Origin of the sequence: Streptomyces malaysiensis subsp. samsunensis (assembly GCF_024519315.1) — a bacterium.
GTDB classification, from domain to species: Bacteria; Actinomycetota; Actinomycetes; order Streptomycetales; family Streptomycetaceae; genus Streptomyces; species Streptomyces malaysiensis.
Genome location: NZ_JANIIC010000003.1, coordinates 281,361 through 330,768, shown reverse-complemented (window position 1 = coordinate 330,768; position 49,408 = coordinate 281,361). Strand labels below are relative to the sequence as shown.

Here is a 49,408-nt window from a genome sequence, read left to right as displayed (position 1 = left end):
TACGCGGGCCGGGGCCGCGGGGCGTTCCAGAGGTGGTGCATGGCGTATGAACGCCAGGGCCGCCAGCCCTCGGAGTCCTCCAGATACGCCCCCGCGCCGCGGGCCCCGGCCCGTACGGCGACATCCGACTCCAGCAGCACATCGGGGTCGCTCAGCGCCCGCATCCGGATGTAACCGGCCGTCCAGGGGCCGATACCACGCAGCCCCAGGAGCTCCTTCTCGGCCCGGTCGCGGTCGGCGCCCGCGTCCAGCCGCACCGTGCCGTGCGCGAGCGCGGCGGCGAGCGCGCGCAGCGTGCCGCGCCGGCTCTCCGGCATGCCGAGCTCCTCGAACGGCGCCCCCGCCAGGTCCTCCGCGCCCGGGAAGAGATGGGTGAGCCCGCCGTCGGGCCGCTCCAGGGGCTTCCCGTACGCGGCGACCAGCGCATCGCCCAGTACGCGTCCGGCGGCCACCGAGACCTGCTGGCCGAGCACCGCGCGGACGGCGAGTTCATGGGGGTCGGCGGTGCCCGGGGAACGCAGCCCCGGCCGCGCGTCCACCAGGGGCGCGAGCGCGGCGTCGGCGCCGAGGCGCTCGGCGACCGCGTACGGATCGGCGTCCAGGTCGAACAGGCGCCGGATCCGCTGGATGGCGGTGGTCAGATCGCGCAGCTCGGTCAGGCGCAGCCGGCACTCCAGCCAGCCGTCGCCGGGCCGTTCGTCGATCTCGACGATGGCGCAGGCGTGCGGCAGCCGCAGGGTGCGGCGGTAGGTCCGGGCGCCCGCGGTGCCCACCATCTCCTCCACCCCGGCGAGGGCACGCCGGGCGAGATAGTCGAAGACCTGTGTGGTGTCGTACGGACCGCGGTAGGCGAGCCGCAGCGGCACCCCGGCCGTCCCGCCATCGGTCCCCAGCACCCCGCCGGCCGTCCCCGCGGACCCGGGCCGGGAGGACTTCTCCGGGCGGGCGGCGCGCAGTTCGGTGGGGGTGGCGGCGTAGATCTCGCGCAGGGTGTCATTGAACTGCCGGACGCTGGAGAACCCGGCCGCGAACGCGATCTCCGAGGCCCGCAGGGCGGTGGTCTGTAGCAGGATCCGCGCGGTGTGGGCGCGCTGGGCGCGGGCGAGCGCCACCGGCCCGGCGCCGAGCTCGGCGGTCAGCTGGCGCTGCACCTGCCGGGCGCTGTAGCCGAGCCGCGCCGCGAGCCCGGACACCCCCTCCCGGTCCACCACGCCGTCCCCGATCATCCGCATGGCGCGGCCGACGGCGTCCGCCCGCGCGTTCCAGTCGGCGGAGCCGGGCACGGCGTCCGGCCGGCAGCGGCGACAGGCCCGGAACCCCGCGCCCTGCGCGGCGGCCGAGGTCGGGAAGAACCGGACGTTCTTGCGCCGTGGTGTGGTCGCGGGGCAGCTCGGTCGGCAGTAGATCCCGGTCGTGGCGACGGCGAAGAAGAACTCTCCGTCGAAACGCGCGTCGCGGCTGCACACCGCCTCGTACCTGCTGTCGTCGCTCATCACACCTCCACTGTGCGCCAGAGGAGGGGCGGCGTGCTGGCGGAAATCGGACATGGCGCTCATGGCGCTGTGGTGTGGGGGAGAGGCGTGCGCGGGTCGCTCCGGTGCGGTCTCGTCCGTCATGAGCGCGCCGGCACATTCACCGACGTCCGCCGATCTGCCGGGCGGACCGCGCTAGTTGAGCGGCGGCGTGGCCGTCCGAGGCGGCTCTTCAGCGGTCGTGGGCATGGCCCGAGCCACTGCCGACCGCCCCTCGGACCGGGCGTGGGGCGCTGCTAGAGTCGGTGAGGTGACTGCCGGGTCGGCCATGGGCCACACACGAGTGAGGCGCCCGGCCTCGGCGTGAGCCCGAGGCGGGCCAGAGACCCGCCCCTTCCTCCGTGTCCTTCCTCCTGGCGCCCCTGCGTGGCGCCTGTTCCAGCGGATTCCACGATGCGGAGACACCACCACAGATGTCACGACAAACGCGGCCCGAGCACGGCTCCGAGACCTCGACCACCGTCGTCCAGCTGAATCACACCGCCGTCTACGCCCCCGACCGCCAACTGTCCGCAGAGTTCATCGCCGTGATCCTGGGGGTGGAGGTCGGAGCCCCGTTCGGCCCGTTCCTGCCCGTCGACCTCGGCAACGGCGTGACGCTCGACTACTACGAGAAGCGCGACGAGCCCATACAGCCGCAGCACTACGCGTTCCTCGTGCCCGAGGAGCGGTTCGACGCGATGATCGCCCGCCTGGAGGCGGTCGGCGTCACCTACTACGCCGACCCCGGCCACACCGACCCCGGCCGTATCAACCGTCTCTTCGGCGGCCGTGGCGCCTACTTCGACGATCCCGGCGGCCACAACATGGAGATCATCACCCGGCCCTATATCCGCCCCTAGACACCGGGGCACCGGCCACCGGTGGGGTGCCCGAAAGGGCGCCCCACCGGGCTGTACACCCCCGCGGCCGCTGCGCCACCATGTGCCGGGGAATGCGTGAGGGGGAGCGCATGGAGGGCGAGCCGATGGCGGGCAACGAGTTCTCGGGCACCGCGCACACGGTGATCCAGGCGCACACCATCTATGGCGGCATCCACTTCAACGACGGCCGACGCCCGGTCAACCCCGCCGTGCCGCCGCCGCGGTGGTGTGCTGTCCTTCCGGCACCGCACCCTCCAGGACCGGCTGGCCCCGCTCCTGCCGGGCGCACCGGCAACCACCCCGGTACCCGATCCGTCCCAGAATCGACCTGGTGGTCACCGTCGGGCGGGCGGAGCCGGCCCAGAGCGCCGTCCAGGAGGCCGTGAAGGTGTTCCGCACCGCCGACACCATCGGGGAAGAACACGGCGGGGGCCGCAGATCGTCGCTCGACCTCGGTCAGGAGGCGGTCTGGTGGCGCTTCGGAACCGGTGGCCAGGTGCTGGTCCGCCAGGACGACGTCGTCCTCGACATGGACCTGCACGGCGTTGGCCCAGCCGCCGACGCACGGCTGCCCGCCTTCGCCGAAGAGGTGCTGCACCGGGCGCTGGGGCGAGCCCGGCGCGGCGGTTGACCGCTCGGAATCCGCCCGGAAGCCGGTCCCGCCGCCCGCTGTCGGGCAGGTTCAACCCCTGGCCCGACCATGATCCGATGCTCCCTAGACTGTCTCGCAATCCACACGTTGATCGGAGCACGACATGCGTCGCCTTGCCCTTGCCCTCCTGGCATGTTCAGCCCTCGCACTCGCCGGGTGCGCGCAAGACTTCGACCGGGGCCCTGATGGGACAGTCAGCGACAAGGTCAAGGACGGGAAGAAGTTCTACCTGGTCGTCGATCCGGCCAAGGGCGGCGCGGAGAAGAAGTTCCGGGTCAGCAAGTACGACTACCACGACTGCAACCGGGGCTCGAAGTACCCCAAGTGCGTCGACGACTGAGGACGGCTGAGCCCGAGGACACGCATCGTCGGCCCCGACCGTTCGCGGTCGGGGCCGATGTCGTCATGGCGGGCGGTGTCCCGCCCGGTGTGGGCGGGCGCGTGGCGATTCACCCACCGGCCCATACGGTGGCCAGTACGTGGGGTCACACGTCGGCTCGTGCCTCGGTCAAAGTGGCCACGTCCGCGGCCGCTTGCCGCAGAGCGTGGCGGCAGGCCGTGATCGCCGGGTGGCGGCTGCGGCCTCGGCGTACCGCGGTGAAGACGCGGCGGGTGCGCCGACCGCGGGGAAGCCGCCGCAGGGCGACGGTCGGAGGCTCCCCGTTCCATACGAGGCCGGGGAGCAGGGCGGCGGCGTGGCCCCGCTCGACGAGGCGGAGATGGATCAGGAGGTCCGTGGTCTCGAACCGCACGTCGGGCTCGAAACCGGCGTTCCGGCACAGGGTCATGGCCCAGTGGCGGGCGGCCGTGCCCTCGGGCTCCATGGCCCAGGGACGGCCGGCGAGCGCCCGCAGCGACGTCGTCGGGCCGTCTGGAACGAGGCGACGCGCAGGGTGCCGGGCAGATCGGTCAGGGAGATGGCGATGTCCGCCTCGGCGTGTTCCAGGCGCTCCAGCACCGCCTCGGTGTGGGCGACGAGGATCTCCGCCTGCTCGGTGAGCCGCACCCGCCGGCCCACCGGCTCCAGCAGCCGGACACCGACCTCCGCCTCCAGCTGGGACAGTTGCTGGGAGACGGACGAGGGACTGTAGGAGAGGGCGGTGGCGACGGCCGCGAGCGTACCGCGGTGCTTGAGTTCACGCAGCGGACGGAGCCGGTGCAGGTCGAACACGGCAGGCTGCTCCTCTCTCCCCTCGGTGGCGAACGTCCCCCTGGCGGCGAATGTCGCGCGGAGCCGCGAAGCGTGGCGGCGGGCCCGGCCTCGCCGTAAGCCATTCGTCGGGTACGCCGATGAACATAGATGAGAAACATTCGCTGGACCGATGGGAGACGCGGGCCGCACGCTGGCCGTGTGCCCGAGAACGTTTCCTCCACCGCCCCGCCCCCGTGGTTCGCACGGCCCGCAGCCCGGTCCTGGACCTGCGCCCCCGCCCCCACCGAGGTACGGGAATTCCACGCCTCCCTGCCCGGCCACGACCCCACCCCACTGACCGAACTCCCGCTATTGGCAGCTGAGTTGGGGGTCGGGAGAGTCTTCGTCAAGGACGAGTCGTGCCGTCTTGGCCTGCCCGCCTTCAAGGCCCTGGGCGCGTCCTGGGCCGTGCACCGAGCCCTCGCCGCACGGGCGGCGGACGGCGACCTCGCCACGCCGGTCACCCTGGTGAGCGCCACCGACGGCAACCACGGCCGGGCCGTGGCCCGGACGGCACGTCTGCTCGGCCACCGCGCCCGGGTCCTCGTCCCACGGGGTGTCCATCCGGAGGCGGTGGCGGCCATCGCGGCCGAGGGCGCGGACGTCTCCCAGGTCATGGGCGCGTACGACGAGGCGGTGCGCCGGGCGGCGGAGGCGGCCGCCGCACCGGACGCGCTCCTGGTCCAGGACACCGCCTGGCCCGGCTATGAGCGGATTCCGGGCTGGATCGTCGAGGGCTACTCCACCCTCTGCGCCGAAATCGACGAGCAACTCGCGGCCGCCGGGGCCGGGACACCCGACCTCATCACCATCCCGGTGGGCGTGGGCTCGCTGGCCCACGCCGTCGTCACCCACTACCGCAGCCGCCCGGCCGGGCCGCCCGCCGCGCTGCTGTCCGTGGAACCCACGGCCGCCCCCTGCCTCATCGAGAGCCTCTTGCTTGGCGCACCGGTCAGCGTCACCACCGGCGAGACCATCATGGCCGGACTGAACTGCGGCACCCCCTCCAGCATCGCCTGGCCCCATCTGCGCGACGGCCTGGACGCGGCCATCGCCATCCCCGACGCCGCGAGCGCCCGCGCGGCCGGTGACCTCGCCCGTCTCGGCGTCTCCAGCGGCCCGTGCGGCGCCGCCCCGCTCGCCGGGCTGCGCGCCGCGCTCACCGGCGACGGCGCCGATGAGCGCCGTGCCGTCCTCGGCCTCGGCCCCGCCTCAACCGTGGTGCTGCTCAGCACGGAGGGCAGCGCCGCCAACCCCGCGGCCACCACCGCGGACAGCTGACCCCATCCGCCGTGGCCGCCCCATCCCATCGCATCCGACCACTTCCGGAAGACAGCGCATGACCGGTCCCGCCCCCGACACGATCACCGTCAACGGCCACCGGCTGTGGCAGTCGCTGATGGACCTCGCCGAGATCGGCGCGTACGACGACGAGCCCACCGGTCTGCGCGGGGTGAACCGGCAGGCCCTCACCGACGCCGACGCCGACGCCGCCGGGCGGCGCCGGGTCATGGCCTGGATGGAACAGGCCGGTCTGACCGTCCGGATCGACCGGATGGGCAACATCTACGGCCGCCGCGAAGGCACCGACCCCACGGCGGCCCCCGTACTGACCGGATCGCATATCGACAGCGTGGCCACCGCCGGTGCCTTCGACGGCTGTCTCGGGGTCCTGGGCGGCATCGAAGTGGTACGGACGCTCGATGAACGGGGCGTCAGCACCCGCCGCCCCATCGAGATCGGTGTCTTCACGGAGGAGGAAGGCGTCCGCTTCGGCATCGATATGCTCGGCAGCGCGGTGGCCGCCGGGCGCCTCTCCCTGGAGTACGCCCACGCCCTGACCGATCGCGACGGCCGCACCCTCGGCGGCGAACTGGCCCGCACCGGCTTCCACGGCCCCGCCGATGTCCGCCTCGACCCGCCGCACGCCTACGTCGAATGCCACATCGAACAGGGTGTCCCGTCCTCGCCGAGAGCGGTGTCGAGGTCGGTGTCGTCACCGGCGTACAGGGCATCTCCTGGCAGGAGATCACCATCCACGGCCGCGCCGCCCACGCCGGCACCACCCCGACCCGGCTGCGCGCCGACGCAGGGCTCGCCGCCGCCCGGATCACCGTCCGGCTACGGTCCATGGTCGACTCGGGCGCGTACGGCGAACTGCGCGCCACCGTCGGCCATGTGACCGTGCACCCCGACCTGACCAACATCGTCCCGGCCCGTGCCGAGCTCACCGTCGACCTGCGCAACTCCGACGACGCCCGGATGGCCCGCGCCGAGCGGGACCTCGCGGCCTACCCGCGCACCCTGGAGGACGACAGCCCGGGGCTCACCGTCGCCATCCGGCGCATGGCCAGGACCGCGTACGTCCCCTTCGACGAGTGTGTGCAGAAGGTCATCGCCCAGGCCGCGGACGACCACGGCCTGGAGCACATCGCCCTGCTCTCCGGCGCCGGACACGACGCCCAGGAGATCGCCGCGCTCTGCCCCACAGCCATGGTCTTCGTACGCGGTGAGTACGACGGCATCAGCCACAACCCCCGTGAGTACTCCACCCCCGAAGCGTGCGCCCACGGCGTCGACGTCCTCGCGACCGCCCTGCTCCGGCTGGCCACCCAAGGATCGTCCTGACCGGCCTGATGGGCAGACCGGTCAGGTGAGCAGCGCGGCGAAGCGCCGCGCGAAGAGATAGGCGTCGCCGGGCCAGCGGGCGGACAGATATCTGCCGTCCTGGACGACGAAGGCGGGCGTGTCGTCGGTGGCCGTGCCACGGCGCCGCAGCTCGACGGGGCCGCGTTCGAACTGGGCGGGGTCGTCCAGGGCGGCGACGACCTCGTCCTGTACATAGGCCGGATAGGTGCGGTAGTAGCGGCCGCGGCGCCAGGCCGTGAGGTAGTAGGCGGACCGCTCCATGTACGCGGGCAGACAGGTGGTGCGCCGGTCGGCGAGCAGGCTGCGGCCGGTGGCCGGGTCGTGGGTGCGGGCCAGGGGGAGGACGCCGTGGCAGATGGCGCCGACCGGGCGGTCCAGCCGCCAGAATTCCGCGATCCTCTCGCGCAGCAGCTCGGAGCCGAGGTACTGGCGCATCCCCGGGGCGTGGCCGCCGGGCAGGATCAGCCCGTCGTACGTGTCGGGCCGGAGGTCCGCCCAGGCGACGGGGTGGCGGAAGGCGGTGTCCTCGGTGAGCTGCTGGTAGAACTCCTTGGGTTCGGGCTCGGCGCCGAGTTGCCCGAAGAGCACACCGGTGATCAGCAGCGGATCGGCGGCCGGTGGGCCATCGCCGTGTTCGGTGGCGAACACCACCTCGTGGCCGAGGTCGGTCAGTAACTTCCAGGGCACGGCCACTTCGGTGACATCGAAGTCCCGGTCGGGCAGGGGCACAAGAATAGGCACGGGGACTGCCTACCACAGCTGCCACGGCCGCCCGGAGCCAGGCGGCATGGCCGCCCGCGGCCGGGTGGCATGGCGGCCACCGGGACCGGCGCCCCCGCCCCGGCATATGCGTGGCCGCCGTGTGCCGGGGCGGGGGCGTGGTGGGTCCGCGGACTACTTCCAGATGGAGTCGACCCATTCGGGGTGGTCGATGAACGGGTTCCTGTTGTGCTGGAAGCTGTTGTAGATGACGTCGTTGCGGTTCTTCTCGAAGGCGTCCGGCGGGTCCTCGTCGCTCCACTGCTTCAGCACGGACAGACGGCCGATGTGGGGCGCGGAGCCGTTGTCGACTTCGTCGTTGGGCTCGAGGTCGGCGAAGCCGTCGTCTCCGTCGTAGCGGACGGCCATGTACAGGATCATCCGGGCCACATCGCCCTTGACCTGGTCACGGGGTTCGAAGGAGTCGTCGTCGGTGCGGTTGCCGGGGGCGTCGGGCACTTCCTGGCCGCCGTTGTCGAAGTCCTTGTTGCCGCGGACGCTGTTCACCGTGACATTGGCGGGGCGCAGATGGTGCAGGTCGGTGCCGGGGCCGCTGGCCGTGCCGAAGTCGCCGTGCGACTTCGCCCAGACGTGCTCGCGGTTCCATTGGTCGGGGTTGCCGCCGTTGGCGTCCTTGGACTGGGAGCGGCCGGTGTAGAGGAGGATGACGTTCGACGGGTTGTCCGGGTCCTCATCCGTGGACTTCAGCGCGTCCCAGACCTCGTCGTAGGACAGCTTGGTCTGCTCACTGATGATCGTGTGCAGCGCCGCCTTCAGCTCCGGGCCGCTCTTGCCCGTCGCGTCCTGGTAGTAGTCGTCGGGCGCCTGCACGGCCGTGGGCCGGGTGGTGTCCGCGGTGGCCGGTGTGTCGGCGGCGGCGACCGAAGGGGCGGCCACACCGGCCGCGGCCACTATGGCCAGCAGGGAAAGGCGCCGGAACCGGCGCTTGTGATGAGTGGACATGATGTGGGGGGTGTCCTCTCCTAGACGAGTACCCGGACCGCCAACCGGCGCCGCGAGTACGGATGTTCATGACACAAGCTCTGGGAGATTCCCATGTGCGACGCCCGAACATGTGTACGCGGTGTGCCCTTTCCGCGCGGATTCAATGAACATGTCATGGCCAGGGGAAGCCCCGGTCGACCAGGTCGCCGCCGTGCCGGATGAGGAGTACTGGCAGTATCGGCGTATGGCTGAACAGATCATCGCCGCGTGTGACGGGGCATCGAAGGGAAACCCCGGGCCCGCGGCCTGGGCATGGGTCATCGCAAGCACCGATGGCGCGGTGGAGCGCTGGGAGGCCGGGCCACTGGGCACCGCGACCAACAACGTGGCCGAACTGACCGCGCTGCGCGAGCTGTTGGAGTCCACCGACGCGGCCATGCCGTTGCAGGTGCGCATGGACTCCCAGTACGCGATGAAGGCGGTCACCACCTGGCTGCCCGGGTGGCGGAGGAAGGGGTGGAAGACCGCCTCGGGATCGCCGGAGGCCAACCGTGAGCTGGTGATGCGTATCGACGAGCTCCTGGACGGCCGCGCGGTGGAGTTCGTCTACGTTCCGGCACACCAGATCGACGGCGATCCGTTCAACGCGGCAGCCGACGGGGCGGCCAGCCACACGGCCCGTACCCAGCAGCCCGCGGGCACCTCGCTCGGCTCCGCACTGCCACCGCCCGAGGCCCAGTCGGCGACGCGCTCAGCGGGCCGCGGTGGAACGGCGCGCCCGCGCACGACGGCCGCACAGCGGGGGAGCGGCACCCGCGCCAAGGGATCCATCAAGGCGAAGTTCCCCGGGCGGTGCCGCTGCGGCACCTCCTACGCCAAGGGCGACACGATCAGCAAGAACCCGGACGGATGGGGCCATCCGGCCTGCGCCACCTGAGCGGCGGGGCAACCCCGTGGCACCCCGCCCGGCGGTCCGGTCCCGGTCCGATCCGATCCGGACCGCGCGGGGCCGGTCAGGGCGGGCTGAAGAGCGTGGGGAAGCGCGGGGCCAGCCACGGCTTGCGGCCCCAGGCGAGGACGCCGCCCCTGGCGGCCGCGCCCCACGGGCCGAGGCGGCCCAGCGCCATCAGCAGGAAGGCGACGGGCTCGGTGAGGATGGTGCAGTCCGGGCGGCTCGGCGGATGCGGTGTGACGGTCACCGCACCGTTGGTGAAGGTGGCGCCGAATCCGGCGCCACCCCTGAGACGGATGGTGTAGCGGGCGGTGAGCCCGGCGGTGGCCGCGGTGTCCACCACCCGTGGCATGGCCGTGATCAGGAAGGGCAGGGTCAGCTCGACCCGGGCCCGGTCGAGCATGTGTGGGCGGCCCAGCGCACGGGCGAGGTCATAGCCGTGGCCGAGCATATGGGTCAGCAGATACGAGCCCAGTACGTCCAGGCTCATCGGGCCCATCGGCGTGACCGGTTCGCCGTGTGACGCGGGCCGGGCCGCCGACCGGAGGAAGGCGTCGGCCTGCTCCACGATCATGGCGGCCAGCGGTTCGGCCCGGCGCTCGGCGAACGCGGCGAGCGCGAGCTGGTTCGCCTCGGCCAGCCCCCGCGGCGTACCGTCCCCGTGGCGGCGTGCTTTCCCGTCCGCGAGCTGCGCCATCAGCTCATTCGCCTGTGCCAGATGCGCCGCCGCCTGCCCGACCGTCCACAGCGAACCGGGCACCGCAGCGCCGGTGTCGGGCGCGCCGCGCAGCGTTGTGGCGATGTCGGCCGCGGTGCCGCGTATCGCCTCGTCCAGGCCCATGGGCCATGTGCCGCCGTCGCCCTGCCCGCTCACGGATTCCATCCGCTCTCCCTACGCCGAGCCGGGGCGCAGCCCCGGGGTACGTACAGTGTCACGGCCCCGTGGCCACCGGGAGCGGAGCGCGGGCTACGGTGTGAGCACGATCCTGCCGAACACCTCGCCCGCGTCCATCTTCCGGTGCGCCAGCGCGGCTTGCTCCAGCGGCAGCAGCTCATGCACCACCGTGCGCAGCTCGCCGCGGCTCGCGGCATCGAACTGCCCGGTCCGTACGGCACGTCGATCGGGCTCGGACACGGTGGCGGCGCTGAAGGTGGCGAACGACATCGACTTCTGGAACGCCGCCATCATCGCCATGCCGAAGTCCGCCGGTGGCTGGCCGCCGACCGCGCCGACGGCCACCATGCGGCCGTTCGGGTTGAGCTTGGCGAAGAAGGAGGGCATGTCCGCACCGGCGATGATGTCGATGATGACGTCATAGCCCGCGGGAGCGTCCGCGCCGCCTCCCTCGCCTGAGCGGTCCAGCACATGGGTGGCGCCCAGCTTGCGCAGCCGATCGCCACGCTCGGCAGACGACGTCGTGACCGCCACCGCGCCGGCGCCACCGTGAGCCGCGAGCTGGACCGTCATGATCCCGAGGCTGCCGCCCGCGCCACGCACCAGTACCGATTCACCCGGAGCGAAGTGGGCATGGGCGAGACCGAAGTGCGCCACCATTCCGGAGCTGCCCAGCGTCACCGCGTCGACGGCGGAGAGGTCCGCGGGGAGGGGGAAGACCTCCTCGACCGCGGCGATCGCGTATTCGACGTAGCCGCCGCCCACACCGGTGAACGCCCACACCCGCCGGCCGACCCAGGACGTGTCGACGCCGTCGCCGACCGCGGTCACGGTGCCCGCCACCTCGCTGCCGGGGATATGGCCCTCCTCGAAGCCATACGTGGCGAGAGTGCCGCGCCGGATCACGGCGTCGACGCCGCCGACGCCGATCGCCTCGTTCCTGATCAGCACCTGCCCGGCGGCGGGGGCCGGGACAGGAACGTCGATGACGGCCAGACCTTCGGGACCTCCGAACGTCCGGATCGTGACTGCCTTCAACGTCGTCTCCTTCGTCTCCTGGATCCGGGACCGACGTCTCCTGGATCCGGGACCGACGTCTCCTGGATCCGGGACCGATCGGGACCGGCCCGCACTCGGGGAAGCAGGGAGCTTCCATGCGTTCGGACATTAACGGACGCCCCCGTCCGGTTAGCTAAAGTGAGAGCGTGACCGACCGTTTGCCTCACCACCTGCGCTCCGACGCCCTGGACAACCGCGACCGCATCCTCGACGCGGCCCGCGCCCTGTTCGCCACCGAAGGTCTGAAGGTGCCGATGAGGGAGATCGCCCGGCACGCCGGGGTCGGCCCCGCCACCCTGTACCGCCGCTTCCCGACCAAGCAGATGCTGGCCACCGAAGCCTTCACGGACGAGATGCGCGCATGCCGCGCCATCGTCGACGAGGGGCTCGCCCACCCGGATCCATGGCGTGGCTTCCGCCTCGTGATCGAGAAGACCTGTGAGCTGCACGCTCGGAGCCGGGGCTTCACCGAAGCCTTCATGGCGACCTTCCCCAACGCGATCGACTTCGTCGCGGAGCGCGCGTACGCGCTGAACTCGATCGCGGAACTGGCCCACCGCGCCAAGGACGCCGGCCATCTGCGCCCCGACTTCGTCCTGGACGATCTGATCCTCATGCTCATGGCCAACAGGGGCATCCAGACCACATCGGAAGCCGCCCGGGTCGCGGCCTCCCGGCGCTTCGCCGCGCTCGTGATCCAGGCGTTCCAAGCCTCGCCACAGCACTCACCGCTACCGCCGGTGGCACGCCTGGCCCCCGCGGCGCCACGCAAGGCCAGGTGACCGGGGCCACCGTGTCCTGTGTCCGCCCGGTGGTGCGAGACGCCGACGGTAGCCTCTACCGCGACGGTGGCACGGCCGGACGCCACCGGTGGTTCGCACGGGCAGGGGCCGGGACCGGTGGCTCGCCTGAGGCCGCGAACGACCGGCCGGGAGACTGCGGAATCGGGAGGGACGGGTATGGGCCTGTGGGGCAGGGCGCTGGATGCCGCGGGGATCAGCGATCCGGGGCTGCGGGAGGACTACACACACCAGCGGAAAGTGGTCGCGGGCTACCGGCGCAGCTCCTACCTCGCCGCGCGCCTGCTGCTGCCTCTGCCACTGCTGCCGCATCTGATCGCGGCGACCGCCTTCATGCATCGCACGGACACCCTCCTCGACAGCGGCCCCGTCGCGGAGCGCGCCGGGGCCTGCGCGGAGTGGGTGAAGGAGGTGCGCGACGGCCTGGCAAGTGGCGGAAGCGACCACGCCGCCGTACGGCCGCTGCTGCACACCGTCTCCGCGCACCCCGGGCTGCGTGACCGGGTCGAGGACTTCCTCGACGCCGCCGCGATGGAGCTGGAGTTCACCGGATTCGCCACCGAAGCGGACTACCAGCATTACGTGGACGCGTATGCGCTACCCGCGTTCATGCTGATCGCGGGCCTGTTCACCGGGGAGGACCCCGAGGCGGGCTACCGCGAGGCGTGCCGCACGTACATCGACGGCAGCCAGCGCCTGGACTGCGTCAACGACCTCTCCGAAGACCTCGCCGACGGGCGCCTGAACGTGGTGCGGGAGACGCTCGACGCGCATGGTGTCACTCGCGCCGACCTGGAGAACGCCCGGGACACCCCGGAAACCCGGAGCCTTCTGGCACATCTGATCGGCCAGGCCCGCGAGTGCCTGTCCGCCAGTCGGGACCTGGTCGGCCTCGCGCCGCCCGAGGGCCGGCCGCTCTTCCGCGCCATGATCGAGATCGAGCAACTCACGGCCACGGCAGCCGCCGCCAAGGGCCCCGGCCTGCTCCGCGCCCCCGCCCGGCCACCGGTACCGGCCACCGCCCGGGTGCTCCTCCGGGAGCGCCGCCACGCCCGTCAGCCGCGCTGAACCGAACGGCGAGGCGCGCGTGTTCGCCTCGCCGTCCGTGGCTTCTCAAGAAGCGTGCGCCTCGCTGGGCCCGGCTGCCTCACTGGGCTCGGCCACCTCGGTGTCCGCGTCCGTGGTGGCGGCCGAGTAGAAGACGGACTTCTGCTGCTTGGTGCGGTGCGCCTGGCCCTTGGCGACGAGTGATTCGAGCGTGCTGCGCACGACCGTGCCCTTGAACTCGCGTTCCGGAAGGGCCTGGGCGAGGGCGGTGGTGATCTCGGCCGCCGAGCGGGGCCCGCCGTGCTGGGTGAGGTGGTCATGCACGAGATCCCGGAGAGTGGGCACACCCGCCTCCCGCACCCGCTTACGGCCCGGACGACTCCCGGCCGCCTCCGCCCCCTTCCGTTTGCCGCCGGTGGCTTCGGCCTTCTTCCTCGGCTTGCGCGTGGCGGGCGGGGCCGGGGACTCGCTTATCGCGGCCACCCCATTTCCGGAACCGCTGGGGCCACCGTTCTCCGGCACACCCGCGGTGGCGTCGTCACCAAGGGTCTCCCGCATGCTGAGCAGAAGTGCCCGGTTGCCTTCCAGCACCGCCAACTGCTGTTGCAGCGCCGCGATTTCGGAGTCCAGACGTTCGCGCTCCGCGGAGTTGCGTTCCAGATCGGCGGCGACCTGAGCGGCGTACTGGGACTTCAGGCTGGCGTTATCGGCAGAAGTGTCCACTGCAAGCTCCCTCATCTGGGCGCATTCCATGTTGCTGCTGGATGGTACATGTGTGTGAACGCCGAGTGGAGGTTGCCCTCGCCATTGCCGGCGAACTGTCAAGCCCGGCAACACCGTTGCAATGACACCTTCGGGCCGCGCGGCCGCGTGTGCCGGAGTTGCACGGCGGCCTCGAGCCATCGCGGTCAGCCTCTCCGCGCAAACCACCAGGGTCACGCGGCGTTGGCCGCATGCGGCAGACTGCGTGCGGCATCGTGATCACTCGCCGCCCCCGGACCGGCGTGTGGCGACCTGGCCCGGCAACCGGCCGAGCACCTGAAAGGAACCACGGATGACCTTGGACGCACGACCGATACGATCCGACGCGGACGCGGCCGGCTCAGCGGACTCAGCGGCGGGCGCGGTGGCGGATGTCCTCCCGGCCACGATGCGCGCGGCGCGGTTCGACACGGCGGCGGGCACTCTGAAGGTCGAGGATGTGCCCGTGCCCCGGCCGGGGGCGGGCGAGGTTGTGGTCAAGGTGGCCGCGTGCGGTATCTGCCAGTCGGATCTGAGCCAGTTGGACGGCCATATCGCGCCCCGGCTGCCGGTGGTCACCCCCGGCCATGAGGCATCGGGTGTGGTGGCGGCGGTCGGCGGTGGCGCCGGGCACTGGAAGGCGGGCGACCGGGTGGTCCTGGGCGCGGGGAGGGCGTGCGGCACATGTCCGGCCTGCCGGTTCGGCGGTGGCACGAACACCTGTGAGGACCTCCAGGTCATGGCCTTCCACTACGATGGCGCCTGGGCCGAGTACGTCCTGACCGACGCCACCACGCTCATCGCCGTGCCCGACTCCGTACCCCTGGAACACGCCGCCGTGCTCGCCGACGCCGTCTCCACCCCGTACGGCGCCATCGACACCGTCCAGCTGCGGTCCGCCGAAGCCGTGGGTATCTGGGGGCTGGGCGGCCTGGGCACCCACCTCGTACAGCTGACCCGCATCTGCGGCGCGTCCCCGATCGTCGCCCTCGACCCCCTGCCCGCCGCCCGCGAACGTGCCCTCGCCCTGGGCGCCGACTTCGCGCTCGACCCGACGGACGACGACACCCGGGCCAGGCTGAAGGAGATCACCGGCGGCAAGGGCCTGGACGTGGCCTTCGACTGCGTGGGCCGCACGCCCACCTTCACCCAGGCGGAGCGGGCCCTCGGCCACCGGGGCCGCCTGGTGCTCGTCGGGATCTCTCCCGACCCTCTGGCCATGGGCCCGGAACTCCACTTCGTGCGCAACCGCCACACCGTGATCGGACACACCGGATATCGCATGGAACATCTGGAGGACCTGGTCGAGCTGACCGCCCGGGGCCGTCTGGACATCTCCGGGTCGGTCAGCGCGATCCTGCCCCTGGAAGAAGTGAACGAGGGCATCCGCCGGTTGCGCGAGCGGGAGGGCAACCCGATCCGCATCCTGCTGCGGCCCTGAGCGCGAGGCTCGAGCAAGCGGTCGGCCTCTGCCGTGGGCGAAGGCCGCGGACCCCGCTCAGGTCCCGGTCGCCCGCGCGGCCTGCTCGACCCGTTCGCGTACCCAGGTCAGGAAGGCTCGCACCTCGGCGGTGGGCAGCGGGACCGCGGAGGAGCGGGGGCGCTCGAAGCTGTGCACCGCGGCCTCGATGAGCGGCCGGAACTCCTCCTCGGTCAGGGCGACTTCATGCGCTGCCACGCGTTTGGCCAGCCAGCGGCCCGTACGGCAGAACACCGCCGAGCGGCAGCCGTTGAGCACGCGGTTGTCCGCGAGGTGGCCTTCGCCGGCGCTGTGCTCATGGACGGAGGCGCGGATCGCGGCGAGTAAGTCCGGGCGATCCGGCGCGGCGATCACCTCCCGGGCCGGGCGGCCGAACAGCGTCAGCCCGGTCTGGTGGGCGACGGAGCGGTCGATGACGTACCAGAACGCCGGGGACCGCGCCGGGTCGAAGTCGGCCCGGTTCGGCAGCAGCGGGCCGGTGTTGAGGTCCAGGAGGTACCCGGCGTCGCCGGAGGGACGGCTGACGAAATCCGTTCCGTAGACCACCAGTTCCAGGCCCGCCGCGGGGCAGGGCAGATGAGGGTGGGCGAGGGCCGTGGCCAGGTCGTGCAGGGCCGATCCGGGTAGTGACGGCTCCACGACGACCGTCACATCGACGTCGCTGCGGCCGTGCCGATAGTCCCGGAGCGCGACGGAACCGACCGCGAGGACGCTCACCAGATGAGGCCCGCACACCGTGCGGGTGCGCCGGACAAGCTCTTCCAGATAGGGCCGCGGTTCCGTGGGGAGGGACGGCGGGTCCTCGCGAGAGTGGGCCACGTGCCCAGTATCCATTGTGTGACGTGAGTGGGTGGATGGCCGTTGGCGCTGGAATCGCCTTACGGAACATCCCGCGTGGTGTCGGCATCCCATGCGTACACAGCGGTCACGGCCTTGACGAACGCGTCGTGATGTTCCTCGATCCGCCTCGCCATCCACGACTCGATCGGCTGCCTGTCGTCGAGGACCCGTTGCACACCGATGAAGGTGAGCGACAACTCGTTGGCCGCGCTTCGGACTGTCTCGGGGCCCACCACCTTGACCCGTAGTTCGGCCGAGCGGAACCGCTGCTTCGCCGCCTCCACGGCCTGTGCTTCCGTCGTGGGCAGGATGAGGGCGTCCGTGTACGCGTCGATGGCCCCCAAGATGACCTGGTAGGCGTCATGCCGGGCCTGTAGGAACCAGCGATCCGCCTCCGCCTGCGCCTGGTCCCTCACCTGCTGGCGTGCGGCTTCCACGGTCTTCTCGCCGCCGATACGCGCCGCCCGCGCCGAAAATCCGCCACCGATGAGGGCACCGAGAAGGGCGGCCATACTGGCGAAGAAGGCCGCGAGTCCCTGGTCCATACGGCCTCCCCCTGCCCCACGCCACGGCGGCAACCAATGCAGCTTTGCTTACCGCCGCCGAGAGTCGAGCGCAAGGGCGGGAGCACGGCGTGACACGCGCACTGGGCCACCGGACGGTGCCCGACGGGCTCGGTGGCCGCGCCGGTTGGATGAGACGCGCTCACGCGTCCATGGGCGGCAGTCCGGGCAGCAGCTTCTCGATCGTGACGGGGAAGTCGCGTACGCGCACTCCCGTGGCGTTGAACACCGCGTTCGCCACCGACGCACCGGACCCGCAGATGCCCACCTCGCCGAGGCCCTTCGCGCCGAGGACGTTGGCCTTGTCGTCGTACCCCTCGAGGACGACGACATCGACGTCGGGGATGTCGGCGTGGACCGGCACCAGGTACCCCGCGAAGTCCCGGTTGACGAAGGCGCCGGAGCGCGGGTCGACGACGGCCTCTTCCTCGAGGGCCGCGCCGACCCCCCAGATCATGCCGCCGATCAGCTGCGAGCGGGCCGTCTTCGGGTTGAACACACGGCCCACCGAGTACACGCCGAGCATCCGCCGCAGACGGATCTCGGCGGTGTCCGCGTCGACCCCCACCTCGGCGAAAGTGGCCCCGTAGGTGTTGATCGAGTAGGCCGAGTAGTTCGGATCGTCGCCCATGAAGAGGGTCCGGCCCTCCGCCTCCACACCCTCGGGGTGGTTGCGCGCGACGATCTCGCCCAGCGCCTCGGACGCGCCGTCGGTGCCCACGTTGCCATCGGAGAACACGGCGTTCGCCGGGTCCAGGCCGTGCAGCGGGGAGCGTGCGTCGTCGCGGACCGTGTCCAGCAGCTTCTCGCGCAGGGTCATGCAGGCCCGGTGCACCGCGGTGCAGGAATTGGTGGCGCCCCATGAGCCGCCGGACCCCCAGCTGGTGGGGTGATCGGATCGTCCCAGCTCGATCCGCACCCGTTCGAGCGGGAGTCCGAGTCCCTCGGCCCCGACCTGGGTCAGGATGGTGTAGGTGCCCGTGCCGATGTCGGTCATGTCCGTCTGGATGACCGCGGTGCCGTCCGTCTCCAGCCGCACCCGGACCGCCGTCGGCCCCTGGAAGTGTCCCCGGATGGCGGCCGACATGCCGTAGCCGATCAGCCACTGTCCGTCGCGTACGCTCGCGGGGGTGGCCGGGCGGTTCTCCCAGCCGAACCGGCGCGCGCCTTCGCGCAGGCAGTCCACCAGGTGCCGGTCGCTGTACGGCACGTCCCGTTCGGGATCGACGGTGGGCTCGTTGCGGATCCGCAGCTCGACCGGGTCCATCCTGAGCGCATCGGCCAGTTCGTCCATCGCCGACTCGACCGTCAGCATGCCCGGCGCCTCGCCCGGCGCGCGGACGTCCGTCCCGCGTGGCAGGTCGAGTGCCGTCAGCCGGTGGCTGGTCAGCCGGTGGGGCGCGGCGTAGAGGCTGCGGGTGGTGGCGGCGGTCTGCTCCGCGTACTCGATGTCGGGGTTGGTGTGCATGGTGACGTCGTGGGCGATCGCGGACAGCCGTCCGTCGCGCCCCGCGCCCAGCCGGACCCGCTGGCTCGATGTGGGACGCATACCGACCAGCTGGAAGACCTGCTGGCGGGTCATCGCGACCTTGACCGGCCGGCGCAGCGTGCGGGCGGCGAACGCCGCCAGGATCGTCTCCGAATGGATGCCCAGCTTGGAGCCGAATCCCCCGCCGACGAAGGGGGCGAGGATATGCACCCGCTCCGGGGCCATCCGCAGTGTGCTGGCGACCGAGTCCCGCGCCGCGTCGGTGATCTGGCAGCTGACGTAGATGACCAGGTCCTCGCCGCGCGGCTCCGCCATGCACGCGTTCGGTTCGATCGGCAACGAGAACTCGTACGGCGTCGTGTACTGCTGGTCGACCTTGACCTCCGCCCCGGCGAACCCGGCGTCGAAGTCGCCCACCGCGGTGTCGGTGGGGAGGCCGGCGTTGACCGTCTTGGGGATGTAGACGTCTTCGAACTCGCCGAAGTCGAAGCGTCCCCGCCCGGCGCGGTATTCGACCTCGACGAGATCGGCCGCGGACCGGGCCTCCTCCAGGGTCTCGGCGACGACCAGCGCCACCGGCTCGCCGTAATAGTGAATGTCCGGGCCGGTCAGCACCGGCTGGGCTCGCCAGTACTCGAAGGGAATGGACTCGTCGCGGGGGCCCTGCTCGGGGGTGGTGAGATAGGTCATCACCAGTTGCACACCGGGCGCGCGTTCGGCGTCCTCGGTGTCGATCCGGGTGATGCGGCCCTTGCCGATCGTCGCGCCGACGATGAAGCCGTAGAGCGGCTGACCGGCCTCCCAGTGCTCGTAGGCGTAGGTCGCCCGGCCGGTGGCCTTCAGCGGGCCGTCGACGCGGTTCACAGCTTGCCCGATCATCTCGCCTCCTCAGCTCGCCCCGGCCGCTTGCGCCAGCGTGCGGCACAGCGTGCGCTTGGCCAGTTCGATCTTGAAGTCGTTGTGCCCCCGCCCGACCGCGTCGCGCATGGCCGCCTCGGCGGCGGCGCGATAGGTGGCCATCGTGGCCGGACGGCCGGTCAGCGCGTCCTCCGCCTCGACGGACCGCCACGGCTTGTGCGCCACACCGCCGAACGCCACCCGTGCCTCACTGATCGTTCCCCGCTCGGTCGAGACGACGGCCGCCACCGAGACCAGCGCGAACTCGTACGACGCCCGGTCCCGCACCTTGCGGTAGAGCTGTCGGCCCGGCAGGGGCGGCGGCAGCAGCACACCCGTGATCATCTCGTCGGGCTCCAGCACATTCTCGATATGCGGTGTGTCGCCCGGCAGCCGGTAGAAGTCGGTGATGGCGACGCGGCGCGCCGAGCCGTCGGCGCGCAGCAGCTCGATCTGCGCTTCGAGCGCGGTCATCGCCACGGCCATGTCCGAGGGGTGGGTGGCGATGCAGGAGTCGCTGGCGCCGAGTATCGCGTGTATCCGGTTGAACCCGCCGATCGCCGCGCAGCCGGATCCGGGATCGCGCTTGTTGCAGCCCGCGGCCGTGTCGTAGAAGTAGGGGCAGCGGGTGCGCTGCACCAGATTTCCGCCGGTGGACGCCTTGTTGCGCAACTGGCCCGAGGCGCCGGACACCAGCGCCTCCGACAGCGCCGGGTAGCGGGTGCGCACGCGGGCGTCGGCGGCCACGTCGGAGTTCCGCGCCTGGGCGCCGATGCGCAGTCCACCGTCCGGCAGCTCCTCGATGTCCCGCAGCGGAAGCCGGCTGATGTCCACCAGATGGCTGGGATCCTCGATGTCGAGCTTCATCAGATCGAGCAGGTTGGTGCCGCCGCTGATGAACTTCGCACCGGAGCGGGACACCGCGGCGACGGCGGCCCGTGGGTCCGTCGCCCGCTCGTAGGTGAAGGACCTCATCCCGGACCTCCCTCCGCGCTGCCGCGGATGGCCGCGACGATGTTCGGGTAGGCGGCGCACCGGCAGATGTTGCCGCTCATTCGCTCGCGGATCTCGTTGTCGGTCAACGCGATCCCCGGCGTGGCAACATCGGCGGTGACGTGGCTGGGCCAGCCCGCTTCCACCTCGGCGAGCATGCCGACGGCCGAACAGATCTGGCCGGGGGTGCAGTAGCCGCATTGGAAGCCGTCACGTTCGACGAAGGCCCGTTGCATGGGATGCAGATGGCCGGGATCGCCCAAGCCCTCGATCGTCACGATCGCGTCGTTCTCATGCATCACGGCGAGCGTCAGACACGAGTTGACGCGGCGGCCGTTGATCAGGACCGTGCAGGCGCCGCACTGCCCGTGGTCACACCCCTTCTTGGTCCCGCTCAGACGCAGGTGTTCACGCAACGCGTCGAGCAGCGAGGTCCGTGGATCCACCTGGAGCTGCCGCACCTGATCGTTGACGTTCAACGTGATCGCCGAGAGTGGGGCCATCTCGCCCTGGCTCCGCCCCACGGCGGTTTCTGAAGCGCTCATCATGGCCCGCCTTCCTCGCCAGGCGCAGGTGCCACCGTGGATGTGCGGCGCCACCGCCGGGCACGCTCTCCTTCTCCAGGCTCTCGCGAGAACGCGACCGCCGCACCGCGAGGATGTGGTTCACGGCGTGTCGCCCGCGGATAACTGATTGTGTGCGGAGAGGTTCGACTGTTCCCCGTCATGGCCGCGGGGATACAGTCCGGCCAGGGTTCGGATGGGTACCAGGGGAGGGGCCGGTGTGTTCGAGGTCGTGACGGTGAGTGCGCTCACCGCGTTCCTCACCGCGGTGGGGAACGGCGCCGCCGGGGAGATGGGCAAGCAGATGCTGCTGTCGACGGGCGCGCTGGTGAGACGGACCCTGGGGCGGGAGACACCGCTGCCGACCACCCCGGAGGGGTGGGAGGTGCTGGCGCGGGAGATGCATCCGCGGCTCGGCCGGGACGGGCGGCGTGGCGGTGAATGGGCCCTTCTGCTGCGGACCTTGCCGGATTCGGCGGTGGCGCTGCGCCCCGGGGCTCAACTGCCGCCCGCCACGCGCGACTTCACCGACCGACAGACCGTCCTGCGGCAGCTGAGGCGGGAGGCGACCCGCGCCGCGGCGGGGCGGCCACGGGTCGCGCTGTTATACGGGCCGCCCGGGATCGGCACCAGCGCGGTGGCCCTCCACTGGGGCGCCGACCAGGTCGCGCGGTACCCCGACGGGCAGTTCTACGTCGACCTTCGCGATGCCCCCGGGGAGAGCGGGCTGGAGCCGTCCGCCGTCCTGCTGCGCCTGCTCGGTCGGATGGGCGTCGAGCCCGAGCTGATTCCGCCCGCGGAGCCGGCGCGCGTGGAGCTCTATCGGCGGATGCTGACCGGCCGCAGGGCGTTGGTGGTGATCGACCACGCGTCCTCCGCGGCGCAGGTCCGCGGCCTCGTTCCGGCCACGCCGGAGGTGTTCCTGCTGGTGGTCGCCTCCGGTCCGGCCTTCGCGCTGGAGGCGGAGCGCATCGCGGTGCCTCCGCTGAGCGACCGGGACGCGGTGAAGATGCTGCGCAAGGTGGCCACGCCGGAGAAGGTGGCGCTGGCCAAGCCGCGGATGCCGGCCCTGCTGGGCGATTGCGCGGGCAACGCCTTCGCCCTGAAGGCCGCGGCGATGAGCCTGCTGGCCGAGGAGCCGCCCCTGCCGGAGGAGGTGGCGGAGTCCTCGGCACGCCATCCGGTGCACGGCATGGTGCGGAACGCCTGCCGCCGCCTCCGGCCGGATACGGCGCGGCTCTGCCGGCTGACCGCGCTGGGCGGCTGGCCCGCGCTCGACGCCCGGCTGGCCGCGGAGACCGCGCAGGTGGGCCGGGAGGAGGCCGCCGGGATGCTCGTGGAAGCGGCCGAGGTGCAGCTGGTGGAGCCCCTGGGCGACGGCCGGTACCGATTCCGGCCCGAAGTGCGTCACGCGCTGGCGGACACCGCGGCCCTGGAACACGGCATCCCGGAGTGCTCCGCGGCGATCTCCCGGGCCCTCGACGGACTGCTCAACCGAGCGCTGCACGCCGCGCACGCGGCGCTGCCGCAGAGCTGGCGGACCGAGCCCGCACCGGCGGAGGGCACCGCGTACCGCGACGAGGCCGAGGGCATGGCGGTGCTGCTGGCCGAGGCCGGAAACGTGGTCCGGGCGGTTTCGGTGGCGGAGGAGTACCAGCACATCGACACCGCGCTGCGGCTGGCCCGCGCGCTGTGGCCGGTCCAGCTGAAGGCCGGGCGGTGGGACGAGGTGCTGCCCGCCCTCCGGGTCGGGGCACGGTGTGCCGACCGGTATCGCGCGGATTCCCGCATGGCGGGCGCGCTCCACTTCCAACTGGGGCACTGCCTCGGCGAATTGGGGCGGGCGGAGGAGGCCGACCGCGAAGTGCGCACCGCCGCCGCGTGTGAACGCGCGGCGGGCCACGTACGGGGCGAGGCGTCGTCCCTGGAGATGCTGGGCCTGCTGAGTCTGAACGGGTGGCGTTACGAGGCGGCGTACGAGCGGTTCGTCGAGGCGGAGCGCGTCTACCGGCGGATCACCCCCGGCCAGGAGGGCGCGGAGGACCTGCCACGTGCCCTCGCCCTGGCCGAACGCCACCAGGGGCGAGCCCTGCGCGGTCTGGGCCGGCTGGAGGAATCCCGCGTACGCCTGGAGGCCGTACGGGACTTCTTCGCGGAGCGGGGAGAGGCGTACAACCAGGCCCGCACCCTCACCGACCTCGCCGAGACACTGCACGACGCCGGCGACGACGCCGAGGCCCTGACGAAGATCACCGAGGCCGAGCGGCTGCTCAACCCGGAGCAGGCGACCCCGCATCTGACGCATCTCGCCCGTCTGCGGCTGCGCTGCCAGGCCCCGCGCTAGCGGGCGCCACCGCCACCGGGTGCCACCGCCACCGGGTGCACACCGCCGGCCGTGTGCACCCGGAGCGTCGTCCCACCGGGCGGCACGGTGCGGCCGCCCGCCAGCCATGCGTGCAGCGAGGAGGCGTACGCCGCCGGGTCGGCGTCCGCGCCCGGGCCCGCCGACAGCTCGAACACGCCGTGTTCCCGGCTGCGTACGGTGCAGCGGTCCGGTCCGCTCACATACACGGCGAGCGCACAGTGCGGATACCGGTCCAGCACCTCCGCGGTCCACTCCCGCGGGCCACCGAGGCGGGGGTCGTCCGGCCGCCCCTCGCGTACGATCACGTCGGCCGGCTCCAGGTCGCCGGGGTCCCGGGTGTCCTCGTGCACGGCGAGATGGGCCTCGCCCACGGCGTCGTACGGGTGGCCCGTGGTGCGCTCGACCCGGACCTCGGTTCCGTGCACACGCGTACGGACGTTCAGGGGAGCGGTGCGCCGTGGCGGATCGTACGGTGGCAGCGGCAGCGGCTCCAGCAGCGCGGGGGCCGCGGGCTCGGGGAGATCCATCAGCGTGTAGAAGAGCCGCCGCAGCAGCGCCGCCGAGGCGCCCGGGGCCGAGCTGGTGAACTCCGCGGGACCGGGGAGCGGGCGGTGCCACGCCAGCAGTTCCTCCAGCTGATCCCGTGGCGGGCCGTGTGGATCGAGTCGCGGCGCTTCCCGGACGAATGTGGCGAGTGGCGCCGCCGGATCCAGTCTGTCCCGGGTGGCCGACGCCAGCAGTACGGGGATGCCCAGCGCCGCCGCGTAGTAGGAGACCGCCCCGAAGTCCCCCACGACGACATCCGCCGCCAGCAGGGCCTGCCGCCATGCGTGTACGGGGTCGATCAGGGTGAGGCCGCCGCGTCGGGCCCGGTCCAGCCACACCCGGATCTGCCCCGGGCCATGCCCGTACCAGATGTTCGGATGCAATACGGCCACCAGCCGGTAGTCGTCGGCCGGCAACTCGGCGGCGAGCCGGGGCAGCAGACTCGGCAGGACGTCGTGGTCACCGCCGTTTCCGAAGAGACCCTCCGGGTTCCAGGTGGAGTTCAGCACTACGAGCCGCTGACCGCGCCGCACGCCCAGCGCCCGCCGGAACCGCTCCCGGTACGGCCGGCCGGCCAGCAGGCGGTCGAAGCACGGGTCGCCCGCGAGGACGGCCGCCGCCTCGGCTTCGGGGCAGGTGTTTCGCAACCGCTCCAGCTGCTCCGGATGGGACAGTACGAGACCGTCCACGAAGGGTTCGCCGTTCGCCAGCAGCCACTCCGGTGACAACCCGAACGTCGGCTCCTGGCCACCGGCCCCCGGTGCCATCAGCTTCTTGGTGTATCCGACACCATGGGACAATACGGCCAACTTGCCGGGCAGGCGGTGGAGTTGTCCACCGAAGCTGGCGGAAACCGCCAGGTCCACCGGTGTTTCCAGCGCCTGTTCCCACGGCAGCACGGGCAGACCCAGCTCCGCGAACAGCTCGCGGATGCCACCTTGGAACGCGGATGACTCCGTCGACGTGGCCAGCAGTTGTACTCGAAAGTCGTCGTGGAACAGCGGCAGCACGTCCAGCAGGCGCCCGGCGGAGGTGACGTTGTGCACCACCAGCAGAACGCGGCGATGCGTCGCGCGGCTGGCCCAGCGATCGGAGTCCGCACCGACCGGTACCCGTATGGGCAGGGGATCGGCTGACCCCACTCGTCACCTCCTGCTGGTCACGCAACGTCCTCGGTAAGCGCGGTCGGCAGCGCACCACGTTATCGCGTGTCCGGGCCGCCCACGTCCCACCTGCCGCGGGTGCGATCCGGACGCCTGGCCGGGACCGCGCGACAAGAGGCCATTCCCGTACGCCACGAACGCCGTGACGTGCGCGGCGTGGCTTCCGCCGTATCGTGGGAAGTGGCCACCGGGGAGAGCGCCTCGAACGGGGTGGCGGAACCCGGGCAGCCGGCACGCCGCAGGCGGAGAGGAGCGCATCGGACATGGACCAGCGGAACCCGGCCACTGACCCCGACCGCACTCCCCGGCTCCAGCCACATGTGGGAGTACCCCCGGGGGAGACCCCACCGGCCGAAGACGGCCTCTCGGAGACGGGTCCGCGGGAGACGTACAACCCCACGAAGGGCTGGTCGAAGGGGCCCACGATCGTCATCTGGCTCTTCGTGGCGCTGTTCGTGGCCTTCTGCGTCGCGTTCGCCGTCGACGTGCTGAGGTGACCCGAGGGCTTCTCCGGGGCTCGGCTGTGTGATGTTCGCCCTTCGGGGTGGGTGGGAACCCGTGGCGGGACCCGAAGGAGGTCCCGTAGATGCGTGACGACCACGACGCGCCGAGGAACGGCGGCCACGAGGCACGGTCCGGTCGTGTGGAGACCCGCGAGGAGCGGGCGGACCGCAAATGGGCCGAACTGCTCCAGGAGGTGAGGGTGACGCAGACGGGTGTGCAGATCCTGTTCGCGTTCCTGCTCACCGTCGCCTTCACACCGCGTTTCCAGGGTCTGGGCCAGGTGGACCGGGGCATCTACGTCGTGACCGTCCTGCTGGGGGCGGCGGCCACCGGCGCGCTGATCGCGCCGGTGGCCCTGCACCGGATCGTCACCGGGCGCCGGCTGAAGCCGGAAACGGTGGACTGGGCTTCCCGCTTCACCGTGGCCGGGCTGGTGCTGTTGCTGTGCACGGTGGCGTCGGCGCTGCTGCTGATCCTGCGTGTGGTCGTGGCCGATGTGACCGCGTTCTGGCTGGTGGCCGCGGCCGTGATCTGGTTTGTGACCTGCTGGTTCGTACCCGCGTTGTGGCTTTTCCACCGCTCGCGCAGGGAGCGCTGAGGGGTGCGCCGCCCGGCCGTACGGCCCGGCGTCCCGCACGGTTTTCCGTCCAGGTGGCGGGGCACCCGTCGCGCATGGATCACATGGAGGCTCCCGTTCTGGAGGCCCTGGCCCGGTACCACCGGCGCGGGGCCCTTCCATTCACTCCGCCCGGGCACAAGCAGGGCCGGGGTGCCGACCCGGAGGTCGTCAAGGTTCTGGGGGACGAGGTGTTCCGCACCGACCTCCTCGCTTTCGGTGGCCTGGACGACCGGCTGGGGTCGGGCCGCGTGCTGGAGCGTGCGGAGGCGCTGATGGCGGACGCGGTCCGCGCCGGGCACACCTTCTTCTCGACCTGCGGCAGTTCGCTCTCCGTCAAGGCGGCGATGCTGGCGGTGGCAGGACCCCACGAGACCCTGCTGGTGGGCCGGGACGCGCATAAATCGGTGGTCTCCGGCCTGATCATCTCCGGTGTCCGGCCGGCCTGGGTGGAACCCGAATGGGACGGTGCCCGCCATATCGCGCATCCGCCGTCAGCCGCGTCGTTCGAGCGGACCTTCGACGCGTGTCCGGAGGCCAGGGGAGCCCTGGTGACCAGCCCCACTCCATACGGGTCCTGCGCCGACCTGGCGGGGATCGCCGAGGTCTGCCATCGGCGCGGACGCCCGCTCATCGTCGACGAGGCGTGGGGAGCGCATCTGCCGTTCTGCTCCGAGCTGCCGAGCTGGGCCATGGACGCGGGCGCCGACGTCTGTGTGACCAGCATCCACAAGATGGGCAGCGGCCTGGAGCAGGGCTCGGTGTTCCACCTCCAGGGCGATCTGATCGACCCGGCCGTCCTGAGGTCCCGCGCCGATCTGCTCGGCACCACGAGCCCGTCCGTGCTCCTCTACGCGGGAATGGACGGATGGCGCCGGCAGATGGCGCTGGGCGGCGAGGAACTGCTCGGCGCGGCCCTGCACCGGGCGCATGCGGTGCGCGAGGAGATCGAGGCCATCGGCGGACTGCATGTGGACGGGCGCGCGGACTACGTGGGCCCGGGTCTCGCAACCGACTTCGATCCGTTCCCCGTCGTCATCGACCTCACCGGTCTCGGGGTCAGTGGCTACCGGGCGGCCGACTGGCTCCGGGACCACCACGGCGTCAACGCGCACCTCGCCGACCACCGCCGGATCAGCGCCCAACTCACCCACGCCGATGACACCTCGACGACCGGCGCGCTGCTGACGGCGCTGCGCGACCTGGCCGGCCATGCGGACGATCTGCGGCCCGCTCCCGAGGTGGCCGTGCCGGCACCGGGCGAGTTGCGGATGGCGCAGTCCTGCCTGCCGCGTGACGCCTACTTCGGCTCCGTGGCCGATGTGCCCCTGGCCCGCGCGGCGGGCCGGGTGGCGGCCGAGATGATCACCCCCTACCCGCCGGGCATACCGGCCGTGCTGCCCGGCGAGGTGCTGAAGCAGCCGGTCCTGGACTATCTGCGGACCGGAGTGAAGGCCGGGATGAACCTCCCCGACGCGGCCGACCCCGGGCTGGACACCATCCGCGTCCTGGCCGAGGGGACAGGGGCCGATTGACGCACACACCGGCGCGGGCCGATCCGAGATACCACGACAGAGGCAGAGGGAACAGTGAGTGAAACACGTCCGGCGGAGACGGCCCGGCCGATGCCCTTGCCCACGGCGCGGGGAGAGGTGTCCGGCGCGCTCCTCGACGCTCTCGTACGCGAGCCCGGCGGGGCGACGCTGCCCGGCGGCCGGTCGCTCCGGGCGGCCGATCCCTACGGCGATGACGCACAGCTCGCGCTGTATGTGTGCTACGAGCTCCACTACCAGGGGTTCTCCGGTGTGGACGACGCATGGGAGTGGGACCCGGATCTGCTGCGGGTGCGGCAGGTGCTGGAGTGGCGCTTTCTGGATGCGCTGCGCTCCGAGGCCACCGCCCACGACGACCCGCAAGCCGCCGTGGCCGGGCTGCTGGTGGAGCCGGTGGACGGTGCGGGGGTGTCACATCACCTCCGGGACGAGGGCGAGCTGTGGCAGATGCGTGAGTACATCGCGCATCGGTCGCTGTACCAGCTCAAGGAGGCCGACCCGCATGTATGGGTCGTTCCACGGCTGCGGGGCCGGGCCAAGGCGGCGATGGCGGCGGTGGAGTACGACGAGTTCGGGGCCGGGCGCGGGGAGCGGGTGCACGCGGAGCTCTTCGCCGAGTTGATGACCGACCTGGCTCTGGACCCGACGTACAACCACTACCTGAACGCCACGTCGGCGCGGATGCTGGCCGTGGTCAACATGATGTCGCTGCTGGGGTTGCACAGGGCGCTGCGCGGCGCTCTGGTGGGACACTTCGCGACGGTCGAGATCACCTCCTCGCCCGCGTCGGACCGGCTGGCCCAGGCGCTGCGGCGGCTGGGCGCCGGCGAGGCGGCGGTGTTCTTCTACACCGAGCATGTCGAGGCCGACGCCGTCCACGAGCAGGTCGTGCGCCACGGGGTGATCGACGGCCTTCTGACGCGCGAGCCCGCACTGGCCAAGGATGTGGCGTTCGGCGTCGACGCCACCGTGCTCCTGGAGGACCGCTTCGCCGAGGAGGTTCTGGGCGCCTGGCGGGAGGGCCGGTCCGCACTGCGCGTTCCGCTGTGATCCCGCCCGGAAGCGGTAGTTGCCGGTCGGTATCGCCCTGGCGCCGCGCCCCCGCTCATCCCCGCTGCCCCGCCTCCTCGGACTCCGGGTCGGGTGCCGTCGCCCGGGTGGCGCGGCCCGGCAGTGCGAACAGCGCAACGGCCGCGCCGACCAGGGCGGCCGCCACCCCGACGCTCATCGTGACGGACTGGGCATCGGTGAAGGCCGAGCGGGCAGCGCCGGCCAGCGCCCCGCCGTCCGCGTGGTCCCGGGCGTGGGACAGGGTGGCCCCGAGCGAGGACATCGCGTCGTCGGGCAGACCGTCCGGCAGCTTGCCCCGGTAGACGGTGGCGAGCAGGCTGCCCAGCCCGGCCACGCCCAGGGCGATGCCGAGTTGCTGGTGGGTGTCGTTGAGCGCGGAGCCCATTCCGGCTCGCTCGGGCGGCACCGCCCCCAGCACCGTGCTGGTGGCCGAGGGCCCCGCGATACCGGATCCGACACCGGCCAGCGCCAGCCCGATGGACACCGCCACGTAGCCGCTGCCCTCGGAGAGCGAGGCCAGCACCACGAATCCGGCCGCGGTGACGGTGAACCCGGCGACGATGCAGGCCCGTGGCCCGAACCTGGCCGGTGCCCGGCCGCCCACGGTCGAGCCCGCCACGACCCCCGCCGCGAGTGGCACCGCCGCCAGCCCGGTCTCGAACGCTCTGTAGCCCAGCACCAGTTGCAGATACTGGCTCAGCACGAAGAGGGTGCTGCCGGTGGCGATCGTCATCACCGCCACCGCGAAGCTGGCCCCGGAGAACCGCCGGTCCCGGTAGAGCCGCAGATCGACCATCGGCGCCGCGGAGCGCCGCTGCCGCACGCCGAAGCCGATCAGCGCCATCAGGGCCACCGCCGCCCCGCCCAGCACCGCGGGCGCGGTGTACCCGTACGCCGGGGCCTCGATCAGGGCCCACACCAGGCCGGTCATGCCCGCGGTGACCAGGACGGTGCCGAACGGATCCAGCCCGCGGCGATCGGGCGCCCGCGTCTCGGGCACCAGCCGTACGACCCCGAACAGCGCCACCGCCACCACGGGGATGTTGATCAGGAAGACCCCCGCCCAGCTCCACATGTCCACCAGGGCGCCACCGAGCAGCGGCCCCGCCGCCATGCCGACGGAGGCGACGGCGCTCCACACCGCGAAGGCCCGCGGGCGCTCCTGCTCGGGGAAGACCACGACGAGCACCGCGAGCGTCGCGGGCATCACCAGCGCCGCGCCCACCCCCATGAGCGCCCGCATGGCGATCAGCCACCAGACCGACGGGGCCGCCGCGGCGAGCGCCGAGGCCGCCCCGAAGACCAGCAGTCCCGCCACGAGGGCGCGCCGCCTCCCGTAGCGGTCGGAGAGCACCCCCGCGGTGATGAGGAGTCCGGCGAAGACCACGACATAGGCGTCGATCACCGCCTGGAGCTGGTCCGTCGAGGCGTCGAAGGCATCGCCGATGGCGGGCACCGCGACATGCAGGACGGTGTTGTCGATGACGATCACGAGCAGGGCGGCGCACAGCGCCACCAGGATCGCCCACCGGCGCGGATGGCCTTCTTCGTCGCTCATGGTCCTCCCTCGTTCCATTTCCCAAACAGTGTATGAATCTATCCACCACTGTAGGAGGAATGGAGCCGTAACGGCAACGAGGTAGGCTGCGGGCTCGTGAGCGCGAAGCCGAATGGGAACAAGGGAACGAACGGGAACAAAGGGAAGAAGGCGCTGGAGAACGCGCCGGGAGCCGTATGGTTCCGCGCGGAGAAGACGTCCCGGCCACGGCCTCAGCTGTCACATGAGCGGATCATCGCCACCGCCGTCGAGCTGCTGGACCGCGACGGCGTGCAGAAGCTGAGCATGCGACGGCTCGCCGAGCGGCTCGGCGCCCACGCCACCAGCCTCTACTGGCATGTGGCCACCAAGGACGACGTCCTCGACCTGGCCCTCGACGCGGTTTTCGCCGAACTCGACCTCCCCGAGGAGCACAGCGCCTCATGGCAGGAGGACATCGAGGCGTTCATGACCGGCCTGCGCTCGGTCCTCCTGCGCCATCCGTGGGCCGCGGCCCTGGCCAACTCCCGCCCCCTCGTGGGGCCCAACGCCCTGCGCTCCTCGGAGTTCGCCTACACCGCGCTCACCACGGGCGGTTTCGAAGGGGTCCACCTGTCCTCCGCCGCGGCCACCATCACCCACTATGTGATCGGCTCGGCCTCCTCCGAGGCGGTGTGGCAACAGCGCTCCGACGAGGCGGCGACCCGCTCGGCCGTGGACGCCCACATCCGCGCCCATATCGACGAATACCCCACCCTCGCCGGTCACTTCCCGCTCCTCGAAGAGGACGACTGGGACTCCCACTTCCGCCGCGGCATGCGTCTGCTGCTCGCCGGTCTCACGTCCCCCGACGCTCACGCGTAAGCGGCCCGGCGACGTGACACGTGGCCGGACAGGCCCACCCCGACGAAGCGACGAGCCGACCGGCCGACGTGCCGACGTGCCGACGTGCCGACGTGCCGACGAAAGGAGCGTTCATGACCGCCGCGGCCCCGACGCTGATCGAGGCGGCCCGGCGCCTCGCCGACGAGGTGCTCGCCCCCGGCGCCGAGTCCGCCGACCGCGAGGGTGTCTCGCCGGCCGCGATCGCCGAGGTCAAGAGGTCCGGGGTGCTCGGGGTGAGCGGCCCCGCGGCGTACGGCGGGGCGCAGGCGCCGGACGCGGTCGCCCGCGAGATCGCCGAGATCCTCGCCGGGGCCTGCTGCTCCACCTATTTCGTCCAGGCCCAGCACCACACCCCGGTCAGAATGCTCGCCACCTCCGGCTCCCCGGTGCGCGAGCGGCTGCTGCGGCCGCTGTGCGAGGGCACACTGCTGTCCGGTATCGCCTTCTCCCATCTGCGGGCCTTCCCCCGCAGACCGGTGCGGGTCACCCGGGTCCCGGGCGGCAGGCGCTTCGACGGCCGGGTGCCGTGGTACACCGGCTGGGGCCTGAACGACGTGATGCTGCTGGCCGGGGTCACCGACGACGGTGAGGCGCTGTTCGCCTTCGCGGACGCCCGGGAGCAGCCCGGTCTGCGGCCCACACCGCCGCTCCAACTGGCCGCGCTGACCGGCACCCGCACGGTCGGCCTGGAGCTGGACGGCCTGGTGGTGCCCGAGGAGGCGGTGGTCTGGAGCCGTCCTCACGAGGAGTGGGCGGTCACGGACCGGCCGAAGAACACCAACCCGAACCCCGCCGTGTTCGGCGTGGCCGGCGCGGCCCTGGACCTGCTGGCGGCCGCCGGAGACGCGGAGGCGAAGGAGACGGCACAGGTGCTGGCCGAACGGCTGCGTGAGGTCCGCCGGGAGGCGTACGCGCTGGTGGACGAGGTCCCCGCGGGCGAGCGCCTGACCGACCGGCTCGCGGTGAAGACCCGGGCCTACGAGGTGCTGCGCGCCGCCACCACCGCGGCGCTCGTCGCGGGCGGCGGCCGGGCCTTCGGCCTCGGCAGCCCCGCCCAGCGGCTGGCCCGGGAGGGCCTGTTCCTGGTGGTGCAGGGCCAGACCACCGACGTCCGGAGCGCACATCTGCGGGCGCTGCGCGGCTGACCCGCCGCCGGGGCCCCGGGGGGTGTGCCCTGAGAAGGCCCGACGCTGCCCGTGTGCCTACTCCAGGCCCGACGCCCCGAGGATGCCCCGGGCGGCCGTGTCGTCGAGATCGCGGCCCAGCAACCGCAGGATTTCGGTGCCGTGCCGCAACGTACCGCGTTCGAGGGAGCGCCGGGCACCGGTCTCCAGCTCATGCCACAGCACGGGGTCCGCGGCCAGGGCGCGGAGGTCGAGCGCCACCCGGCGGCCGTGGACATCCCACAGGATCAGCCGGGTGGCGATCCGGCCGTCCTGCCACACCCCGGCCAGGGCGTCGATACGCACCCGGCGGACGCGTACGAGACCGCGTACCGTCAGCCAGCCGCCGCCCGCCGCCACCCGCGGTGGCCGGAGCACGGTGAAGGCGGCCACTCCGAGCAGGGCCCACAGATCGGCCCGCGCCACGGTGAGCCCGCCCGAGGCCCAGTCGAGCAGCGTGGTCACCCCGGCGAACGCCAGCGCGATACACACCGCCCACCGCGCGTTCGCGCCCTGACGGCGGCCACGGGGCGTCCGGGCGGACCAGGCCATGATCCGTTCCATACGAGCACGCTATGTCGGGCGTACGACCAGGGGGAATGCGCCCTGACGCGCCTCTTACGCCGCCGCGAACACCTTTGACGGGATCCTTGCGCTCAGGCGGCGTGGATGGGGTCCATGGGGCGGACGAGGCGATCGCGACCCCGTGGCCCCATCCACGCCGTGCGCTACGCCGTGAGCTCCTTACGGATGCGGTTCAGCATGAAGGCGGAGGACTTCCGCGCCCGTTCCTCCCAGGCGAAGACACATGAGGTGGCGACGCCGTCGAAGTTCAGCTCCCGGAGGGTGCCGAAGAAGGTGTCCCAGTCGACTTCGCCCTGGCCGATGTCCAGGTGCTGGTGGATGCGGGCGGGGGTGCCGGGCGGGTTGAGGATGTAGCGCAGCCCGGAGGAGCCCTTGTGGTTGAAGGAGTCCGCGATGTGCACATGCTGGAGCTTGTCGCCCGCGTAACGCATCATCGCCGCGATGTCCGCCGTCGGGTCGGCGCCCGAGAGATGGAAGGTGTGCGGAGCGCAGTAGAGGTAGTTCACCCAGGGCTTGTTGATGGCGCGGACCAGATCGACGGCGGGGGTGTTCTCCTCGCAGAAGTCGTCCGGGTGGGCCTCCAGGTTGAGGGCGATGCCCTCGCGTTCGAAGAGCGGCAGCAGTTCCTCCAGCGAGCGCCAGAAGGCGGCCTCGCTCTCGGCGGCGCGTTCGGGGCGGCCGTTGAACTCCGAGTTCATCAGCGGGCATTCGAGGTCGGCGGTGATCTCGATCATCCGCTTCCAGTAGCGGACGGCGGCCTGCCGCTCGGTCTCGTCGGTCGAGGACCACTTGTACAGCGGCAGCACGGAGGAGAGCCGCACACCGTGGGTGCGCAGGGCCCGCTTGAGCGCCGCGACGCGGTCGTCGTCCGCCCGGGGGTGGAGGAAGAACGGTATGAAGTCGTCGCGTGGGGACAACTCGATGTATTCATAGCCGAGTTCGGCGACCGTGCGCACCATCTCGTCGAGCGGCAGCGCGCGGAGCATATAGGGGTCGAGTGCGATCTTCACGAGGTGGCTCCGTAGAACGCGGGTCGGGGCTTCATGCCGACGGTGATGACCTGGCCGCCCGACTCCAGGGACCGGACGGCGGCGTCGGTGATGACGGTGGCGGCGTAGCTGTCCCAGGGAGGGTCGGACGTCGGGTTCCGGTCAGGCCGCAGCCGGCCAGGTGCTCACGGGTGCTGACGGCGATGGGCAGCGGCACCTCGGGTGCGCACGGTACAGATCCTGCTCGACGATGACGAACAACTCGGCGTCCAGCGCGGCGAGTTCGGCCACCACATCGGCCGGCTTGGGCACCCCCGCGGGCGGCGAGACACATACGCCGCGCTTGACGGCCTCGCCGAAGGAGAGGTTCTCGGCGGTCACCTGGGCGAGGACGGCGGGGCCCATCTGCTTGATGTGCACATAGCCCACGCGCTCGCCGAAGCTGCGGATCAGGTCGAGGTTGTCACCGCCGCCGTAGGCCACATGTCCGGTGTCCAGGCAGAGGTTGGTGTAGCAGCTGTCGGACTCGTTCAGCGCCCCGAACGCGGTACCGCCGGACACCCGCAGACCACGGGCGTCGAGCTCGTCCTTCAGCCGCTTAGGGTCGGTGGGCAGATAACCTTACGGGCCGAGCTCCAGCCACTGGTAGCCGGCCGCGGCCAGCTCGTCGAGGAAGCGGGTGCGGGAAACCTGGTGCTCGTCCTCGGGGAACCAGATGCCCCAGGAGTCGGGGGCGGAGCCCAGGCACAGATCGCCCGCGGTGGTGCTGAGTGGGGATGGCGCCGTTGCCATGGGGTGTCCTTCTGCGGAGTGGGGACGGTGGGCGAGGGGGCACCGGCACACTGACGCCGATGATGCCGACCTTGATCTTGCGCTGGAAGCGGCGCACCGCCTTGGTGCACATCCACTCCCACACGGCCCATGGTCAGCACTTCGAACGGCATCACGCTGATTTCCCTTCGCTCCGTGGATCTGGGGAGATGTCAGGGGAGGCGGTTGACTAGCGCGCTCTACTAGCGCGCTCTAGGCGAGTACGATGACTCCTGTCCGAATGTCATGTCAATAGCTTGTTGCCGGGGGATTTCACGACGGCCCGTAAGGTGGGCGAGGTCGGAGGGTGATCACAGGTGGATACATCGGGCAGGCAGCGGCCCACCATGGCGGACGTGGCCGAGCGAGCGGGCGTGTCCAGGGCACTCGTCTCGATCGTCTTCCGCGATCAGCCGGGAGCGAGCCCGCAGACCCGCGACCGGGTGCTGCGCGTCGCCGACGAGATCGGCTACCGCCCCGACAGCGCGGCCCGCCTGCTGGCCCGCGGCCGCAGCCGCACGCTCGGCGTGATGTTCACCCTGCATCAGCCCTTCCACGCCGACCTCGTCGAGGGCATCTACCCCGAGGCCGAGCGGCTCGGCTATGACGTCCTGCTCTCCGCGACCGCACAGGGGCGTGACGAGACCAAGGCCGTCGAGGCGCTGCTCGGCCACCGCTGCGAGGCGGTGATCCTGCTCGGCCCCGACGCACAGCCCGCGGACATCGACGCCCTGGGGCACCGAACGGTCGTCGTCTCCGTCGGCCGCCCGGTGCCCCACGCCCGCGTCGACAGCGTGCACACCGCCGAGGGCAAGGGCGTACGGCAGGCCATCGAGCACCTCGCCGAACTGGGCCACCGCAGGATCGTGCACATCGACGGCGGCCGCGGACCGGGCTCGGTCGAACGCCGCCGCGCCTACCGGGCCGCCATGCGCCGCCATGGCCTGGAGCCGGAACTACGGGTGATCCCCGGCGACCACACGGAGCGGTCGGGCATCGACGCGGGGCGGCTGCTGCTGGACGAGCGCGACCACGGCCGGCCGCTGCCGACGGCGGTCCTCGCGGGCAACGACCGTTGTGCGATGGGGCTGTTGATGACCCTGACACGGGCGGGCGTCGAGGTCCCGCGCGACTTGTCCGTCGTCGGCTACGACGACAGCCACCTCTCCCATCTGATGCCGATCGGCCTGACCACCGTCCGCCAGGACGCGGTGCTCATGGCCGAGTACGCGGTGCGGTTCGCCGTGGAGCGCCTGGGGAGCGGGGCGCCGGAGCCGCGGGAGGCGGTACTGGATCCGAAGCTGACCGTACGCGGCACCAGCGGACCACCACCGGGGGTGTGAGCCCGATCCCGGCTACGGGGTGTCGGCGTGAGTGGTGGTCACAGCTTCTCGAAGGGGTCGTGCCCGGCGAGCAGCTTCTCCACCCGTGCCTGATCGACCCGGCTGACGATCTGCCCCGCCTCCTGCCGGTCCCGGATCACCTTGGCCAAGGTGAACGCGGACGTCACCAGATAGAGCACGGAGATGGCCAGGAAGCCGCGCACCCAGGCGTCGGCGCTCAGCTGGAAGATGCCGATGGCGGTGGCCGCCATGGCGACGCCGAAGGAGGCGATCGCCTGGCCGTAGAACGCGGCCGTGCTCTGCTGCTTGACCGGTGTCTCACTCATGCGGACAACGATGGGCGGATGCGCCCGGCCCCGCATCCGTCCGGATACTCAGGACGTACTCAGAAATCGGGCGCTGTCACCGCGGTTGGCGCAGTCCCGCGATGAGGAGCGCGACCAGCCGCCGTGCGTCGTAGCGGGGATCGTGGTCGGCGCCGATGCAGAGGTTCCCGACGCCGCGCATGAGCTCGTACGCCTCGAGGCCGGGCCGGATCTCGCCGGCGGCGGCCGCGGCCTCGAGCAACTGGGTGCCCACGGGCTGGAGCCGATCGATGAAGTAGCTGTGCAGCGTGTCGAAGCCGCTGTTGTCGGACTGGAGCACGGCGGCGAGGCCATGCTTGGTGACCAGGAAGTCGACGAAGAGGTCGATCCACTGCGTCAGTGCGGCGTATGGGGTCTCGCTGCTCTCCAGCAGGGCCGGACCGGCCTCGGCGCACGCCTCGACCTGGTGCCGGTAGACGGCGATGATGAGATCCGCCCGGGTCGGGAAGTGGCGGTAGATGGTGCCCACCCCGACACCGGCCTTGGCCGCGATATCGCGCACCGGCGCTTCCACGCCCGAGGCGACGAAGACCGAGGCGGCCGCGTCGAGCAGCGTCTCCTCGTTGCGCCGGGCGTCCGCCCGCTTGGACCGGGCCGCGGGCTCCGCGCCCTTGCCGCCGTCGTTCACCGCGCCGCTCCCTTCCACTGCCGGACACTACCGGGACTGCCGGACACTACCGGGCTTGCCAAGCGGAACGACGTTCCGTATCTTTACCGGAGCGAGGTTCCGTTTGCTTATGATGCCAGAGCAGGGGCCCGCGACCAAACCACGCATCGCCATCTCGCGATGCCGCCACGCTCCCCCGCAGTGAAGGAACACGGTCATGCAGTACCGCACCTTGGGCCACACCGGTGTACAGGTCAGCTCACTCGCGCTCGGCGCGATGAACTTCGGCGCGATCGGGCGCACCACCCAGGACGAGGCCACCGCCATCGTCGATGCCGCTCTCGAGGCCGGGATCAACCTCATCGACACCGCCGACATGTACAGCGGCGGCGAGTCGGAGGAGATGGTCGGCAAGGCCATCGCGGGCCGCCGCGACGACATCGTGCTGGCCACGAAGGCGGGCATGCCCATGGACGACGAGCGCAACCACCGGGGCGGTTCGCGCCGCTGGCTGGTCACCGAACTGGACAACAGCCTGCGCCGCCTCGGTGTCGACCACGTGGACCTCTTTCAGATCCACCGCTGGGACCCGAGCACCAGCGATGAGGAGACGCTGTCGGCGCTGACCGACTTGCAGCGCGCGGGCAAGATCCGCTACTTCGGCTCCTCGACCTTCCCCGCCTACCGCGTCGTGCAGGCCCAGTGGGCCGCCCGTGAGCACCACCTGAGCCGTTACATCACCGAGCAGCCCAGCTACTCGATACTGCAACGCGGGATCGAGGCCCATGTGCTGCCCGTGACCGAGCAGTACGGGCTCGGCGTGCTGGTGTGGAGTCCGTTGGCCTCGGGCTGGCTGTCGGGCGCGATCCGCGCGGGCCGGGACATCACCACCAGCCGCTCGGCCTTCATGCCGGAGCGCTTCGATCTCACCACCCCCGCCAACCGGGCCCGGCTCGACGCCGTCGAGCGGCTGGCCGAGGTGGCCGACGAGGCCGGTCTGACCATGATCCAGCTCGCGCTCGGCTTCGTGACCGCGCACCCCGGCGTGACCAGCGCGCTCATCGGCCCCCGCACCCTGGACCATCTGCACTCGCAACTGGCCGCCGCCGACACCGTGCTCTCCGCCGATGTGCTCGACGCCATCGACGCGATCGTGGCCCCCGGCACCGATCTCGCCGCACATGAGAAGCACGACACCCCGCCCGCGCTGCTCGACCCATCACTGCGGCGCCGCTGAGGGCGCCCCGAAGGAGGCGGAGGCTGTGTCGATGTGCGGCTCCGCCGCCTGGGCGCGGCAGAGCCACGACGGCGCCGCGGACGATCGACGGCAGGTCGGGGCACTTCCAGCGGGGCGCTCAGGCGGCGGATCCCGGCACGGGCGGCGGGGCCGTCCGGACCCGGGTGAGGGCGGCCACCGCCTCCCGCGGATCGTCCGCGTGGAACCGGAGCGTACGGGCGGAGCCCCGCGCGCCCAGCGGCCTCACGAACGCCACCGGCTCCGTCAGCTCCACCGTCACCGTGGTCTGGCTGCCCACCGAGAGGTCGAGCACCCCGTCCGCGCTCACCCGCACCAGCCGTCCGTCCGGATAGCGCCGGTCGACCCGGGCGGTGGCGATGGTGGCGGCCGGAACCCGCAGGTCGAACAGCACGCCGTACCGTATACGCAGCGAGCCGTCCGGCCCCACCACATGCGGCCGGACCACACAGGCCGCGTGCAGGGCGAGGATCAGCACGACCCCGTACACATCGATGACGAGCAGGATCCGGTGTACGACCGGCCATGGGATCACCAGGGCCAGCGCGATCGTCTCGATGACCGAGACGAAGACCATCCCGTACATCATGGCCGTCTGGGGCCCGGTGTAGGGGAAGGCCAGTGCCCCCTCGGGGATCTGGTGGCGGCGGCGCAGCACCCACAGCCAGAGGCTGTGCAGGGCTTGGATCTCGTGCCGGATGAGTCGGCGCACGATCGCCGGGACCAGTTTCTCCAGTGCGCCCGTCGCCCGCTCCGCCGTCCGTGCGATCCGCCGATTCATGACGACCTCCTCTTCAGCCGGGCGGTCACCCTCTCCATCACCCGGCGCACCACCTCGGCCTGGGCCGGCGAGTAGTCGGCGAGGAGCGCCTCCTCGAAGCCCGTCGCCGTCGGGCCGCTGTCCGGGATGGCCGCCAGGACCTCGTCGGGTACGGCGGCGATCAGGTCGTCGGCCAGCGCCGCGATCCGCGGATCGTCCGCCGCGGCCCCCTCCAGTTCGTCCAGCCGCTCGTACATCCGGACCACGGCGGGGTCGTCGGCCAGCGGCCGCAGCGCCGCGTACACCGCGTCACCGCCGACCACCCCGTCCAGCAGGATCAGGTGCTCGCGGTCCTTGGCGGCGGTCGGCGAGGAGGTGACGGGTGCGCTTTTCAGCAGTTCGGCGAGTGCGGGGGAGAGCGGCGCGTCCGGTGTGAGCGGCCCGGCCAGCAGGGCCGCCAGCACCTTGCGGCGCTTTTGGATCTCGTGTTCCTGGCGCGCCAGGTCGGCGTCCAGCTCGCCCAGCACCTCGGCCAGTTCGCGTCCGGCGTCGTCCGCGAGGACGTCCCGCACCTCGTCCAGGGCGAGCCCGAGCTCGGTCAGCCGCCGGATCCGGGCCAGCAGAATGGCGTCCCGGATGGTGTAGACGCGGTAGCCGTTGGCCCGCCGCTGGGGTTCGGGCAGCAGGCCGATGTGGTGGTAATGCCGCACGGTCCGGGATGTGACTCCGACGAGCGCGGCGATCTCTCCGATGCGCATGGTGCCAGTAGAAACCCTGCCGCTGCGTCAAGGTCAAGCACGGCCCCGGCCTGCCCGGGACGCGACCGGTGTAGGGGGCAACGGCACGGTAGCGTAGCGAAGCCGAAATGCGGCCAGGTGCGGTGCGAACGCACATCCGGGAAGCAGTGAGGGAGCCTTATGCGGCACGAGATCAGCCCCGAGCCCATTCTTCAGGTCGGGCTCGGCTTTATGGCGTCGAAGACACTGCTCACCGCGGTGGAACTGGATCTGTTCAGCCGGCTCGCGGAAGGCCCTCGCACCGGCGGTGACCTGGCCGGGGCGCTCGGACTGCACCCGCGCGGCGCCGCCGACTTCCTCGACGCCCTGGTGGCCCTCGGATTCCTGGAGCGATCGGAGGATGTGTACCGCAACAGCCCGTCCGCCGACACTTTTCTCGACCGCAGGAAGGCCACGTATGCCGGCGGCATTCTGGAGATGGCCAACAGCCGGCTGTATCCCTTCTGGGGATCGCTCACCGAGGCGCTGAGAACGGGAAAGCCGCAGAACGAGCACAGGCACGGTGGCGATGTATTCGACGCCATCTACCGGGACCAGGAGGGCCTCGAGGGATTCCTGCACGGAATGACCGGGCTCAGCATGGGCAAGGCGCTGGTGATAGCCGAGCGGTTCCCCTGGGCCGACTACCGGACGGTGCTGGACGTCGGGGGAGCGGTGGGCTGCGTTCCGGTGGCGGTGGCCCAGCGCCACCCCCATATGAGCGGCGGTGTCTTCGAACTGCCCCGGGTGCGGCCGGTCTTCGAGAGGTACGTGGCGTCCTTCGGCCTGGAGGACCGGCTCACCTTCCACGGGGGCGACTTCTTCACCGATGACCTGCCCGGCGCGGATGTCATCGTGCTCGGCCAGATCCTGCACGGCTGGGGTCTGGAGGAGAAGCGGCTGCTGCTGAAGAAGGCGTACGACGCGCTGCCCGACGGGGGAGCGGTCCTCGTCTACGACGCCATCATCGACGACGACCGCAAGGCGAACACCTTCGGTCTGCTGGCGAGCCTGAACATGCTCATCGAGACCCGGTCCGGCTTCGAGTACACCGCCGCCGACGGCCGCGCCTGGATGGCCGAGGCGGGATTCCGCGGCAGCCGGATCGAACCGCTGACGGACGGCTACTCCATGCTGGTGGGCATCAAATAGCCGCCCGGCGAACCCGCTCGACGGATCACGAGACCGCACCGGAGCACTAGAAGCGGTAGCGCAGGATCCGGCCCACATCCCGGAAGCCGGGAAGGTGTGCCATCAGCCGCATGCTCATCCGGCCGGAGGCGGGCATCTTCTCCACCCCCGGCATGTCCACGCTGCGCACCGCGTCGAGGCAGGTCAGCCCCGGGTGCCAGCTCTCGATCTCATGGGGGTCGTCCAGCCCCCAGTGGAGTGTGGCGCCCGCGTTGCGCACCGCGGGGACCATCTTCTGGAGCCGGATGCCCAGCGGCCCGTAGACGTCGAAGAGCAACTGGCCGCTGGGGAACCGGTCGGTGACCCGCTGGATCAGCCGCTTGCCCTCCTCCTTGCGCAGATACATCGTCAGCCCCTCGGCGACGACCACGGTGGGCCGGTCGTCGGGCACCTCGCGCAGCCATGCCTCATCGGTCACGGAGGCGCCGACCATCTCGTAGTTCCCCGACGGCTCGGGAAGCAGCCGCCGGCGCAGCTCGATCACCTCGGGGTAGTCGACGTCGATCCAGCGCACCGACGAGGGCGGATCCAGCCGCTGCACCCGGGTGTCCAGACCGCAGGCGAGATGGAGCGCGGTGGCCTTCTGATGCTCGGCCAGGAACTCCATCGCCCAGTCGTCGAGCTGTTTCGCCCGCAGGGCGATGCCGACCGCTGTCGTATCCGTCATCCCCGTTTTGCCGAAGTCGTAGGCCACGCGCTCCACGGCCTCCCGGGCCGTGTGGTCGTGCAGGATGGAGTCCGGTGAACGGCTGTCCACCGCCCTGCCGTACAGCGTGGCGAGCAAGGTTTCCTGAGCGCCGCTGAGAGTGATCTTTTCGCGATCCATGGTTCCTCGTCGATGTGGGGGTACCGGACGGACCATTGCGTGCCGGTTGTGTACGGAATGGGCAGAACCCGTGTCCGTACGGTCCCACGTTCCCCCGGGCAAAAGCGACTGGCGTCTGGGCCATTCGAGTTCATCCGGCCAACATCGGGGGACGGGCGCGGCGGTGAGCGTCAGCGGCCCTCGCCGTCGTCCCGTGTCAGCCACAGGTCGGGACCGAAGACCTCGTAGTGGATCGCGGAGGGGTGCACACCGCGCTCCAGCAGCTGGGTCCGCACCGACCGCATGAAGGGCAGCGGTCCGCACAGATACGCCTGGACGCCATCGGGGAGCTCGATCCCGGACAGGTCGACGAGGCCGGTGCGCCCGGCCGGCCAGTCGCCCTCGGGCCGCTCGTACCAGATGTGGGCCGTGCCCCGCGCCAGCTTGGTGATCAGCCGCTCCTGGTCGGCGCGCAGGGCGTGGTCGGCGGGGGAGCGGTCGGCGTGGACGGCGATGACCGGGGCCTGGTGCCCGCGCGCCGCCAGATCCTCCAGCATGGCCACCATCGGGGTGCAGCCGATCCCCGCGGAGGCGAGCAGCAGCGGCGCGTCCGTGGCGTCGAGCACGGTGTCGCCGAACGGCGCGGAGACGGTGAGCGCATCGCCCTCGTGGACATGGTCGTGCAGATGGCCGGAGACCTCACCGGCCGGGCCCTCGCCGGTGTCCGCGCGCTTGACGGAGAAGGAGCGCACGGTGGCGCCCGGGGCGTTGGTCAGGCTGTACTGGCGGATCTGGTGCGCCCCGTCGGCCAGTTCCACCCGTACCGAGATGTACTGGCCGGCCGTGAACGCGGGGGCGCGGCGGCCGTCCGCGGGCCGGATCCGGAAGCTGACCACATCCGCCGTCTCCGGGACCCGCTCGATCACCCGCCACTGCCGCCAGGTCCCGCCGACCAGCACACCCTGCTCCGCGTACAGCCCCCGCTCGATCTGGATCAGGGCGTCGGCCATCAGCCAGTAGACCTCGTCCCAGGCGGCGGTCACCTCCTCGGTGGCCGCGTCGCCGAGCACCTCCGCGATGGCGGCGGACAGATGACGGTGCACCACCGGATACTGTGCGGCGCTCACCCCGAGCGAGGCGTGCTTATGGGCGATCCGGTTCAGCAGGGCGTCGGGGCGGGTGCCCGGCCGCTCGACCAGGGCGGTGGCGAACGCGGCGATCGCGCCCGCGAGAGCCTGTCGTTGGGTGCCCGCCGCCTGATTGGCCCGGTTGAACAGATTCCGCAGCAGTTCGGGGTGGGCCGCGAAGAGCTTTCGGTAGAACAGGTCGGTGATGGTGTCGATGGCCTCACCGACGGCGGGAAGTGTGGCGCGGACGGTCTCGGTGGACTTCTGGGTGAGCATGAGCGGGCCTAACTTGTATCTCAGATTCGTATTATGCGGCATGGTCGGTGAGCCGGGCATAGGGCTCCGTGTCCTCGCTGCTCGGCGGGGCGGGGTCCGGGGGTCATGCCCCGCGCGGCGGCCTCATGGGGACAGGCCGGGTGCGCGCCCGACCAGCCCCAGCAGTACCGGACCGGTCGGGGACGCCACCAGATCGTCGACCGTCAGGGGGTCGAGCGAGGCGAAGAACGCCTCCTGCGCCCGGCGCAGCGCCATGCGCAGTTGGCAGCCCTGCCGCAGCGGACACGGCACATCCCCCTCGCAGTCGACGACATCGCCGACCCCTTCGAACTCCCGGACCAGCCGGCCGATCGAGGCGGTGCGCCCGGTCGCGGTGAGCGTCAGCCCGCCGCCCCGTCCGCGCCGTGTCTCGATCAGGCCCAGGTGCTGGAGCCGGGCCGCCACCTTGGCCAGATGGCTATAGGCCACCTGCATCTCCCCGGCGATCTGCCGCGCGGTGCAGGGCTCGGCTCCGGTGACCGCCAGCCGCATGATCGTGCGGAGGGCCAGGTCCGTTGACTTCGTCAGCCGCATGCCCTGAGATTAACTTAATGCGAATCTGAGATGCAATTTATGGGCGCTTGGGCGGCGAAGGTGGCCCCGTCGCGGGTCGGGCCCCGCCGGGCGGCTGCCCGCGCAGCGCCCGGGTCACCGACCAGGCGACGGACACCATGGGCACGGCCACGACCGCCCCGATCACCCCCGCGACGATGGAGCCGGCGATGACCGAGATCGCCACCACCACCGGATGCAGCCGCACCGCCCAGCTCATCACCAGCGGATGCAGCACATGGCCCTCGAACTGACCCACCGCCACGATCAGCAGCAGCACCACGGCCGCGATGGCCGGACCGCGCCCGGCCAGAGCCACCACCGTCGCCACCGCCAGCGCGATCGGCGAACCGATCAGCGGAACGAACGTCGCGAAGAAGACCAGCAGCGTCAGCGGCAGGGCCAGCGGCACCCGCAGCACGGACAGGGCGATACCGACCAGGACCGCGTTGGAGGCCGCCACGACGATGATGCCCCGGGTGTATCCGGCGAAGGTGCTCCAGGCCGCCCGCGCCCCCCGATCCCAGGTGGACCGGGCGCGCTCGGGGAGCTGTTCCCGGAACCACTGCCACATCCGGTCGCCGGAATGGACGAAGAAGACCGAGCAGAACAGGGCCAGGAACGCCGCCGTGCCCGCCTCCACGACCCGCCCCGCACTGCTGAGCGCCTTGCTGATCAGCGCCCCGCGATGCCGTGTCACGAAGTCGCTGACCTTCTGGTGGGCCCCCGAGAGCACACCGCGCCGGACATGGAACGGCGGCCCCTCCAGCCACCGCTCGATCCGGCCGATCCCGCCGCGCAGCTCTCCCACGAGCCGGCCCGCCTCCGCGGCCGCCGCGTTTCCCACCAGCGCCAGCAGCCCCAGTGCGACGAACAGCGTGCCGAACACCGCGAGCGCCACCGCGAGCGGCCTGGGGACCGCCCGTGCCAGCAGATCGGCCAACGGCCGCAGCAGGGCGGTGGCCACCAGCGCCAGGAACACCGCGATCGCGACGAGTTCGAACTGCCCCAGCACCGAGAACGCCAGATAGACGGCCACCCCGATGACCATCAGCCGCCATGCGTACGCGGTGGCCAGCCGCAGTCCGGGATGGACCCGCCCGTTCTCGTCCCCCGCCCGGCGCACCGCCGCGGCCAGGGCCGCGGAACCGGTGCCGCGGGCCCGCGCCACCGCCCGTGCGGCCCGCCCCGCCGGTCCGCCGGTCACACCGCGCCGAGGGCGTCTGCCCCGCCCTCCCGGTCGCTCGGGCGGGGGAGGAGAGTCGCTGCTCACGTCGGCGCCACCGCCTTCTGCGTCCCGGTCCTGCGCGGCGGAAGAGGATGGCGATTCATCCCCATACGTACAGATTCAATCAGGGTGGCTGTCCGGGCGCCCGAACACCTCTCCCCGGCGCGGCGGCCCCTGCCCGCCCCCTGCCGTTCCGCACCGTCGACTGCCTAGGATCGCCCTGGTCACCCCTGTGCCAGGACCTCTGCAAGGAGTCGCTCGTGACATACGACATCACCGCCATCCGCGCGCAGTTCCCCGCACTGAAGGCCGGGTCGGCCCACTTCGACGGCCCGGGAGGCACCCAGACCCCGCTCCCCGTCATCGAGGCCGTCTCCGACGCGCTGGCCAACCCCCTGTCCAACCGCGGCCGCCTGACAGCGGGGGAGCGCAACGCCGAGGCCCTCGTCCGGTCGGCCCGGCAGGCCATGGCCGATCTGCTCGGCGCCGACCCGGCGGGGATCGTCTTCGGGCGCAGCGCCACCGCCCTCACCTACGACTTCGCCCGCACCCTCGCCAAGACCTGGTCACCGGGGGACGAGGTCGTGGTGTCCCGGCTGGACCACGACTCCAACATCCGCCCCTGGATCCAGGCCGCCGAAGCCGCCGGGGCCACCGTGCGCTGGGCCGACTTCGACCCCGCCACCGGCGAACTGACACCCGATGACATCAGCGCCCAGCTCGGCGACCGTACCCGGCTGGTCGCGGTCACCGCCGCATCGAACCTGATCGGCACCCGCCCCGCCATCCCGGAGATCTCCCGGCGGGCGCACGCGGCCGGGGCGCTGCTCTACGTCGACGGGGTGCACTACGCCGCCCATGCCCAGGTGGACATCGAGCGGCTCGGCGCGGACTTCTTCGTCTGCTCCCCCTACAAGTTCCTCGGCCCCCACCTCGGCGTTCTGGCAAGCGCGCCCGAGCTCCTGGAGACCCTGACCCCGGACAAGCTGCTCCCCTCCTCGAACGCCGTTCCCGAGCGCTTCGAATTCGGCACCCTGCCCTATGAATTCCTCGCCGGCACCCGCGCCGCCGTCGACTTCCTCACCACCCTGGCCCCCGGCGCCGAAGGCGGCCGCAGGGAGCGGCTGGCGGCGGCGTTCACGGCCCTCGAAGGGCACGAGGCCACCCTTCGTCGGCGTATCGACGAGGGGCTGGCCGCCCTCGGCCCGATCACCGTCCACTCCCGGGCGGCGGACCGCACCCCGACCGTGCTGCTGACCATCGACGGCCACGACACCACCGACGCCTACCGCCATCTCGCGAGCCGTGGCGTCGACGCCCCCTCTGGCTCCTTCTACGCCGTGGAGGCGTCCCGCAGGCTGGGCCTGGGCGACACCGGAGGGCTGCGTGTCGGCCTGGCCCCCTACAACAGCGCCGAGGATGTGGACCGACTGCTGGAGGCCCTCTCGGACTTCCTGCGCACGCCGACCCCACGCGGCTGACGCACCCGGCCGGGACGGCTGACTTACCCCGCCGGGAACGCCGTCAGTTCCCGGCCGAATCCCCTTCGAGAAGCCCCGCCACCAGGCCGCGGGCATACGCGGCGCCGAGCCCGGCGGGGCGGAAGAGGATGCGGTACATCAAAGGTGAGACGACCCGGTCCATGACCGTCTCGACGGCGGGGATGTCCTCCCCGCGCTCGGCCGCGCGGGTCAGGATGACGTCGACCTGATCGGCGGCGTAGGCCGAGCACCGGCCCGCGTTGCTGCCGTCCGGGTCGCCGAGCAGGGCGTCGCGGATATAGGCACGGCCCGCGGGGGAGGACATCTCGTCGAGGAACTGCTCGGCCCAGGCCGCCAGATCGGACGCCAGGCCGCCGTGGTCCCCGGGCGCGGTGTCGGGCCGCAGGCGCTCGACCGCCACGTCCGACAGCAGCTCGGTGAGGGCTCCCCAGCGGCGGTAGATCGTGGAGGGGGTGACCCCCGCGCGCTGGGCGATCAGCGGCACCGTCAGAGCGTCGCGGCCCACCTCGGCTTCCAGCTCGCGCACGGCGGTGTGCACCGCCGCCTGGACCCGGGCGCTGCGCCCGCCGGGGCGCACCATCTGCCTGCTCATTCCACCACCTTAAGCCTTAAGGCAATTCCGTTGCTTCTAGGAGCGGTGCGTCCCGAGGCTGCTCAGGGGAGTTCGGCCGCCGTGGCCCGGCCGTCCGCCGGTGGGCTCCAGACCGGGCCCGAGGCCGTCGTCAGACCACCGGCGCGAGCTCGCGGGCGGGCCGGGTCCGCTCGTAGACGTGACCGGCCCGCAGGAGCACGCTCTCCCCGAGCGGTCGCCCGAGCAGCTGCATGCCGATCGGGAGGCCCGCCGTGTCATGGCCGACCGGGACGGACAGCGACGGCACCCCGGTGACGTTGGCGGGGGCCGAGAGGCGTACATAGGCTTCGGAGACGGCTTCGACGGTGCCGTCCGGCCAGGTGATCACCTCCTCGTCGGCCTTCACCGCGGTCGCCGGGACGGTCGGGGCGGCGATCAGGTCGACGTCCTGGAGCATGCGTGCCCACTCCCGCCGCATCAGCGTCCGGGAGCGCTGGGCGCGCAGATAGTCCCCGGCGGGCATCAGTTCGCCGGCCTCGAGCAGGGTGCGCACATCCGCCTGGTACAGCTCGGGGGCCGCGCGCAGAGTGCGCTCGTGGTAGGCGGTGGCCTCCGGCACCATCAGGCCCCAGTGCGTGGCCTGGATGTAGCGGGTCATGGGGATCTCGACCTCGACGAGGCGCGCGCCGAGGGCTTCGAGCCCGTCGATGGCCCGCCGGACCGCGGCTTCCACCTGCGCGTCGACCCGCTCGAAGTAGTAGTTGCGCGGCACGCCGACGCGCAGCCCCGTCAGGTCCTCGCTCGCGCCCGGCCGGTAGTCCCGCGCGGGCCCGGCCAGGGACGCGGGGTCGCGGGGGTCGTGCCCGGCCAGGACCGCCAGGACCAGGGCCTGGTCCTCGACGGTGCGGGTGAGGGGGCCGACATGGTCCAGCGACCACGACAGGGAGGTGACGCCGTGCCGGGGGACGAGGCCGTACGTCGGCTTGAGGCCGACGACCCCGTTGAGCGCGGCCGGGACGCGTATGGAACCGCCGGTGTCGGTGCCCAGGGCGAAGGTCGCGGTGCCCGCGGCGACGGCCACGGCGGATCCGCCGCTGGAGCCGCCCGCGACCCGCCCGGTGTCCCAGGCGTTGTGGGTCTGCGGGGTGATCAGCCCGTAGGCGAACTCATGGGTGTGGGTCTTGCCGGCCAGGATCGCGCCGGACGCGCCGAGGCGTGCGGCGACCGCGCTGTCCGCCTGGGCGCGGTGGTCGGCGCGGACCCGGGAACCGGCGGCGGTGGCCACTCCCGCCACGTCGATCAGGTCCTTCAGCCCCATCGGGATGCCGTGCAGCGGGCCCCGGAGGCGGCCGGCCGCGGCGTCGTCGGCGGCCTCCCGGGCCGCCAGACGCGCCCGTTCGGCGGTCACCGTGGCGTAGGCGTTGAGGTGGGGTTCCAGCCGCTCGACGCGCTCCAGGACGGAGTCCACCAGCTCGACGGGGGACAGCCGTCCGGCCCGGATCGCGTCGGCGGCCGCGGTGAGGGTCAGTTCATACGGCCGCATCGTGCTCCTCCTCTCCCGCGCGGTAGACGGAGGCGGGCGGGGTGTCGCCGAAGTCGAGCTCGCGCAGGACGGCGACGACGGAGTGGATGTGCTGGGCGGCGGCCGCCACCGCGGTGCGGCGGTCGGGCGGCAGCGGAAGCCCGGCCCGGTCGGCCCAGCGGGCCGCCTCCTCGGGCGTGAGTCCGGCGGTGGACATGGTGTCTCCGTTTCCGGGGCCGGCGCGGCGGCGCGCTCCCGGCGACCCCGATTCTCGCGATAAAGGCTAATGGTTTGCGTTAGGTGATCGTAGGGGCTACGGTCGCTTAAAGCAAAATCGTAGCGTTTAGCGAGAAGGAGTCCCATGCCCAGCGCCATATCCGGCGCCCCCGCGCACTGCCCCTACGCGGCCGCCCCCATCCGGAAGGCCACGGCGCACCGCGCGGCCCCCCTCGGCCCCCTCGTCCTCCACGCCTCGGTCCTCACGGCACTCCTGGCCGCGTCCAGCGCCCCGACCCCGCTGTATCCGCTCTACCAGGATCGCTGGGACCTCTCCGCGCTCACCATCACGGTGATCTTCAGCGCCTACGCCCTGGCGCTGCTGCTGGCCCTGCTCACCGTCGGAGCCCTCTCCGACCATCTGGGACGGCGCCCCGTCCTGCTGGGCGCGCTGATCCTGGAGGCCGGCTCGATGGCGCTGCTGGCCGCGGCGGACGGCGCCGGACCGCTGATCGCCGCCCGGGTCCTGCAAGGGGCGGCCACGGGCGCGGCCACCAGCGCCTCGGGCGCGGCGC

General features: G+C 71.8%; 47 protein-coding genes and 3 pseudogenes (1 of these 50 running past the window's edge). 22 read left to right on the top strand and 28 right to left on the bottom strand.

What is annotated here, in order from left to right:
* Positions 1-1,493, bottom strand: a 1,493-nt coding sequence (locus NQU54_RS04440; RefSeq protein ID WP_257629840.1) for a DNA-3-methyladenine glycosylase 2 family protein, incomplete at its 3' end; no start/stop codon positions are given.
* A gap of 452 nt (positions 1,494-1,945) precedes the next feature.
* Between NQU54_RS04440 and NQU54_RS04435 the strand changes: the two genes are divergently transcribed.
* The 3 genes from NQU54_RS04435 to NQU54_RS04425 all read left to right on the top strand — a co-directional run bounded on the left by NQU54_RS04435 (position 1,946) and on the right by NQU54_RS04425 (position 3,387).
* Complete coding sequence (locus NQU54_RS04435; protein ID WP_093706247.1) at positions 1,946-2,374, top strand: VOC family protein; 429 nt, start codon at positions 1,946-1,948, stop codon at positions 2,372-2,374.
* A gap of 352 nt (positions 2,375-2,726) precedes the next feature.
* Complete coding sequence (locus NQU54_RS04430; protein ID WP_257629839.1) at positions 2,727-3,026, top strand: hypothetical protein; 300 nt, start codon at positions 2,727-2,729, stop codon at positions 3,024-3,026.
* 124 nt (positions 3,027-3,150) lie between these two features.
* Positions 3,151-3,387, top strand: coding sequence for a hypothetical protein (locus NQU54_RS04425; RefSeq protein WP_069862306.1), 237 nt, complete (start codon positions 3,151-3,153; stop codon positions 3,385-3,387).
* Positions 3,388-3,532: 145 nt separating this feature from the next.
* On the opposite strand, the pseudogene NQU54_RS04420 reads toward NQU54_RS04425, so the two are convergent.
* Positions 3,533-4,218: pseudogene (locus NQU54_RS04420) on the bottom strand (LysR substrate-binding domain-containing protein).
* A 180-nt stretch (positions 4,219-4,398) separates the two neighbouring features.
* Here NQU54_RS04420 and NQU54_RS04415 point away from each other — a divergent pair.
* The 3 genes and pseudogenes from NQU54_RS04415 (at position 4,399) to NQU54_RS04405 (ending at position 6,867) form a co-directional block, all read left to right on the top strand.
* Positions 4,399-5,520, top strand: coding sequence for a diaminopropionate ammonia-lyase (locus NQU54_RS04415; RefSeq protein ID WP_257629838.1), 1,122 nt, complete (start codon positions 4,399-4,401; stop codon positions 5,518-5,520).
* Positions 5,417-6,142, top strand: a pseudogene (locus NQU54_RS49115) (M28 family peptidase); the annotation flags it as partial. The gene NQU54_RS04415 and the pseudogene NQU54_RS49115, both read left to right, overlap by 104 nt.
* A 35-nt stretch (positions 6,143-6,177) precedes the next feature.
* A complete protein-coding gene (locus NQU54_RS04405; RefSeq protein WP_257629837.1) occupies positions 6,178-6,867 on the top strand; it encodes a M20/M25/M40 family metallo-hydrolase in 690 nt (229 codons plus the stop codon).
* Between the two features lie 21 nt (positions 6,868-6,888).
* On the opposite strand, the gene NQU54_RS04400 is transcribed toward NQU54_RS04405, so the two are convergent.
* Entirely contained in the window at positions 6,889-7,629 is a 741-nt protein-coding gene (locus NQU54_RS04400) for a type 1 glutamine amidotransferase domain-containing protein (RefSeq protein WP_257629836.1), read from the bottom strand.
* Positions 7,630-7,782: 153 nt separating this feature from the next.
* On the bottom strand, positions 7,783-8,610 hold the full coding sequence (locus NQU54_RS04395; protein WP_257629835.1) for an endonuclease I family protein: 828 nt from the start codon (positions 8,608-8,610) through the stop codon (positions 7,783-7,785).
* Positions 8,611-8,836: 226 nt separating this feature from the next.
* Here NQU54_RS04395 and NQU54_RS04390 point away from each other — a divergent pair, with 226 nt between their 5' ends.
* A complete protein-coding gene (locus NQU54_RS04390) occupies positions 8,837-9,529 on the top strand; it encodes a ribonuclease H family protein (protein WP_257629834.1) in 693 nt (230 codons plus the stop codon).
* A gap of 76 nt (positions 9,530-9,605) precedes the next feature.
* Here NQU54_RS04390 and NQU54_RS04385 read toward each other — a convergent pair whose 3' ends face one another.
* Both NQU54_RS04385 and NQU54_RS04380 read right to left on the bottom strand, forming a co-directional pair.
* Positions 9,606-10,427, bottom strand: a complete 822-nt coding sequence (locus NQU54_RS04385; protein ID WP_257629833.1) for a maleylpyruvate isomerase family mycothiol-dependent enzyme — start codon at positions 10,425-10,427, stop codon at positions 9,606-9,608.
* Positions 10,428-10,511: 84 nt separating this feature from the next.
* Positions 10,512-11,477: a zinc-dependent alcohol dehydrogenase family protein gene (locus NQU54_RS04380; RefSeq protein ID WP_257629832.1), complete on the bottom strand. Its 966-nt coding sequence runs from the start codon at positions 11,475-11,477 to the stop codon at positions 10,512-10,514.
* Between the two features lie 167 nt (positions 11,478-11,644).
* Between NQU54_RS04380 and NQU54_RS04375 the strand changes: the two genes are divergently transcribed.
* Together NQU54_RS04375 and NQU54_RS04370 are read left to right on the top strand one after the other, a co-directional pair.
* Positions 11,645-12,280 carry a TetR/AcrR family transcriptional regulator gene (locus NQU54_RS04375; protein WP_257629831.1) on the top strand — a complete coding sequence of 212 codons (636 nt, stop codon included), beginning with the start codon at positions 11,645-11,647 and terminating at the stop codon, positions 12,278-12,280.
* Between the two features lie 177 nt (positions 12,281-12,457).
* Positions 12,458-13,366: a phytoene/squalene synthase family protein gene (locus NQU54_RS04370; protein ID WP_257629830.1), complete on the top strand. Its 909-nt coding sequence runs from the start codon at positions 12,458-12,460 to the stop codon at positions 13,364-13,366.
* A 45-nt stretch (positions 13,367-13,411) separates the two neighbouring features.
* Here NQU54_RS04370 and NQU54_RS04365 read toward each other — a convergent pair whose 3' ends face one another.
* The gene (locus NQU54_RS04365) at positions 13,412-14,068 is read right to left on the bottom strand and encodes a hypothetical protein (protein ID WP_257629829.1); all 657 of its coding nucleotides are present in this window, start codon (positions 14,066-14,068) and stop codon (positions 13,412-13,414) included.
* Between the two features lie 331 nt (positions 14,069-14,399).
* Here NQU54_RS04365 and NQU54_RS04360 point away from each other — a divergent pair, with 331 nt between their 5' ends.
* The gene (locus tag NQU54_RS04360; protein ID WP_257629828.1) at positions 14,400-15,527 is read left to right on the top strand and encodes a zinc-binding dehydrogenase; all 1,128 of its coding nucleotides are present in this window, start codon (positions 14,400-14,402) and stop codon (positions 15,525-15,527) included.
* Positions 15,528-15,584: 57 nt separating this feature from the next.
* Here the strand turns inward: NQU54_RS04360 and NQU54_RS04355 are convergent, their stop codons facing one another.
* The 5 genes from NQU54_RS04355 to NQU54_RS04335 form a co-directional block, all read right to left on the bottom strand.
* Entirely contained in the window at positions 15,585-16,385 is an 801-nt protein-coding gene (locus tag NQU54_RS04355; protein ID WP_257629827.1) for an aminoglycoside adenylyltransferase domain-containing protein, read from the bottom strand.
* Between the two features lie 59 nt (positions 16,386-16,444).
* Positions 16,445-16,951 (bottom strand): hypothetical protein, encoded by a 507-nt coding sequence (locus tag NQU54_RS04350; protein WP_257629826.1) that lies wholly within the window; start codon positions 16,949-16,951, stop codon positions 16,445-16,447.
* Positions 16,952-17,111: 160 nt separating this feature from the next.
* Entirely contained in the window at positions 17,112-19,337 is a 2,226-nt protein-coding gene (locus NQU54_RS04345) for a xanthine dehydrogenase family protein molybdopterin-binding subunit (protein WP_257629825.1), read from the bottom strand.
* Positions 19,338-19,346: 9 nt separating this feature from the next.
* Positions 19,347-20,330, bottom strand: a complete 984-nt coding sequence (locus tag NQU54_RS04340; protein WP_257629824.1) for an FAD binding domain-containing protein — start codon at positions 20,328-20,330, stop codon at positions 19,347-19,349.
* Positions 20,327-20,893, bottom strand: coding sequence for a 2Fe-2S iron-sulfur cluster-binding protein (locus tag NQU54_RS04335; RefSeq protein WP_257629855.1), 567 nt, complete (start codon positions 20,891-20,893; stop codon positions 20,327-20,329). Before NQU54_RS04335 ends, NQU54_RS04340 begins: the two co-directional genes overlap by 4 nt.
* 238 nt (positions 20,894-21,131) lie before the next feature.
* Here NQU54_RS04335 and NQU54_RS04330 point away from each other — a divergent pair, with 238 nt between their 5' ends.
* Positions 21,132-23,255 (top strand): P-loop NTPase family protein, encoded by a 2,124-nt coding sequence (locus tag NQU54_RS04330; protein ID WP_257629823.1) that lies wholly within the window; start codon positions 21,132-21,134, stop codon positions 23,253-23,255.
* On the opposite strand, the gene NQU54_RS04325 is transcribed toward NQU54_RS04330, so the two are convergent.
* Positions 23,252-24,964 (bottom strand): hypothetical protein, encoded by a 1,713-nt coding sequence (locus tag NQU54_RS04325; protein WP_257629822.1) that lies wholly within the window; start codon positions 24,962-24,964, stop codon positions 23,252-23,254. The two genes, NQU54_RS04330 and NQU54_RS04325, sit on opposite strands and share 4 nt — an antisense overlap.
* Before the next feature lie 284 nt (positions 24,965-25,248).
* Here NQU54_RS04325 and NQU54_RS04320 point away from each other — a divergent pair, with 284 nt between their 5' ends.
* From NQU54_RS04320 to NQU54_RS04305, 4 genes are all read left to right on the top strand, one after another.
* Positions 25,249-25,482, top strand: a complete 234-nt coding sequence (locus tag NQU54_RS04320) for a DUF6480 family protein (RefSeq protein ID WP_167499851.1) — start codon at positions 25,249-25,251, stop codon at positions 25,480-25,482.
* An 89-nt stretch (positions 25,483-25,571) separates the two neighbouring features.
* Positions 25,572-26,087, top strand: a complete 516-nt coding sequence (locus tag NQU54_RS04315) for a DUF6328 family protein (protein WP_257629821.1) — start codon at positions 25,572-25,574, stop codon at positions 26,085-26,087.
* A 74-nt stretch (positions 26,088-26,161) separates the two neighbouring features.
* A complete protein-coding gene (locus NQU54_RS04310; protein WP_257629820.1) occupies positions 26,162-27,640 on the top strand; it encodes an aminotransferase class I/II-fold pyridoxal phosphate-dependent enzyme in 1,479 nt (492 codons plus the stop codon).
* 90 nt (positions 27,641-27,730) lie between these two features.
* Positions 27,731-28,708, top strand: coding sequence for an iron-containing redox enzyme family protein (locus tag NQU54_RS04305; protein ID WP_257629819.1), 978 nt, complete (start codon positions 27,731-27,733; stop codon positions 28,706-28,708).
* A 55-nt stretch (positions 28,709-28,763) separates the two neighbouring features.
* Here NQU54_RS04305 and NQU54_RS04300 read toward each other — a convergent pair whose 3' ends face one another.
* Positions 28,764-30,287, bottom strand: coding sequence for an MFS transporter (locus NQU54_RS04300; RefSeq protein WP_257629818.1), 1,524 nt, complete (start codon positions 30,285-30,287; stop codon positions 28,764-28,766).
* Positions 30,288-30,383: 96 nt separating this feature from the next.
* On the opposite strand from NQU54_RS04300, the gene NQU54_RS04295 reads away from it, so the two are divergent.
* Together NQU54_RS04295 and NQU54_RS04290 are read left to right on the top strand one after the other, a co-directional pair.
* Positions 30,384-31,130, top strand: coding sequence for a TetR/AcrR family transcriptional regulator C-terminal domain-containing protein (locus tag NQU54_RS04295; protein WP_257629817.1), 747 nt, complete (start codon positions 30,384-30,386; stop codon positions 31,128-31,130).
* Between the two features lie 113 nt (positions 31,131-31,243).
* Positions 31,244-32,296, top strand: coding sequence for an acyl-CoA dehydrogenase family protein (locus tag NQU54_RS04290; RefSeq protein WP_257629816.1), 1,053 nt, complete (start codon positions 31,244-31,246; stop codon positions 32,294-32,296).
* A gap of 57 nt (positions 32,297-32,353) precedes the next feature.
* Here the strand turns inward: NQU54_RS04290 and NQU54_RS04285 are convergent, their stop codons facing one another.
* The 3 genes and pseudogenes from NQU54_RS04285 to NQU54_RS04270 form a co-directional block, all read right to left on the bottom strand.
* On the bottom strand, positions 32,354-32,878 hold the full coding sequence (locus NQU54_RS04285) for a hypothetical protein (protein WP_257629815.1): 525 nt from the start codon (positions 32,876-32,878) through the stop codon (positions 32,354-32,356).
* Positions 32,879-33,042: 164 nt separating this feature from the next.
* A complete protein-coding gene (locus NQU54_RS04280) occupies positions 33,043-33,909 on the bottom strand; it encodes a sugar phosphate isomerase/epimerase family protein (protein ID WP_257629814.1) in 867 nt (288 codons plus the stop codon).
* Positions 33,910-34,021: 112 nt separating this feature from the next.
* Positions 34,022-34,680: pseudogene (locus tag NQU54_RS04270) on the bottom strand (IolE/MocC family protein); the annotation flags it as partial.
* A 365-nt stretch (positions 34,681-35,045) separates the two neighbouring features.
* Here NQU54_RS04270 and NQU54_RS04265 point away from each other — a divergent pair.
* Positions 35,046-36,041 carry a LacI family DNA-binding transcriptional regulator gene (locus NQU54_RS04265; RefSeq protein ID WP_257629854.1) on the top strand — a complete coding sequence of 332 codons (996 nt, stop codon included), beginning with the start codon at positions 35,046-35,048 and terminating at the stop codon, positions 36,039-36,041.
* 38 nt (positions 36,042-36,079) lie between these two features.
* Here the strand turns inward: NQU54_RS04265 and NQU54_RS04260 are convergent, their stop codons facing one another.
* Both NQU54_RS04260 and NQU54_RS04255 read right to left on the bottom strand, forming a co-directional pair.
* On the bottom strand, positions 36,080-36,367 hold the full coding sequence (locus tag NQU54_RS04260; RefSeq protein ID WP_069863131.1) for a YiaA/YiaB family inner membrane protein: 288 nt from the start codon (positions 36,365-36,367) through the stop codon (positions 36,080-36,082).
* A gap of 76 nt (positions 36,368-36,443) precedes the next feature.
* Positions 36,444-37,034, bottom strand: coding sequence for a TetR/AcrR family transcriptional regulator (locus tag NQU54_RS04255; RefSeq protein ID WP_257629813.1), 591 nt, complete (start codon positions 37,032-37,034; stop codon positions 36,444-36,446).
* Positions 37,035-37,230: 196 nt separating this feature from the next.
* Here NQU54_RS04255 and NQU54_RS04250 point away from each other — a divergent pair, with 196 nt between their 5' ends.
* Positions 37,231-38,250 carry an aldo/keto reductase gene (locus tag NQU54_RS04250; protein ID WP_257629812.1) on the top strand — a complete coding sequence of 340 codons (1,020 nt, stop codon included), beginning with the start codon at positions 37,231-37,233 and terminating at the stop codon, positions 38,248-38,250.
* Positions 38,251-38,368: 118 nt separating this feature from the next.
* Here NQU54_RS04250 and NQU54_RS04245 read toward each other — a convergent pair whose 3' ends face one another.
* Positions 38,369-39,049 carry a hypothetical protein gene (locus NQU54_RS04245; protein ID WP_257629811.1) on the bottom strand — a complete coding sequence of 227 codons (681 nt, stop codon included), beginning with the start codon at positions 39,047-39,049 and terminating at the stop codon, positions 38,369-38,371.
* The gene (locus NQU54_RS04240; RefSeq protein ID WP_257629810.1) at positions 39,046-39,786 is read right to left on the bottom strand and encodes a MerR family transcriptional regulator; all 741 of its coding nucleotides are present in this window, start codon (positions 39,784-39,786) and stop codon (positions 39,046-39,048) included. Before NQU54_RS04240 ends, NQU54_RS04245 begins: the two co-directional genes overlap by 4 nt.
* Positions 39,787-39,945: 159 nt before the next feature.
* Between NQU54_RS04240 and NQU54_RS04235 the strand changes: the two genes are divergently transcribed.
* The gene (locus NQU54_RS04235; protein WP_257629809.1) at positions 39,946-40,956 is read left to right on the top strand and encodes a methyltransferase; all 1,011 of its coding nucleotides are present in this window, start codon (positions 39,946-39,948) and stop codon (positions 40,954-40,956) included.
* Positions 40,957-41,002: 46 nt separating this feature from the next.
* Here the strand turns inward: NQU54_RS04235 and NQU54_RS04230 are convergent, their stop codons facing one another.
* The 4 genes from NQU54_RS04230 to NQU54_RS04215 form a co-directional block, all read right to left on the bottom strand.
* Positions 41,003-41,821, bottom strand: coding sequence for a class I SAM-dependent methyltransferase (locus tag NQU54_RS04230; RefSeq protein ID WP_257629808.1), 819 nt, complete (start codon positions 41,819-41,821; stop codon positions 41,003-41,005).
* Between the two features lie 170 nt (positions 41,822-41,991).
* A complete protein-coding gene (locus NQU54_RS04225) occupies positions 41,992-43,203 on the bottom strand; it encodes a globin domain-containing protein (protein ID WP_257629807.1) in 1,212 nt (403 codons plus the stop codon).
* 123 nt (positions 43,204-43,326) lie between these two features.
* Entirely contained in the window at positions 43,327-43,776 is a 450-nt protein-coding gene (locus tag NQU54_RS04220; RefSeq protein WP_079256132.1) for an RrF2 family transcriptional regulator, read from the bottom strand.
* A 37-nt stretch (positions 43,777-43,813) separates the two neighbouring features.
* Positions 43,814-44,965 (bottom strand): AI-2E family transporter, encoded by a 1,152-nt coding sequence (locus NQU54_RS04215; protein WP_372505776.1) that lies wholly within the window; start codon positions 44,963-44,965, stop codon positions 43,814-43,816.
* Between the two features lie 317 nt (positions 44,966-45,282).
* Between NQU54_RS04215 and NQU54_RS04210 the strand changes: the two genes are divergently transcribed.
* Positions 45,283-46,503 (top strand): cysteine desulfurase-like protein, encoded by a 1,221-nt coding sequence (locus NQU54_RS04210; protein ID WP_257629806.1) that lies wholly within the window; start codon positions 45,283-45,285, stop codon positions 46,501-46,503.
* A 43-nt stretch (positions 46,504-46,546) separates the two neighbouring features.
* Here the strand turns inward: NQU54_RS04210 and NQU54_RS04205 are convergent, their stop codons facing one another.
* From NQU54_RS04205 to NQU54_RS04195, 3 genes are all read right to left on the bottom strand, one after another.
* On the bottom strand, positions 46,547-47,116 hold the full coding sequence (locus NQU54_RS04205) for a TetR/AcrR family transcriptional regulator (RefSeq protein ID WP_257629805.1): 570 nt from the start codon (positions 47,114-47,116) through the stop codon (positions 46,547-46,549).
* A gap of 130 nt (positions 47,117-47,246) precedes the next feature.
* Positions 47,247-48,638 carry an amidase gene (locus tag NQU54_RS04200; protein ID WP_257629804.1) on the bottom strand — a complete coding sequence of 464 codons (1,392 nt, stop codon included), beginning with the start codon at positions 48,636-48,638 and terminating at the stop codon, positions 47,247-47,249.
* Positions 48,625-48,834 carry a hypothetical protein gene (locus tag NQU54_RS04195; RefSeq protein WP_257629803.1) on the bottom strand — a complete coding sequence of 70 codons (210 nt, stop codon included), beginning with the start codon at positions 48,832-48,834 and terminating at the stop codon, positions 48,625-48,627. Before NQU54_RS04195 ends, NQU54_RS04200 begins: the two co-directional genes overlap by 14 nt.
* 144 nt (positions 48,835-48,978) lie before the next feature.
* Here NQU54_RS04195 and NQU54_RS04190 point away from each other — a divergent pair, with 144 nt between their 5' ends.
* On the top strand, positions 48,979-49,408 hold the beginning of the coding sequence (locus NQU54_RS04190; RefSeq protein WP_257629802.1) for an MFS transporter. Its footprint extends 851 nt past the window's final position; 430 of the gene's 1,281 nt are visible here — the first part of the coding sequence; its start codon is at positions 48,979-48,981; its stop codon lies off the right edge, out of view.

Excerpts from the sequence above, each read along its gene's own strand:
- NQU54_RS04435 (WP_093706247.1), top strand. The coding sequence starts at position 1,946 with ATGTCACGACAAACGCGGCCCGAGCACGGCTCCGAGACCTCGACCACC.
- NQU54_RS04425 (WP_069862306.1), top strand. The coding sequence starts at position 3,151 with ATGCGTCGCCTTGCCCTTGCCCTCCTGGCATGTTCAGCCCTCGCACTC.
- NQU54_RS04405 (WP_257629837.1), top strand. The coding sequence starts at position 6,178 with ATGCCACATCGAACAGGGTGTCCCGTCCTCGCCGAGAGCGGTGTCGAG.
- NQU54_RS04395 (WP_257629835.1), bottom strand. The coding sequence starts at position 8,610 with ATGTCCACTCATCACAAGCGCCGGTTCCGGCGCCTTTCCCTGCTGGCC.
- NQU54_RS04390 (WP_257629834.1), top strand. The coding sequence starts at position 8,837 with ATGGCTGAACAGATCATCGCCGCGTGTGACGGGGCATCGAAGGGAAAC.
- NQU54_RS04385 (WP_257629833.1), bottom strand. The coding sequence starts at position 10,427 with ATGGAATCCGTGAGCGGGCAGGGCGACGGCGGCACATGGCCCATGGGC.
- NQU54_RS04370 (WP_257629830.1), top strand. The coding sequence starts at position 12,458 with ATGGGCCTGTGGGGCAGGGCGCTGGATGCCGCGGGGATCAGCGATCCG.
- NQU54_RS04360 (WP_257629828.1), top strand. The coding sequence starts at position 14,400 with ATGACCTTGGACGCACGACCGATACGATCCGACGCGGACGCGGCCGGC.
- NQU54_RS04350 (WP_257629826.1), bottom strand. The coding sequence starts at position 16,951 with ATGGACCAGGGACTCGCGGCCTTCTTCGCCAGTATGGCCGCCCTTCTC.
- NQU54_RS04345 (WP_257629825.1), bottom strand. The coding sequence starts at position 19,337 with ATGATCGGGCAAGCTGTGAACCGCGTCGACGGCCCGCTGAAGGCCACC.
- NQU54_RS04340 (WP_257629824.1), bottom strand. The coding sequence starts at position 20,330 with ATGAGGTCCTTCACCTACGAGCGGGCGACGGACCCACGGGCCGCCGTC.
- NQU54_RS04335 (WP_257629855.1), bottom strand. The coding sequence starts at position 20,893 with ATGAGCGCTTCAGAAACCGCCGTGGGGCGGAGCCAGGGCGAGATGGCC.
- NQU54_RS04320 (WP_167499851.1), top strand. The coding sequence starts at position 25,249 with ATGGACCAGCGGAACCCGGCCACTGACCCCGACCGCACTCCCCGGCTC.
- NQU54_RS04315 (WP_257629821.1), top strand. The coding sequence starts at position 25,572 with ATGCGTGACGACCACGACGCGCCGAGGAACGGCGGCCACGAGGCACGG.
- NQU54_RS04310 (WP_257629820.1), top strand. The coding sequence starts at position 26,162 with ATGGATCACATGGAGGCTCCCGTTCTGGAGGCCCTGGCCCGGTACCAC.
- NQU54_RS04305 (WP_257629819.1), top strand. The coding sequence starts at position 27,731 with ATGCCCTTGCCCACGGCGCGGGGAGAGGTGTCCGGCGCGCTCCTCGAC.
- NQU54_RS04300 (WP_257629818.1), bottom strand. The coding sequence starts at position 30,287 with ATGAGCGACGAAGAAGGCCATCCGCGCCGGTGGGCGATCCTGGTGGCG.
- NQU54_RS04290 (WP_257629816.1), top strand. The coding sequence starts at position 31,244 with ATGACCGCCGCGGCCCCGACGCTGATCGAGGCGGCCCGGCGCCTCGCC.
- NQU54_RS04285 (WP_257629815.1), bottom strand. The coding sequence starts at position 32,878 with ATGGAACGGATCATGGCCTGGTCCGCCCGGACGCCCCGTGGCCGCCGT.
- NQU54_RS04265 (WP_257629854.1), top strand. The coding sequence starts at position 35,046 with ATGGCGGACGTGGCCGAGCGAGCGGGCGTGTCCAGGGCACTCGTCTCG.
- NQU54_RS04260 (WP_069863131.1), bottom strand. The coding sequence starts at position 36,367 with ATGAGTGAGACACCGGTCAAGCAGCAGAGCACGGCCGCGTTCTACGGC.
- NQU54_RS04250 (WP_257629812.1), top strand. The coding sequence starts at position 37,231 with ATGCAGTACCGCACCTTGGGCCACACCGGTGTACAGGTCAGCTCACTC.
- NQU54_RS04245 (WP_257629811.1), bottom strand. The coding sequence starts at position 39,049 with ATGAATCGGCGGATCGCACGGACGGCGGAGCGGGCGACGGGCGCACTG.
- NQU54_RS04240 (WP_257629810.1), bottom strand. The coding sequence starts at position 39,786 with ATGCGCATCGGAGAGATCGCCGCGCTCGTCGGAGTCACATCCCGGACC.
- NQU54_RS04235 (WP_257629809.1), top strand. The coding sequence starts at position 39,946 with ATGCGGCACGAGATCAGCCCCGAGCCCATTCTTCAGGTCGGGCTCGGC.
- NQU54_RS04230 (WP_257629808.1), bottom strand. The coding sequence starts at position 41,821 with ATGGATCGCGAAAAGATCACTCTCAGCGGCGCTCAGGAAACCTTGCTC.
- NQU54_RS04225 (WP_257629807.1), bottom strand. The coding sequence starts at position 43,203 with ATGCTCACCCAGAAGTCCACCGAGACCGTCCGCGCCACACTTCCCGCC.
- NQU54_RS04220 (WP_079256132.1), bottom strand. The coding sequence starts at position 43,776 with ATGCGGCTGACGAAGTCAACGGACCTGGCCCTCCGCACGATCATGCGG.
- NQU54_RS04205 (WP_257629805.1), bottom strand. The coding sequence starts at position 47,116 with ATGAGCAGGCAGATGGTGCGCCCCGGCGGGCGCAGCGCCCGGGTCCAG.
- NQU54_RS04200 (WP_257629804.1), bottom strand. The coding sequence starts at position 48,638 with ATGCGGCCGTATGAACTGACCCTCACCGCGGCCGCCGACGCGATCCGG.
- NQU54_RS04195 (WP_257629803.1), bottom strand. The coding sequence starts at position 48,834 with ATGTCCACCGCCGGACTCACGCCCGAGGAGGCGGCCCGCTGGGCCGAC.